Source organism: Clostridioides sp. LIBA-2809, assembly GCF_056688965.1.
Window position 1 is genome coordinate 3,021,074 of the sequence record NZ_CP197004.1, and the last position, 57,671, is coordinate 3,078,744.

Below are 57,671 nucleotides of genomic sequence, written 5' to 3' on the forward strand. Positions count from 1 at the left end.
TATTTGTTATTATTCATATCTCTTCCTCTAAAATTCAATTGCTAAATTAATACACTATTGAACAATCTAATTGTAATTTTTTCTATACACAACAAAAAAACCTATAAATTCACTTATACTCTTATATTGAATCTATAGGTTATATACTAATTTTTATTTATTTTTATTACTTATATTATATTAAGATAATATTTTCCATAAGTACAATATGCAACTAGTTTATCTATTTTCTATTACTAATCTCTTCATTATATTATCTATCTCGATATTTTTGTATTTCAATCTTCATAACTTATATCAGTAACAAAAATATACCTTATACCATCAACTGTATCGCAATTACCTTTTAATGCAACATAATCTATCATACTTTTTAATTGTGTATAATAGCTCTCATTTACACAAGCTTATTCTTTAATTCTAGATTGTAAAAGTTATATTTTTTCTGCTACTCTTAACTTAGCACTTCTTGAACGTGGATTTACTTCTATTTCTTCATCACTTGGTAATATTGGTTTTCTAGTTATTATTTTTACCTCAGATTCTTTATCACACTGGCATATAGGCAAATGCTGTGGGCATATACAATCTGATGCTAGATATTTAAATGCATTCTTTACTATTCTATCTTCCAATGAATGAAATGTTATTATACATATTCTTCCACCATCATTCATTATAGAAGAAGCATCATTTATCATCTTCGTAATTACTCCAAGCTCATTATTTACTTCTATTCGTATAGCTTGAAAAGTTCTTTTAGCTGGATGAGGTCCATCTATTCTAGCTTTTTTAGGAATGGCTTTTTTAATTACATCTACCAATTCACCTGTAGTTTCTATTGGTTTATTTGCTCTTTCTTCAACTATAAATTTAGCTATACGTTTAGCCCAGTTGTCTTCACCATAATCTTTTATTATCTTAGCAAGTTCATCTTCTGTATAAGTATTTACAACATCATATGCAGAAAACTCACATCTGACATCCATCCTCATATCAAGTGGTGCATCTTGCATATAAGAAAAACCTCTATCGGCTTCATCAAGTTGATGAGATGATACTCCTAAATCTGCTAGTACCCCATCAATCCTGTGAACTCCTATTTTTTCTAACTCTTCTTTTATATTTTCAAAATTGCTATGAACAAACTTTACTCTACCTTCATATTCACTCAATCTCTCTCTTGCTGTATTTATAGCATTTTTATCTTGGTCAAATCCTATAAATAATCCTTTATCTGATAGTTTTTTTACTATCTCTTTAGAATGACCTCCTCCTCCCATAGTACAGTCTACATATACTCCATCTGGCTTTATATTTAAATTTTCTATACACTCATTTAAAAGAACTGATACGTGATGAAATTCCATAGTTACCTCCCTTAAATTCACTATTTAAACTATTGTTCACTAATATTGTTTTTATTTCTCTTTGATAAATAAATATGTGCAATTATACCACCAATAACTCCAATTAGACTTATAACTTGTGCCATTCTAAGTGGTCCTAACATTAAACTATCTGTTCTTAATCCCTCTATAAAAAATCTTCCAATTGAATATAGAGTTACATAAGTAACTATAACTTGACCTTCATATTTTTTATTTTTTCTAAATAGCAATAAAATTATAAATATGCCAAAATCCCATATAGATTCATATAGAAAAGTTGGATGCACCTTTACTCCATCAACCATTATTCCCCAAGGTAAATTAGTCGCACCTCCATGTGCTTCTCCATTAATAAAATTACCCCATCTTCCTATAGCTTGTGCTAAAGGCATTCCAAGTATAACTGTATCAGCCATTTTTAAGAAGTTAATATTTTTGACCTTAGTGTATATATAACCTGCTAATATTCCACCAATTAAACCTCCATGTATAGCAAGTCCGCCACCTCTAAAGTTGAAGATTTGAGACATATTTTGAGCATAATAACTCCAATTAAATACTACATAATAGATTCTTGCACAGATTAATCCAGCTGGAATGGCTATTATAGCTACATTTAATACATCGTCTTCTTTAATGCCTACTCTTTTTGATTCTTTTATTGCAATTAAAGTCCCTAAAATCATTCCACATGCCATAAGAATTCCATACCACATGATGTCTATTCCAAACAGTGTAAATGCCACTCTATCCATAACTTCACCTCTTCGTATTAATTAAAAATATTTCCAAAGCAATATATTATCTTTACAATTAATTGTAATTATACTAAATTATGATAACATATTAATGTTAATTCTACAAAAAATATTAAAATCAATTCTACAAATACCTATAATATACTACATATATTATACCAATATAATTGCTATAAAATTCTTTAAAATCAAAGAGATTGGTACATTTATGCACCAACCTCTTATACATTTTTATATACGATTCTTAAATTTTTCAACTTAATTTACATAAATTTATTTCTTATTTAAACAAGATAAGTATTCAAACTTACGATTTAGCATTTATCTAGTTATTCTTATTATATTAAATCTTTATTTAGGTTCTACAATAGAAATAACACAATACTCTTCTTTAAAGTGTTCTTTTAATCTTTCTTCCACTTCATCAAAAGTAATATCTTTAATAACATCTAAATAATCCAATATATTTATATCCTTAAATATATAAGATATAAAACTGTTTGCTATAAAGTTTATTGAATCAAAGCATTTAATAAAAGAACCAATTTTTTTCTTCTTAGTTCTTTCAAATTCCGCTTTAGATAAACCTTCTTTTTTTGAGTTTTCTATATACTCAATAATTATATCTTTTACCTTTTTAGGTTCCTTAGAATCTCCTGCTATTATACTAAAAGCATAATCTACTTGAGATGAAAATCCAGCTCCAAAATTTTCATTTATTAATCCTTGCATATATAAATCTTCATAAAGTTTACTTCCTTTTTTAAATAACATACCTACAAGTATGTCAGTTACAATCTCTTTACGTAAAAGCTCTTTTCCTTTTAAACCAACATTACTATCTTTAAATCCTATATTAAACATAGGCATAGATATAGGAAATTTTTCTATGACTTCTTTTTCTTTTACACTTTTAGGTTCTTCTGGATAAAACCTTTCTATACTCTTAGAAAGTTTATCTACATCATAGTTATTTGATTTTTTAGTTACATCTATAACTTTTTCTACATCCAAATCACCAACAACAAATAAAGCCATATTTCCTGGATTATAAAAAGTATTGTAACATTTATATAGTTCTTCTTTAGTTATTTTATATATGCTATCTACTGTTCCTGCTATGTCAATTCTAGCAGGATAATTTACATACATTGCCTTCAAACAATTAAAATATACATTCCAGTCAGCGTCATCATTATACATTTTTATTTCTTGTGCTATTATACCTTTTTCCTTTTCAACATTTTCATCTGTAAAATAAGGTGTTTGTACATAGTCAATTAAATGTTCTAAACTCTCATAAAAATTTTCAGTAGCAGAAAATAAGTATGCTGTCATTGTAAAATTAGTAAATGCATTTGCATTTACTCCTAATTTAGAAAATTTATCAAATGCATCTCCTCCATCAGGTTGTTCAAACATTTTATGCTCTAGAAAGTGTGCTATTCCTTCATTTACTCTAATTTTTTTATCTTCTCCAATTGGTATAAATTCCAAATCATTTGAGCCATAATTAGTAGCCAAAATAGCATATTTTTTAGTAAAACCTCTTTTAGGCATAAAATATACATCTAGCCCATTTTGTAATTTTTCATAATAAACTTCTTCTCTTAATATATCATTAACTATTTTTTCCATAGACATTTCCTCCATTAATTTCTCAAAAAGTATATAGTATCAAGCTCTATACCTTTTATAGCTTCCACTATATCCTCTTTAGTAACTTTTTCTATACTAGATATTATGTCTTCTACTTCAGAATTTGTCTTTGACATAGACTGAGAAAAAGCAAAATCAGACATACCACCTATATTATCCGTTATAGATTTCATAGAGTTAACTAAGGCAAGTTTACTGTTTTCTAATTCTTCATCAGATATATCTCCTGCTTTTATACTTTCTACTTGTTCTTTTATCAGTTTCACAGCTTTATCATAATCTTTAGTTTCTATACCAGAAGATATAAACATAATACTTTTATATTTTTCTATTGAAGAAAATATATAATAACATAAACTTTCTTTTTCTCTTACATTCACAAATAATTTAGAATGAGGTCCGCCACCTAATACATTGCTTCCCACAACAAGAGCATAATATTTATCTGTATCTGCATAATCTATATTTGCTCTATAACCCATAACTAGCTTACCTTGAGTTATTTCCATTTGTTCATCTACAACTTTTACTTCATCTACATTTTTTATAAAATCTGCTCTTGGTATATCTATAATATCTTCTCTTTCAAATTTTAGATTCTTACTTATTATATCTATAACTTTATCTTCATCAAAATCACCTTCTACAACTATATCTATTGGTGATGTTTTAAGTATATTTTTATAATGTTCATATAAATCTTTTGGAGTTATACTATCTATTTCATCTTCATAACCAAATTCACTTATACTATATCTTTCATCTTTACACATAGCCTCAATACATTTGTCTTGTGCATATTCTTTTTTATCATTTATTACTGATTGTATTTTTTCCCTTAAATTTTCTTTTTCAATGTTTAAATACTCTTCTTTAAATCCACCATCTACAACAAGCGTGTTATTTATTACTTCATTAAAAAATTCCACTACTTCTTCAAATATACTCTCATCTAAATATTTTTCACTTATATTAATTATTTTGAAACTCAATACTTGGCGTTCTCCACGCTTTACAGCATCAGCTCCCATAGATGAACCATATAAATCATCTAACTTATTAGATATTGCTCTAGCACTAGGATATTTTTCACTTCCACTTGCTATTATTGATGGAATTAGAGCATTTTTTGTAGTTTCTTTTTCATCAAGTAATCTTTGAACATATAAACTTATAAGATTTGATTTAAACTTTTCTGTTTTTATCAAAGTAAGATTAATATTATTACCCAAATTTATTATTTTCTTAGTATTAACCATATGTACCTCCTATTTTTATTTAAACATCAATTTTCAAATTGAAATTTATTTATTTTCTAATTGTATATACTAACATATAAAAACCTTCTATTTAATTATATCCTTTTTATTATTTTCTAAAAGCAATATTTTTATTTAAATTAAATTCAAATATTATTTAAATCAATATGCTTTAAAGTCTAGTTTACAAGCTTAATATATATGATGTATAATCAATATGTATGTCTATAATTAAAACAATTTTACAATCCTATAGATTGATTGTTTAAAGTTATATAAAGAATATAAAAAAGAATAAGAGAGAGGACGATTAATATGAAATTAGGTATAGTTGGTTTACCAAATGTAGGTAAAAGCACACTATTTAACGCAATAACTCAAGCAGGTGCAGAATCTGCAAATTACCCTTTTTGTACGATAGACCCAAATGTTGGAGTTGTATCTGTTCCAGATGAAAGATTAAACAAGCTACAAGAATTATATAATTCTGAAAAGATAGTCCCTACTGCTATAGAATTTTGTGATATAGCTGGTTTAGTTAGAGGTGCTTCTAAAGGAGAAGGTTTAGGAAATAAATTTTTATCACATATAAGAGAAGTTGATGCAATAGTCCATGTTGTTAGATGCTTTGAAGATGAAAATGTTATACATGTAGATGGTTCTGTAGACCCACTTCGTGATATAGAAACTATAAACTTAGAATTAATTTTCTCTGATATAGAAATTCTTGAAAGAAGAATTCATAAAACTCAAAAAGCTGCTAAAGCTGATAAGACTTTAGGTTCTGAACTTGATTTATTAAAATCAATCATGTCTACTTTAGAAGATAGTAAATGTGTAAGAACTATGGAATTTACAGAAGATGAACAAGTATTCGTAAATTCACTAGATTTACTTACATCTAAACCTGTTATATACGCTTCAAACGTATCAGAAGATGATTTAGCTGATAATGGAGAAAATAATAAGTATGTTCAACAAGTTAAAGCATTTGCAGAAACAGAAGATGCTGAAGTGGTTGTTGTATGTGCACAAATAGAAGCAGAAATTTCTGAACTTGATTCTCCTGAAGAAAAGAAAGAGTTCTTAGAGACATTAGGTCTTGAACAATCAGGACTTGATAAACTTATAAAATCTTCTTACGCTTTACTTGGTTTAATTTCATTCTTAACTGCTGGTCCAAAAGAAGTTAGAGCATGGACTATAAAAGTTGGAAGTAAGGCACCTCAAGCAGGAGGAAAGATACATTCTGATATAGAAAGAGGATTTATAAGAGCTGAAACAATAGCTTTTAATGATTTAGTTGAGCATGGTACTATGGCTGCTGCTAAAGAAAAAGGGTTAGTTAAATTAGAAGGTAAGGAATACATAGTTAAAGATGGAGATGTAATATTATTTAGATTTAATGTCTAAAATGATTAACGTTGTACACTTTGACTATTATATGTATGATAACTAGAAGATTAGACTTATAATAATAAATTTTTTATTATCTGCAATAATTATATAAATTTTTTATAAAAAAGAGAGTTATTTCAAATGGTTTATAATAATCATAATGAAAAGCTCTCTTTTTTATTATGATAAAATATAATCTATCACATATAACAATTAAATTCATAAGTTAATTGTTTGCTATTTAATAAAACTTTAATCTAAAATCTTAATTATAAAATTACATTTCTAAAATATGTATAATATCCCTACAGAAATTACTACTGTTGCTACTGAAAGTATTTTACTATAATTCCAAATACGCTTTCCTCCAAAACATTCAAATGGATAAAAAGGTATGCTATGTAAAATCAACAAGGTTTTTCCAAGTGAAACTATGTATTCACAAAATTGTGATTGTCCTTCAACTGCTACCCACAAAACAAAACACAATAATCCTAACCATTCAAACAATCCTTCAATAGCCATGTTACATCTAAATTTAGCAGTTGACTTATACTCTTTAGGATAAAATCTACCTATTATTGGCCATATACCTCCTAATACTGTAACCAATAGTGATATAAACAATCCACCTCGTGTAACAGTAAATGTCCATTTTTCAGGCAAAATTAAAGTTGCAAACATACCACCAATTAATAGAATAATCAACAAAGAAAAAAATGCACCTACCATGATACTAAAATCAGGTAAATTATTATTAAACAATAAAACAGGGAGCAATATCAATAAGTTTAAAATCATATAAATTCCTAATTGTTGAATTGATGAATTACTTTTTTGTGCTGAGGTACTCCATAGATGAAATCCAGAAGCAATAAAAAGCGTACTATATATCCATAATTGCACAGTTCCAATTAACCCATAGTTTTGAAACATCTGTGTAAAACTCATAATATTATATCCATTATTTTCAAAGAGCTTCCATGATGCAACATTATCATCTTTTACTGTGGCAGTTACAGTTCTACAATCATGCTCTTTTAAAAACATAGTTACCTTTTTATAAAGTTCACTTCCTATTCCTTTTCCCTCATAGCCCTTTTTTACGTAGGCTGTCTCTAGATATCCAATCTTTTGACCATTTTTCGCAGGAAAAATTCTATAAGAAGCCATACCAACAATATGACCATCCACTATTGCAATAAAAGCTTCTTTTGGCTTTTTAAATGCCAAACCTTCAACCAATCCAAAGCTTGATTTACCAAGTTCCCACACGAACCTTCTTTCTTCAGCTACCATTTCTCTAATTATTATATTATCCAAATTTATCCTCCCAATTTTTTAAATAATTTTTAATATGCTTAATTTCATAAATCATACTATTACATTAAAAGTTTATATCAGAATATTTTATATGTTTTTTACAAAATATCATCTAATTCCTAAAATAATATTCCTGTAACAATTAATATTCTTATAATAGTGTATTGTTATATAAAAAAAGTGAGCATTGATTAAACAAGGTTCACTTTTTATAAATTTTTATGTTATGTTTTATAAGTTTATTTAATTTGTTTCTTTTCCTTTTACATTATATCTATCTAATATTAGTTTTTCATATTTTTCGATTTGCATTGGTCTAGCAAATAAAAATCCTTGAGCCATATCACAACCTATAAATCTTAAAAACTCAGCTTGCTCCAATGTCTCAACACCTTCTGAAACAACTTTTATATCAAGTTGTTTTGCCATTTGAACAATACTTGAAACTACAATTTGACTTTTCTTCATATCTCCTACTGTTATAAAAAATTCTCTATCCAATTTTAATACATCAATTGGCATATCTTTAAGCATATTTAAGGAAGAATAACCTGAACCGAAATCATCCATAGAAATTTTGAATCCAACAGATTTTAAATCCTGCATTATTTTAAACAATATTTTTGTATTATCAAAAATTGCACTTTCTGTAAGCTCAATTTCAATCAAATCTGGTTCAATTCCATATTCTTTTGTTATATTTTCAAGTTCAAATATAAAATCTGGATTCTCAAGATGTACCCTTGATAAATTTATTGAGATAGGAAATGTAGGGAAATTTTCATTTTCCCAACGTTTAAAATTTTTACAAACTTGAGTAAATACAAACATATCTAATTCTGTTATAAAACCATTCTTCTCAAAAATAGGAATAAACACACCTGGACTTATTAATCCTTTTTTAGGATGTTGCCAACGTACAAGAGCTTCAGCACCTACAATTTTAGCAGTTGATAATTCGATTTTAGGTTGTAAATAAACTTTAAATTGTTCATTAGTTAAAGCATCATGCATTTCTTGCTCAATATCACGTTCCTCTATGAGAGTTTCTTTTAAGTTTTCTGCATAAATTTCATAGACTTTTAAATATTTTCTTTTTACTGTAGTTTTTGCAATCATAGCTTTATCAAGACAAGTAGAAATATTTGTTTCTCTATCTTCAACAAAATATACACCTATAGATGGAATTAAATTTAGTTCTACTCCCAAACTAGTTTTTATCATTGACATTTTTTTACGTATAAGTTCACATATTTCAATAACTGATTCTCTATTATTTTTCTTTTCAAATATTATAGCAAAATTATCATTTGAAATTCTTGAAAATACGGCTTGTTCTTTGAATATATTCTTAATTATATCTGCTATTTCTTTTAATACTCTATCTCCTTCTTCATACCCAAACCTATCATTCACTAACTTAAATTTATCTATATCAAAATAAATTAAAACTAGATTCTTTTTCTCGTGAGATGATAAAAATTTGCCACCTTCAAGATTAAATTTATTTGAATTTCCGATACCTGTAACGTTGTCCTTAAATGCAAAATCTTCTAATTTTTCCTTACTCTTTTTTTGTATAAACAATATGTAAATTGTTAATGCTGTAAATATTATAATCAAAACTACACATGCCGATAATGTAAGCTTTATAATAGCATATGATTTCTCAGATACAGCAGTTTTAGGAACTTCAGAAAAAAGATACCAATCATTGATTCCTATTGGTGCATAACTCAAATAATATCCTCTTCCAGACATATTATAACTCAATGAACCTGACTTAAAATTTTTTATATTTGACTTCATGCCATTAAGAGTAGATTTTGATAAAGAATCGCTTTTACCAATATAAGTAAATAAATTTTCCTTGTTCGTATTGGCATTTTTACTACTTGGATTTAAAACAATATCTCCATTACTCTTAGCTATATAAGAATATCCTTTTCCATTAAATGTTGGTACAGAAAGTATCTTTTCATACAACTTTGTATTATGTGTGGCAAATATGACTCCTTTAACCTCATTACCCTTATAAATTGGTACAGAATATACATTAATGTCGTTATTAACATTTTTGTCATCTTCTATTACATCTTTTAATTTTCCTGTTATAACCACTTCTCCCTGCATCGATTCTAAAAAATAATCTCTTTTAGAGAAATCTTCTATATATCCATCTGTAGTATATGCTGTTCCATTTGGTAAAATAACTCCCATTCGTTTAAATGAACTATTAACAGACTCTCTTTTAAGTATAGAAAGGATATTATTTACTTCAAAAGACCCTTCTCCTTCAACAAATATTGAAATTGATTGTAGTAGCTTTATATCTCCATTAATTTGCTTTTTTAATACATTTACGCTTTGATTTGCTATTTCTGAAAGATATTGATTCGTTTCTTCCCCTAATGTCTTATTCAACCTTGAACCATAAATCAAACAGGAAATTGTAATTACTAAGATACTTATGACAGCAATTATTGACAAACCATGCCTATTATTTTTTGCATCACTTAACATTATGCTTCCTGCCTTTCTAGAATCTCTATATATATAATTATTATTTTGTGTCAGTTACTGTAAGCATTTTATAATGATACTTATTTTTCCATATTTACTGTAATTATACAAAATTATAAACTTTATTACAATAATAAATTAACTAGCAAGGATATTATAACTTATATTATCGTATTATCCATTTTACAATAATTCCCATATAAAAAATAAAAATGTAATATCAAAACAGATTTTGATATTACATTTTTAGATGGTATATTTTATTAAATTTTCATGCTACATTTTACTTAAGCATTCATTTGCAACTTCTTTATCATCAAAATGATGCTTAACTTTACCTATAATTTGATAAGTCTCGTGTCCCTTACCTGTTATAATAACAACATCATTTTTCTTTGCTGTACTTATGGCCTCTGCTATAGCCTGTTTTCTATCAACAACAGCATGATAATTTTCTTTTTTCTTATCAATTCCTTCAAGTATATCTTTTATTATTGCTTCTGGTTCTTCAGTTCTTGGATTATCAGAAGTTATAATACATAAATCAGAATACTTTTGTCCAATAGCTCCCATTAAAGGTCTCTTTTCAGTATCTCTATCTCCACCACATCCAAATACAGAAATTATTTTTCCTTCTGCAAATTGTTGAGTTGTTTTCAATACATTTTCAAGTGCATCAGGAGTATGAGCATAATCTACAATTACACTTATACCCTTATCATTTGGAACTGTTTCAAACCTTCCTGATACTCCATTAGAAAGTCTAAGTCCTTCTTTATACACTGGTTTAGGTATACCAAGTACATAACAAGCAGCTATAACTGCCAAAGTATTATATACTGTAAACATTCCTGGAACAGGTATAAATATAACTTCTTCATAAGAAGGTGTTATTAATCTATAAGATACCCCATCTGAATCTGATTTTATATCTCTAGCCATAAAATCAGCTTTAGTGTCAACACCATAAGTGTAACAAGGTACATTTAAACTTTTTACATTTTCGTATATCTTTTTTCCACCTTCATCATCTATATTTATTATATTAGCCATAGTAGTCTTAAAAAATAATTTTTCTTTGGCTTTTCTATAGTCCTCTAAATCTTTATGAAAATCTAAATGGTCAGGTGTTAAATTTGTAAATATGCCCAGTTTAAAGTCTGTCTCATCAACTCTATTTAATGCCAATGAGTGAGATGAAACTTCCATCGCACAGTAATCACATCCATTATCTAACATGTTATTAAAATGATATTGTAAATCTATACTTTCTGGAGTTGTTGAACTTGAAACAATGTCTTTTTCTCCATCAAAAATTTTTATAGTTCCTATAAGACCAACTTTATTTTTATTTAAAGTTAATATCTCATTTAGTATAGTAGTTATACTAGTTTTTCCATTAGTACCTGTAACTCCTATAACATTAAATTTCTGAGATGGATGATTATAAAAATTATCAGCTATTTTTGCCATATCTTTTCTTGTATCTTTTACCTTTATAAATGTATATCCTTCTATTTCTACATCTTCTTCAACAATAAAGGCTTTTGCTCCCTTTTCTACAGCATCTTTTATATACTTATGGCCATCTGATACAAATCCTTTTATACATACAAATAATGTACCTTCTGTAACCTTTCTTGAATCATATTGTACATTATTAATATCTATATTTAATTCACCTTTGACATTGATTATATCCAACCCTTGTATAATATCATTTAATTTCATAAATGCTTTCCTCCCTTTAAACTCTTTCTGCTAAAATTACACTACATATAATATTATATTAAGAATTTTTTACTATGTGAATGGTTAAAAATGCTTGAAATATTGCAAAAAATGCTCTATACTTTTCTATAATATAAATCTAGAAAGGTCTTATATAAAAACTATGGATAAAAAAATTGGATACTTAAGTGATAATTTTAAAATATTTAATATTAGGGACAAAAAAGATATAAAATTTGAATACCATAATCACGATTTTAATAAGATAATTATATTTATAGATGGAAATGTCACTTATTTTGTTGAAGGGATTCCTTATAAACTAAAGCCTTGGGATATACTTTTTATAAGTAATAATGAAATCCATAAACCAGTTATAGATTCAAATGTATTTTATGAGAGAATTGCAATATGGATTAGCCCAGAATTTATGAAAAAAAATAGTGATATTACTAGTGACTTAGAAAAATGTTTTAAAATAGCTACAGAAAATAAATGTAATAGGTTGCGTTTAAATATACATGATATTCAATCCATTAAGACTTTTATTGAACAAATAAATATTTCTGAATCTAACAATGAATTTGGAAATGAAATATTGAGGAATACACTATTTATACAACTTATGATATTCTTAAATAGAATTTTCTTAAAAAATGAAAATATAGAATCAACAGAAGATGTTTTTTATGATGAAACCATAAAAAAAATATTAAACTATATAAATTCAAATATAGATAATAAACTTTCCATAGATAGTATATCGTCTGAATTTTTTATAAGTAAATATTATCTTATGAGAAAATTTAAGTCTTATACTGGAACATCCATACACAATTATATAGTTCAAAAAAGATTAATTTTAGCAAAAACATTAATAATTAATGGCAATCTTATGAGTGAAGTTTGTAGTAAATGTGGATTCAATGATTATTCTAGTTTTGTAAGAGCATTTAAAAAGTACTATGGTGTATCTCCTAAAAATTATATAAACAATAAAAATCCTTTAGATATTACTCTTTTAGATGAGTAAATTATTTATTATAAATTTTCTTTTAATAAATACAAGAGATATTAGTATATTTATCTTACTAATATCTCTTGTTTGCTAATATTTCAAAATATTATTCTATCATCATCATTTCATCATAAAGAATATTCTCCAATAACTCCTTAGCTACTTCTCTTGATATTTGTCTAGTTTCAACTAATTGTTGAACACTATCTCTTTCACTTTGGATTGCCATTAGCCTATAGTATTCTACTTTCGCTTCAAACTTATCATCATTTTGAATCTTTCTAGTTAGCCAATTTAAATAACGATTATAAAATCTGATTGCTATTAATGATTCATGTCTGTTATTCTCATCAGTATTTTTATTTATAAATAATATAGCAGTTTTAGTAGAAAGTGCATATGCATGATGAAATTCTTTAATTATTTCTGTATTTTCAGATATTAGTTTTGTAATTTTTTCTTTTACTTCTATCTTTACTTTTCTATCTATAATCCACATACTTATTTTTAACTTTGCAATCTTAAATATAGATTTCTGAACAGATTTTCTTGATTTTGTAATATAAAATCTATACAATTTAAATGCTCTATCAGAAATTTTCCCATCTTCTAATAGTTTCTGAACTGCCAATAATCCCTGATGGTCTGCTTGTGCAATCATCATACTTATAAGTTTGTTATCTGGAGTATTTAATATTCCCTTTTCAGAGTCTACCAACTGTTCATTTAAATCATGTATAACTGGTTGTACCTCTTGTGCTTTTTCATTGCTAAGTTTTAAAATAGCTTCTTTCAAAATTATTTGATATGCCTCTTTATCAGATAATAAATATTCTGACTCTTGTACATCACTTTTTAATAGTCTTGGCAATAAAATTGTTGCCAGTATCAAACTTATAAGAATAACTTCTGATGATATGAATAAAACAGTATCCCTCATCGGAAATACATCTCCACTAGCTAGATAAAATGGTATGGACAATGCAGTTGCTAGTGTAAATGTACCATGAACACCACAAGTAGCAACTATTAATGAGTATTTATGTCTAGAAATACTGTCTTTTACAACTTCTTCATTCTTAAAACCTAAAAAACCTCTAAAGAAATTATTTAATGGATTCTTCTTAGTTTTTATAAAAGAATCATGCCATAAATATACACAGATAAACCTTATAGCAAATAAAATAAGCACAATTAAAACAGCAATAAAAGTCAATTTCAATGCCATATTTTCATTTTTAGTACTAAGTCCCCTATATATACTTGGCAATAAAAAACCAAGTAATGTAAAGACAAACCCATTCAATACATACTCTAAAACATACCATGTATTATCTGATATTATTCTTAATTTAGTAGTTGTATTTTGTAAATGCTCTTTTTCAATTCCATGAGCTATTCCTGCCATTACAACAGCTAAGATTCCAGACACTCCTACTTCTTCTGCCACAAAATACACAAAAAGTGGAGTCATTATTTGTATAACTATTACCATTGGAATTTCTTCTAGATTCCACTTATGTAAACTAAGTCTTATTTTTATAATTATATATCCTAAAAGGCATCCTAATATTATTCCTCCAAAAGCAGTAATTATAAATTGAATACCCGCTTCTTTTATTGAAAATGCGCCTGTAACTGTGGCAAGTACTGCAACTTTAAATGCTACTACTCCAGCAGCATCATTTAATAGAGATTCCCCTTCAAGTATACTCATCATATTTTTAGGGAAATCTAACCCTTGTGTGATTGATTTTACTGCCACTAAATCTGTTGGAGATATTACTGCCGCTAGAGCAAATGAAACTGACAGAGGCATCTCAGGAATAATAAAATGTATAAAGATTCCACCTGCAAATACAGTTGTTAAAACTAGACCAAATGCAAGAAGTAAAATTGGTTTTCTAAGTTCTAATAACTCTTTTCTCGATACATTTTGACCTTCACTAAATAATAATGGAGCTATGATACATATTACAAATATTTCTGGATTAAATGAAAATGAGAATTTAAATGGCAAAATAGACAATACAACGCCTAATACAATTTGATATATTGCAAGAGGAATACTGTTCCACTTTTTACTAAGTACAGTTGAAATTGTTGTACAAACTAATAACCCTAACAATGTTACTAAAATTGACACATCTACCCCTCTTTTCAATAATTACATTATAGATTAAACTTATATATCAACTAACTTAATATTAACAGCATATAATTTTAGCATCAAAAAATTTTCAATTTATCCTATTATTCTTATTATATATCTCAGATTTAATTTTGAAAATATCTATACTAGATGACATGCTACAAAATGATTCTTTGATATTTCTTTTAAAACTGGAACTTCTATTTTACATATTTCTTTACAATAAGGGCATCTTGTATGAAACTTACATCCACTTGGTGGGTTTGTTGGAGAAGGTATATCTCCTTTTAATATAATTCTATTTTTCTTAATTGTAGGGTCTTGTATTGGTACTGCACTCATAAGTGCTTTTGTGTATGGATGTTGAGAATGCAAGTAAAGTTCTTCTTTAGTTGCAATTTCTATTATAGAGCCTAGGTACATAACACATACTCTATGTGCAATATGATTTACCACACTCAAGTCATGAGATATAAACAAATACGAAAGTTTATATTTCTCCTGTAAATCCATAAGCAAATTTATAATTTGAGATTGAATAGAAACATCTAGTGCAGAGACAGGTTCATCACAAACTATAAATTCTGGATTTAATGCTAATGCTCTTGCTATACCTATTCTCTGTCTTTGACCTCCAGAAAACTCACCTGGTTTCCTATTTAAATGATACTTAGAAAGTCCACAATTCTCTACAACATTTAGTATATTATCTTTTATTTCATTCTTTGGTACTAAATTATGTTCTATAACTGCCTCAGATATTATTTGCTCTACATTTAATCTTGGATTTAATGAGCTATATGGGTCTTGAAATATCATTTGCATTTTGGGTCTTAATCTTCTAAGTTGTTCCTTCTCTAACTTATATATATCTATACCATTAAATTCAACTTTACCTTCAGTTTTTTCAATTAACCTAAGAATTGTTCTTCCAGCAGTTGATTTTCCACATCCTGATTCTCCAACTATAGCCAAAGTTTCTCCTTTTTTTAAATCAAAAGAAACTCCATCTACTGCCTTTACATATTTAACTTCCTTATCAAACAATCCAGATTTAACTTCAAAATACTTTTTAAGACCTTCTACTTTTAATAAACTTGTTTCCCTTTCCATTTACATCTCCTCCTTTGTATATAACCAACATGCAATACTATGACCATCATTCAATTCTATTAAAGGAGGTATCTGAGTTCTACATTTATCACATACTTTTTCACATCTATCACTAAAGTAACAGGAATCTGGTATCCCAATTGGGTTTGGTACTTGTCCTGGAATTGAATACAATCTTTTTCCTTTGTTTTCTCCAAGAATAGGTTTTGACTTTAAGAGTCCAATAGTATAAGGATGTTTTGGATTTTTAAATAATTCAACAACCTCTGCTACCTCTATAATTTTGCCAGCATACATTACTGCTACTTTATCACACATTTCTGCAACTACTCCCAAATCATGTGTAATCATCATTATAGACGTGTTTAATTTTTCTTTTATATTTTTCATTATATCTAGAACTTGAGCTTGAATAGTAACATCTAAAGCTGTTGTTGGTTCATCAGCTATAAGTAATTTTGGATTACATGATAAAGCCATAGCTATCATTATTCTCTGTCTCATACCACCAGATAACTCATGTGGATATGAATTATATATTTCTTCAGCTCTCGGTATTTCTACTAGCTTTATCATATCTATTACCTTTTTTTTAGCCTCTTCTTTTGATAAATCTTGATGTAACATAATTCCTTCAATGATTTGATTCCCAACAGTAAATGCTGGATTTAAAGATGTCATTGGCTCTTGAAAAATCATAGATATCTCATTTCCTCTTATTCCCATAAGTTCATTTTCATTCATCTTTAAAATGTCTTTACCTTGAAATATTATTTCCCCACCTTCTATTTTTGATGTTGGAAGTAGCTTCATCAAAGACATAGCTGTTACAGATTTACCACATCCTGATTCTCCAACTATTCCAATAGTTTCACCTTCATTTATATTAAAACTTACTCCATTTACACTTTTGACAATACCTTTATCTGTATGAAAATAAACTTTTAAATCTCTAACTTCAACTAGTGTTTTATTCATTATTTTCTCCTCTCAGCAAAATTGCTTAAAATAACATACACTTTTTGATTGTATTTTATAAAATTTTAAATTACAACATTTTCTTACATTTTATTCTTTTTTTCTATCAATTAAAACAGTATAATAGTTATTTTCTATATATATTGATTTAATAATGATTCTTATTATACAATGAAAATATGCGTCAAATATTATTTTATGGAGGTTTTATAAGAATATGAAATTCAAAAAATTGGCATCATTAATCTTAGTTTCGGCATTAATGCTTACATTCACAGCTTGTAGTTCTAATGATAAAGACAAGTCTAGTGGAGGAGGAGAAAGTAAATCTGGTGGAACTGTTGTAATTCCTATGGCAAGTGACCCTGACATAATCAATGGAGCTTTTGCAAATGTTAAAGAAGATTCTCTTGCATCAAATATAGTTTATGCTCCTCTTTATACTTACGAAAAAGGAAATTTAGTAAATTATCTAGCAGAAAAAGTAGATTTTAAAGATAGTAAGGAGTTAACTATAAAATTAAAATCCAACTTAAAATGGCATGATGGAAAACCAATAACTGCTGAAGATGTTTTATTTACATTTAATACAGTTTTAGATGAAAAACAAAATTCACCATCAAGACAATACTTATTGATAGGCGAAAAACCAGTTAAAGTAGAAAAAGTTGATGATTTAACTGTTAAGATTACCTTACCAACTGCAAGTGAATCTTTCTTGTATGGTATATCTAAAATAGCTCCAATACCTAAACATATATTTGAAGGAGAAGCAAATATAGCTAAATCAGAAAAAAACAATAATCCAGTTGGTTCTGGGGCATTCAAATTTAAAGAATGGAAAAAAGGTGAAAGCATAGTATTTGAAAAAAATGCAGATTATTTTGGTGGAGAACCTAATGCAGACTCTATCGCATTAAAAATAATACCTAATGAAGCATCTCAAGAAGCAGCTTTAAATAATGGTGAAATTTCAATTATGAAAACATCTGCTGAAGGATATGAAAAAGCAAAATCAAATTCAAACTTACAAACTTACACTTATAGTGAAGAAAGATTAAATTATATTGTATTTAACCAAAATATAGCAAATATGGCTAATAAAGAAGTAAGACAAGCATTATCATATGCTTTGAATAGAAACGAAATGATAGAATCAGCATATGGAAAAGAAGGTTCTGTACCTGCTAAATCTATATTAGTTCCAGAAGCAGACTTCTACACTGAAGAAGGTGTTGAAGGATATAACCAAGATACAAATAAAGCTAAAGACTTATTAGCTAAAAGTGGTGTTAAAATTGATAAATTAAAAATAGGTTATAACACAGGTAGATTTGGACATAAAAACTATGCTTTAGTAGCTCAACAAGAGTTGAAAAAAATTGGTATAGAAGCTGAAATAGTTCCTTATGAAAGTAAAGCTTTCTTCAATATATTATTTAGTAATGGTACTGAATGTGATATGTATGTAAATGGATATGCTTGGGGATTAGAGCCAAATCCATATAGAGGTATGTTTGAAACTGGTCAATACTGTAATCAAACTAAATATTCTAATACTGAAATAGATGCTTTATGGGAAAAAGGATTTACTGAATTAGACAAAGAAAAACGTAAAGAAATATACAAACAAATACAACAAGATATATCTAAAGATGCACCTATTTACACTATAGATTATGAACAGAATTTAATGGCAGCTCAAAAAAGTTTAAAAGGAATAGAAGATGCTAAACCATCTCCTGCAATATTATTTGAAGACTGGTCTAAGCTATATGTAGAATAATTTATGTAAAATTTTATATTATTAATTAAAAAGGGAGATGTCTAAAAATAATATGGCAACTTTGAACTTAGTGTCCATTGCATTGTTTTATTATTCTAAAACGAGACATCTCCCTTAATTAGGAGAATTCATTTATGTTGAAATTAATATTAAATAGAGTAAAAGTTTTAATACCTATGTTAATCTTAATATCTATATTATCATTTGGACTTTTAGAATTAGCTCCTGGTGACCCAGCAGATGCGTATATAAATCCTTTAATGTCTGCACAAGATATTGAAAATATAAGAATTAACATGGGACTTGATAAACCAGTATACATAAGATACTTAAGTTGGTTAAAAAATACTTTAAGTGGAAATCTAGGTATTTCTTATATAAACCATATGCCTGTTACAGAACAAATTATGGAAAAGATGGGAAATACATTTATTCTTATGGGAACTTCTTTAATATTTTCAATATTAGTAGCTATACCTCTCGGAATATTTTTAGCTGTAAATAAAAATTCAATAACTAGTAAAATATCACCTATCTTTAATTATATAGGTGTTTCTATTCCTTCTTTTTGGATAGGTATGATACTCATTTCAATTTTTTCAGTTAAATTTAACGTTTTTCCATCAGGAGGTATGCATACTATTGGAAATGATAGTCTTGGAGATTTAGTAAAACATTTAGTATTACCTGTAATAACTTTAGGCCTATATAATACAGCTATTTTTACAAATTATGTAGAAGCTAGTGTAAGTGAACAATTAAAAAAACAGTATGTTGTTACAGCAAGAGCAAAAGGATTATCAGAAAAAGTCATACTCTTTAAACATGTCTTGAAAAACTCACTCACATCATTAGTTACAATTCTTGGTATGAGTATACAAAAATTAGTTACTGGTGCATTTGTTACAGAAGTAGTTTTCTCTTGGCCAGGTATGGGTAGACTAATGATTGATTCGATTTTTTCAAGAGATTATACCATAATTATGGCAATAACTATGCTATCAGCACTCTTTTTAATTTTAGGTAATCTAGTTGCTGATATATTATATCTATTAATTGACCCTAAGATTAAATCCAGCAAGGGAGGGTTCTAACTATGTTTACAAACATTCTAAAAGAATTAAAAAAAGACAAATCCTTTGCTTTTGCATGCATTACTCTCAGTATAATCATCCTATTAATTATAGCCTCTTTTACATTAAATATAGACTCTAATGCAATTGACACTACTTCTAAACTTCAAGAACCTACTTTAAAACATATTTTTGGTACAGATGAACTTGGAAGAGATTATTTTTCTAGAGCTCTTTATGGTGGAAGAATTTCACTTAGTGTTGGTATTTTATCAATGATTATTTCTATAGTATTTGGTACTGCTGTAGGTGTTATTAGTGGATATATTGGAGGTAAGTTGGACCAATTCTTAATGAGGATAGTAGATATGCTTATGAGTATCCCTAGCTTCTTAGTTTTGATTGTGCTAAATACTTATTTGACACCTAAAGTTTCCACTATTATACTAATTATTGGGTTTTTAAGTTGGATGGAAGTCTCAAGAATCGTCCGCGGAGAAACGTTAAAAATAAAGGAAAATGAATACTGTATAGCTGCTAAAGCTACAGGTATTAAAACTAGAAATATACTATTAAGACACATAGTTTTAAACTTGAAAGAAACTATTGTAGTTGCAGGCTCATTAAATATTGCTAATGCTATCTTAACTGAATCTGCTCTTAGTTTTTTAGGTCTTGGAATACAATTACCTCTTGCATCATGGGGTAATATGCTTCAAGATGCTCAAAGACATATTTTTGATAAGTTATATTTAGCTGTATTTCCAGGTCTACTTATATTTTTAACAGTTATGAGTTTGACTATAATAAGTAAAAAGTTTTCTAGTAATACTTAATAATCCTTATGTAGAAAAACAAAATAAAAACAGTGACTATCCATAGATACTCACTGTTTTTATTTTTTATTTTAAAAAGATATATTTTGTATATTATAATTTTCAATACTAATTCACCATGATATGTAAAATCTATTATCGCCTATCATATATATAGATAAAAAACTAATAGTTTATTGTAATTTTTAAAAATTTGTTTGCTTTTTTTTGTTATTTTAATAACATTTTTATAATTTCTTTTTACTAAAGAAATCTATAATAAATTTAAATACATGTTCATCTACATGGCTGTAACGTTCTTTCTTAGGTCTACATAGTACAACTTTCCATGTAATAGGATGATTAAATGGTCTTTCTATAATTTTACTATTCTCAAAGAAATCGTGGACTGGTGATGGTAGAATGGTTATAAAGTCAGAGTTTGTAGTTGATAACAATAAAAAATCCCATGATCCAGACATGATGTATCTTTTTAACTTTACATTTTCATCAGTAAACTTTTGCATTAACTTATGATGTATCATAAAAGTAGGATTAAATATTGCAAGTAACTGCTCATTCAAATCGTTCCAGTCTATCTTATCTTTTTTAGCAAGTGGATGATTTACATTTAAAAAAGCTGTAAGTTCATCTTCTTGAAGCACATGTTCAGTCACTACACTTTTATCAATTTTATGTGGGTGTAATAGTACTGCATAATCTAATTCTTGTAAGATAAGCATTCTATTTAAATCATAGGCTCCCTTCTCTACTATGTCAAATTCTATATCTGGATTGTTTGCAACTAGCTGTGCAACTACATCTGAAAAGGCTATTCCAAGTATAAGTGGTGGTATTCCTATTCTAACTTTACCTTTAAATTGAACTGAATCTTCCCTTAAATCTTCCATCATGTTTTTGTATTCATTTATAATATGTTCTGCATTTACATAAAATCTCTCTCCTGCTGGTGTTAACCCATTTAATCTGCCTTTGTACCTCTCAAATAAATATACATCTTCACTCTCTTCGAAATTTTTTATGATTTGACTCAGTGCTGGTTGAGATATATGAAGTGTCTTAGATGCTATTGATAAATTAAAACCAGATTTCACTATCTCAACAAAATATTTTAACTGTTTTATGTCCATTTTAAACCACCTTTCTCAAAAGTATAGTTTAGATTATATTTTTTCTTATAATAATATTCTATAGGAAAATCAACATAATTTCATTAATATTTTAACAAAATATTTTTCTAAGCATGCCATAAATTTCTGTCCTATAAATTTTTCTTATACACTATATAAAAAATTAGACTTAGACAAAACGCTTTTTTCGCCGTAATCTATAATTAGAAACAGGAAAACCTAAAGCATTAGGAATAAAAATAATCGAAATACTTAAAATCAAGCTTGTATTAGAAGTAATTTATTATAGTGTTCCATAATCTTTTTATTCAGAAAATTTTTAATTATCATTCAAGAAAGGTAGCTATTAGACATGAAAAATGTAGTAATCGTATCAGCAGTCAGAACACCTATAGGAAGTTTTGGAGGGGTATTTAAAAATACTTCTGCTGTCCAACTTGGAACTATCGCTGTTAAAGAAGCGATATCACGTATAGGTCTTAATTTATCTGAAATAGATGAAGTAATAATTGGAAATGTATTACAAGCAGGACTTGGACAAAATGTCTCTAGACAAATTGCTATAAATGCAGGTATACCAAATTCTGTCCCAAGTTATACAGTAAATAAATTATGTGGCTCAGGACTTAAAAGTGTTCAACTAGCTGCTCAATCAATCTCATCTGGAGAAAATGATGTAGTCATCGCAGGTGGTACTGAAAATATGAGTCAAGCTCCTTATATTGTCCAAACTGCTCGCTTTGGTAGTAAGATGGGCAATATAACTATGGTAGATAGCATGTTAACTGATGGTCTTATTGATGCTTTCAATCAATACCATATGGGGATAACTGCAGAAAATATTGCCACTAAATTTGAATTTACTAGAGAAATGCAAGATAATCTAGCATTAGAAAGTCAAAATAAAGCTGAGAAAGCTATAAAAAGCAATCGTTTTAAAGACGAAATCGTTCCAGTAGATATTTTAGTACGCCGTGGTAAGGTAGAGACCATTGATACAGATGAATATCCTAAATTTGGTATGACATTTGAAGGCTTATCTAAACTTAAGCCTGCATTCAAAAAAGATGGCACTGTAACAGCTGGAAATGCATCAGGTATTAATGATGGTGCAGCTATGTTGATATTAATGAGTCAACAAAAAGCAGACGAACTAGGAATTAAACCACTTGCTAAAATAAAGTCATATGCATCGGCTGGTGTTGAACCTGAAATAATGGGAACTGGTCCAATTCCTGCCACTAGAAAAGTACTAGAAAAAGCTGGACTTAATATTAATGATATAGACTTAATAGAGGCAAATGAAGCATTTGCTGCTCAAGCACTAGCTGTTAAAAACGAACTTCAAATAGACTCATCAAAGTTAAATGTTAATGGTGGTGCAATAGCATTAGGACATCCAATAGGAGCAAGTGGTGCTAGAATACTTGTTACCCTACTTTATGAAATGCAAAAACGTAAAGCTAAAACTGGTCTTGCAACGCTTTGTATTGGTGGCGGTCAAGGAATATCAATGGTGGTTTCACGATAGGAGGAAATATGAATAAAATAGTTAGCATCAATGAAGCTCTATCTCATGTAAAAGATGGAGATACAATAATGGTTGGTGGATTCATGGCTAATGGTTCACCAGAAAGTTTGATTGATTATTTATGCAATGAGAATATAAAAGATTTAACACTAATTTGTAATGATACTGGCTTTATTGACAAAGGTGTTGGAAAAATGGTTGTAAATAAGCAGTTCAAAAAGATAATTGCTTCCCACATAGGATTAAATAAAGAAACTGGTAGACAAATGAATAATAATGAAACAGAAGTTGAATTGGTTCCTCAAGGAACTCTTGCTGAACAAATACGTGCAGCTGGTTATGGCTTAGGAGGTATCTTAACACCTACTGGTATTGGTACTCTTGTTGAGGAAGGAAAGCAAAAAATCGTCGTAGATGATAGAGAATACCTTCTTGAAAAGCCAATTCATGCAGATGTCGCTCTTCTATTTGCATCAAAAGTTGATAAGGCAGGTAATCTCGTTTATAAGGGTTCTATGAACAATTTTAATAATTTAATGGCTTCAGCTACTAAAATTACAATAGTTGAAGCAGATGAAATAGTTGAAATTGGCGATATTAACCCAAATGAAGTTACTACACCAGGTATTTTTGTGAATTACATCGTTAAAGGGGGTAATTTATAATGGATAAATTAGAAATACAAGAATATATTGCAAATAGAGTTTCTAAGGAATTAAAAGATGGAGCTGTTGTAAACCTTGGTATAGGTTTACCAACTAAAGTAGCAAATTATATTCCAGATGATGTAAACGTTATCTTGCAATCTGAAAATGGTTTTCTAGGTTTAGGAGCAGCTGAAAATAGTAATTTAAGTGATGAAACCATTGTAAATGCTGGTGGTCAGCCAGTTACTATACTTCCTGGAGGGTGTTTCTTTGATAGTGCTACATCTTTTGGAATAATCAGAGGTGGTCATGTAGATATAACAGTTCTTGGTGCACTTCAAGTTGATAAATATGGCAATATAGCAAACTATATGATTCCAGGTAAGATGGTTCCAGGTATGGGAGGAGCTATGGACCTAGTAACTGGAGCTAAGAGAGTTATTGTAGCAATGGAACATACTTCAAAAGGTTCTGCAAAAATATTAAATAATTGTACTCTCCCACTTACTGCAACCAATGCTGTAGATTTGATAGTTACTGAAATGGGAGTTATGGAAGTAACATCAGATGGAATTTTACTTAAGGAAATAAATCCTGCTTTCACATTGGATGATGTTATTTCTGCTACTGAAGCACCTTTAATATTATCAGATTCATTAAATGGAAACATATCTGTTGTTTAAATAGATTAAAAATAAAAATAATTTAAATTATTTAAAATATTAATATAAAAATAAAATAAAATTGGAGGAAATGAAAATGGTTAAAGATAAAGTTGTATTCGTAACAGGAGCTGCAAGTGGAATAGGTAAGCAAATAGCTGAATCATTTTTAAAAAGTGGTGCTAAAGTAATGTTCTCTGACATAAATCAAGAAGCCTTAAACAAGGTTACAACAGAACTACAAAAAGAAGGCTATGATTGCATGAATGTAAAGTGTGATGTAACTAAAGAAGAAGAAATTAACCACGCTATAGACAAAACTGTTGAAAAGTATGGCAGATTAGATATATTAATAAACAATGCTGGACTTCAACATGTTTCTATGATAGAAGATTTTCCAACTGATAAATTTGAATTTATGATAAAAATAATGCTAACAGCTCCTTTTATAGCTACTAAAAAAGTATTCCCTATAATGAAAAAACAAGGATTTGGTCGTATAATAAATATGGCTTCAATCAATGGTGTAATAGGATTTGCTGGTAAAGCTGCTTATAACTCAGCAAAACATGGTCTTATAGGCTTGACAAAAGTTGCTGCCCTTGAAGCTGCTGATTCTGGTATAACAGTTAATGCTTTATGCCCTGGATATGTAGATACTCCACTTGTTAGAGGTCAGTTTAATGACCTTTCAAAAACTCGTAACATACCATTAGAAAATGTCTTAGAAGAAGTTTTATACCCACTTGTACCACAAAAACGTCTATTAGATGTTCAAGAAATTGCAGATTATGCTATGTTTTTAGCAAGTGATAAAGCTAAAGGAATTACAGGACAAGCTTGCCTACTAGATGGAGGATATACTGCACAGTAGATTATATTTAGGGCTTGAAGAAACTATTCTTCAAGTCCTTCTAATAAGGAGGTATATTTATGAGTATTATCGCACCAATTGGTATAATTATTGGTATTATAGCTATTATATATTTTTCAGTTAAAGAAATTCATATAACTATAGCTGCTCCAATAGCAACTTTAATAGTTGTTCTCTTAAATAGAATGGATATTGTAACATCTATGCTAGGTGCTGGTAAAAATAATTACATGGGAGCACTTGGAAACTATATAATGAGCTATTTTGCAATATTCTTATTAGGCTCAATACTTGCTAAATTTATGGAAGAAAGTGGAGCCACTGTATCTATAGCAGATTTTATTTTAAGCAAATTCGGCTCTAAGCATCCTTATAGAGTTTTAGTTGCTATATTCATAGTAAGTTTTATATTAACATACGGTGGTATAAGTTTATTTGTAGTTATGTTCGCAGTCATTCCACTTGCAAGAACTCTATTTAAAAAACTTGATATTTCTTGGAACCTTATTCAGATACCTCTTTGGCTTGGAATTGCGACAATTACTATGACTATGATTCCTGGAACACCAGCCATTCAAAATGTTATTCCTATTCAATATCTAAATACTTCTCTTACTGCAGCTATTATACCAAGTATTGCAGGTAGTATCGGTTGTGCTGTGTTTGGACTTGTCTACATGAAATATGCTCTAAACAAAAGTATTAAAAAAGGTGAAACTTATGCAACTTATACTTCAGAATCAGAAGAAGAATCTTTAGATAGAGAATTACCAGGATTTTTTGCCAGTATTTTTCCTCTATTAGCACTTGTAATTATAGCAATAGTTGGAAGTACTTTTGGTTCAGAGTTTTTGAAAAAAAATGTAATTTACATAGCTTTAATAGTTGCAATTCTTTTATCTGCATTTTTATTCCGTAAATTTTTATCATCCAAGATACAGACACTGAGCATAGGAGCTAGTGGTTCTATAGGACCTATATTTGCAACATCTTCTGCTGTTGCATTTGGAGCAGTAATAATGACCGCACCAGGTTTTAATGTCTTCAGTAAACTTATTATGTCAATACCAGGTAGCCCACTTATAAGTCTTACTGTATTAACTTCAACAATGTCAGCAATAACAGGTTCATCTTCTGGTGCATTGGGAATAGTAATGCCAAACTTCGCAGATTATTATTTAAGCACTGGTCTGAATCCAGAATTAATTCATCGTGTTGCTACAATAGCTTCAAATATACTTACTATAGTTCCACAAAGTGGTGTTTTTCTTACATTCTTAAGTTTATCTAAGTTAACACATAAAACTGGATTTAAAGAAACTTTCATTGTAGTTGCAGTTGGCTCATTAATAGCAGAAATCATAGTAATTACGTTAGGATTACTTCTATATTAAACTAAAATATATTATAATTTATCATATAAAAGGTCATCTATTCTAGTAGATGACTTTTTTATTTCTCAAAAACTTAAACAATGATAATGTATTACTGATATTAAGTAATATATTGAATAAATCTCAATAACTATATAAAAAATTTTATAGTAACCATAAATTTACATTGTAAGATTATTATAAAAATATTTTTTTCTCTATACTAGTAATTCCATACTATACAGATTTATAACATAAATTATCAAATGCTCTGAAATATACCTATTTATTCCATGTATATTTTTTTTACATATCTTTACAGTAAAAAAATGCTTGTTCTTATGTTAGTATAGATGCACGGGTACCCCTACACTAAAGGTTACAAATTAGTAACATTTTTAGAATTTTTAGATTGAGAGGTGTTTATAATGAGAAAAAATATACCAACAAAATTAAAAACTATGTTAGCTTTAGGAGTGTTAACCTTAGCTACAGCTTCTAGTGCTGTTACTGCAAGTGCTTCATCACTTGAAAACAATGTAAATCTAAGTAACAAAAGTTTAGTATACAGTAATACTAAATACAAATTTTCAGCAAAACCAAATTGTTCTGTAAAACCAGAGCTTAAGCCTGATAAAGATAATTCTTGCAAAGATAAGAATCATAATGACAAGAATTGCAATAACACTAACAAACCTGAGGACAATAATAATTCAGGTTCTACTAATAAGCCTGAAGATAATAATAACTCAGATTCTACTAATAAACCTGAGGACAATAATAATTCAGGTTCTACTAACAAACCTGAGGACAACAATAATTCAGGTTCTACTAATAAACCTGAGGATAATAATAACTCAGATTCTAACAAACCTGAAGATAACAATTCAGGCTCTACTAATAAACCTGAGGATAACAACAACTCAGATTCTAATAAACCTGAAGATAATGATAATTCAGGTTCTACAAATGGAAATTTTTCAGCTTATCAAAAGGAAGTCGTTGACTTAGTAAATATAGAAAGATCTAAAGCTGGATTAAATCCTCTTACACTTGATTCTTCTGTATCAAATGTTGCTACAAAGAAATCTCAAGATATGATTGATAACAATTATTTTTCACATAATTCTCCAACTTATGGTTCTCCATTCGATATGTTGAAGAAGTTTGGGATAAGCTATAAAACAGCTGGTGAAAATATAGCTATGGGTCAAAAAACTCCAAAAGAAGTTGTAAATGCATGGATGAATTCTGAAGGTCACAGAAAAAATATACTAAATCCAAATTTTAGTAAAATAGGTGTTGGAGTAGCACAAAAAAGTGGTGGTTCAATTTATTGGACACAAATCTTTGTAGGATAAAATACTCTTTTTCAATATACATCAAAAGAGTATCTCTAAATGATTAAAAAAATCACAAATGAGGTACTCTTTTGTATCTATATTCAAAACTATTAAATACAGTATAAACATTATTTAATAATATATACTTTAAAAGTCATTCGTAAAAAAATCAAAGCTTCCTTTAGGTGCCATTAAAGTTTTCTCTAAAATTAAACTTAATGCTTTTAATTTACTATTTCTTTCTTCTTTATCCCAAGTAAAAATACCTGGGTCAAGTAAAAACGTGAAAACAGATAAAATTATTTCTGCCTTTTTACAAAAATGGCCAAAGAAAACCCACTACAGCCTATCTAGCATTTATAATAGCTTACACTCTTGAAATGTTTGGTATACCAATGAGTATGTATTTCGTAGCATGTTTTTTTGGCAAACAATTACCAGATGGCATCTTATGTGGACATAAATTAAATCAATATATTGGTCACCTCAGAATGTATATATGTATAATCTTAAATGTCATAGGTGCCTTACTAGTGGTTTTGGGCTGGAGAACAATATATAAAAAATATTGGAGATATGAGAATGGAAAAGGAATATTAGTAACAAAAGGAATTTATAACCATATAATACATCCACAATATACAGGGTGTTTACTAATAACACTTGGTATAATATTTGAATGGGCAACTATTCCTCTTTTAATCATGTGGCCTATACTAGTAATTGTATAATTATAGATTAGCAAAGAAAGAAGAAAATGAGATGATAAATGAATTTGGAAATGATTATATTACTTACTGTAAAAAAACTGGAATGTTTCTTCCTAAAATATCACTTAAAAAAGATATTCAAAATACAGAAACAAAATTTTAATATTTTATAGAAAAAGGAGGTGTCTCAGATGAATTTTTTAGTTCATGAGGCTCTCTTTTTTGTATGAAATCAAATATATTTTTATCATTTCAACAATAAAAAAGAGCTTATCTCTATTTTGAGATAGCCCCTTTTTATTAAATCTATACTTTACATAAGCTTATAACACTTTAATATTATTCAGCTAATTTTTTATATCCTTCATATCTTTCTTTAGCATCAGCTTCAGCTTTAGTAAATAATCCCTCAGCTTGCTCTGGGAATTGCTTAGCTATAGCAGAGTATCTTACTTGTGCAAGTATGAAATCTCTGAAGCTTGCAGTTGGTTCTTTAGAGTCTAAAGTGAATGGGTTTTTACCTTCAGCTTTTACTTCTGGATTGAATCTGTATAAATGCCAGTATCCGCAAGCAACAGCTTGTGCTTCGTTAGCTACAGTTCTTCCCATACCTTCTTTTAATCCATGGTTTATACATGGAGCATAAGCTATTATTAAAGATGGTCCATCATGTTTTTCAGCTTCTAGAACAGCTTTGATAAATTGGTTTTTATCAGCACCCATAGCAACTTGAGCTACATATACGTTTCCGTAAGTCATAGCCATCATTCCTAAATCTTTCTTTCTAGATTGCTTACCTGCAGCAGCAAATTTAGCCATAGCAGCAGCTGGAGTAGCTTTAGAAGCTTGACCTCCTGTATTTGAGTATACTTCTGTGTCAAATACAAGTACATTTACATTTTCACCAGATGCAAGAACATGGTCTAATCCACCGTAACCGATGTCATATGCCCAACCATCTCCACCTAGTATCCATTGAGATCTCTTAACTAGATAATCTTTTCTATCCTCGATAGCTTTTACTAATTCTTTAGCTTTTGCATCTGTACAATCACAAGCTGGTTTTGCTAATAATTCAACAACTTTAGCACTTGCTACTTTAGAAGCTTCTCCATCATTTCTAGAATCTAACCATTCTGTAAATACTGCTTTAGCATCTTCACAGATATCCATAGAAACTAATTCTGTCATAGCATCTACTATTTTTCCTCTTATTTGTTTAACAGCTGTGTACATACCAAATCCGTATTCAGCATTATCTTCAAATAAAGAGTTTGCCCAAGATGGACCTTTACCTTCATGGTTACAAGTATAAGGAGTTGATGGTGCAGAAGCTCCCCATATAGAAGAACATCCAGTAGCATTAGCTATCATCATTCTATCTCCATATAATTGTGTAACTAACTTGATGTATGCAGTTTCTCCACATCCAGCACATGCTCCTGAGAATTCCATTAATGGTTGTCTAAATTGACTTCCTTTAACAGTATTTGCAGGCATAACATCTACTTTTGGAGCTACTTCATCAGGATTTACTGCAAATGCCCAATTATCTAACTCTGTATCAAGTTGAGTATCTATTGGCTTCATAACTAAAGCTTTTTCTTTAGCTGGACATATGTCAGCACAGTTTCCACATCCTGTACAGTCAAGTGGACTAACTTGAATTCTATATTTTAATCCTTCTAATCCCTTACCTAATGCTTTTTTAGTCTCAAATCCTTTTGGAGCATTAGCTAATTCTTCTTCAGTAACTAATACTGGTCTTATACATGCATGAGGACATATAAAAGAACATTGGTTACATTGGATACAGTTATCTGTTATCCATTCAGGAACATCAACAGCTATACCACGTTTTTCGTAAGCTGAAGTACCACAAGGGAATGTTCCATCTTCTATACCATTGAATGTACTTACTGGTAAGTTATTTCCTTCTTGTGCAGTCATTGGTCTTAATATATTTCTTATAAATTCTGGTTCTTTAACTTCTTCTTTATCTGCATCAACAGCATTTGTCCAAGAAGCTGGAACTTCAACTTTAACTAAAGCATTTATTCCTGCATCAACAGCAGCATAGTTCATGTTAACTATTTTTTCACCTTTTTTACCATAAGCTTTAACTATAGAATCTTTTAAGTATTTAACAGCATCTTCTTCTGGTATTATTTCAGCTAATTTAAAGAATGCAGATTGCATTATCATGTTTATTCTGTTTCCAAGACCTATTTCTTGTCCTAATTTAACAGCATTAACTGTATAGAATTTTATATCATTTTTAGCTATATATTGTTTCATATGAGCTGGTAAGTTTTCTTCAATTCCAGCTTGGTCCCATATAGTGTTAAGTACAAATGTACCACCTTTTTTAAGACCTTTTAATAAATCATATTGATAAACATATGATTGTTTATGACAGGCAATATAGTCAGCCTCATCTATTAAATAAGTTGCTCTTATTGGAGTATCACCAAATCTTAAGTGAGACATAGTTATACCACCAGATTTTTTAGAGTCATAATCAAAGTAAGCTTGAGCATATTTTTCAGTGTGGTCACCGATTATTTTTATAGCTTGTTTGTTAGCTCCAACAGTACCGTCAGAACCTAATCCCCAGAACTTACATCTTATAGTTCCTTTAGAAGCTATTTTAATTGGCTCAGCTGGATTTAAAGAAGTATTAGTTACATCATCAACTATACCTACTGTGAATCCATTCTTAGGTTGTTCTGAAACTAAGTTATCAAAAACAGTTTTTATATCTGAAGGAGTAGTATCTTTTGAACCTAATCCATATCTTCCACCTATTATCATAGGAGCATTTTCTTTTCCATAGAATACATCACGTACATCTAAGTATAATGGTTCACCAGTTGCACCTGGCTCTTTAGTTCTATCAAGTACACATATTCTTTCAACAGTAGATGGCATAGCATCTAAGAAATGTTTCATTGAGAATGGTCTATATAAATGAACTTTAACTAAACCATACTTTTCTCCCTTAGCATTTAAGTAATCTATAGTTTCTTCTATTGTCTCTGTTACAGACCCCATAGCTATTAATACATATTTAGCATCTTCTGCTCCATAATAATCAAATAAACTATGTTTTCTACCTGTTAAATTACTCATTTTTTCCATGTATTTTTCAACTATACCTACTATATTTTGATAGTATTTGTTAGAAGCTTCTCTAGTTTGGAAATATATATCTGGATTTTGAGCAGTACCACGAGTAACTGGATGATTTGGAGATAATGCGTTATCTCTAAATGCTTGAACTGCTTCAAAATTTAATAAACTTGCGTAATCTTCATTTTCTAATAATTCAACTTTTTGGATTTCATGTGAAGTTCTGAATCCATCAAAGAAATGTATAAATGGTAATCTACCTTCTATTGCAGCTAAATGTGCAACTGGTGCTATATCAGCTACTTCTTGAACTGAACCAGAAGCTAATAATACACATCCAGTTTGTCTAGCAGCCATAACGTCTTGATGATCCCCAAATATTGATAAAGCTTGAGATGCTAAAGCACGAGCACTTACATGGAATACTCCTGGTAATAACTCTCCTGCAACTTTATACATGTTAGGTATCATTAATAATAAACCTTGAGATGCTGTAAAAGTAGAAGTTAAAGCGCCTCCTTGTAAAGAACCATGGAATGCTCCTGCTGCTCCTGCTTCTGACTGCATTTCAACAACATTAACTTCTTGTCCAAATACATTTTTTCTTCCTTGTGATGCCCACTCATCAACTACTTCAGCCATAGTTGAAGATGGTGTGATTGGATATATAGCTGCTACATCTGTAAACGCATAGGCAACGTGAGCTGCAGCTGTATTTCCATCAAGTGTTTTCATAAACTTAGCCATAATATGTATCCTCCTTGATAGCTACAATTGTACTTGTTTATAACAAGTCTATTTTTTATATTTACATATAATTTACACAACAAAAATATAAACACACATATAGTCGCGCAAATACTCTATCTTCTAATATAATACTACAGATTAGATAAAATTCCTTTGAAAATTGTAAATTAATTACATATTTAAGTAGATTTTTTTTTAAATTAAATATGTTAAGTTTTCTTCATAATTTTGTATACAATATATAATAAATTAAGTTAGATTTTTCAAACTTTTTTATCTATTTGTATATATTGGTCTAAAGAGTAAAATAGTTATCTTTATATATGCAAATTTTTATATATATAATTTTACCATATTACATTATGTTTTTGTAAGTTTTTATTATATTTTTCATAATACCCCTTTATTTTATAAATTAATCTAATAGATTAATTTTATCAAATAGAAATTTATTACATTTAAAAAAATATGCTAGCAAATAGAGCATCCACTAGCATAAATTTCCTTTATAATATTAATCAACTATTAATTCTACTAACTCTCCATTTTTAACTCCTGCTGCATTTCCTTCTTCCATGTCAACATGCATTTCTAGATTGAAGCTATCACTAGCTCTTACTAATACATTTTCAAATACTAATGCTCTTGGTCCAGAAGTTTTAACTTTTACTATTTGCTTATCAGCTACACCAAATTTAGCAGCATCTTCATTGCTCATATGTATATGTCTAGAAGCAACTATAACTCCTTCTTTCATTTCTACTTCTCCAGCAGGTCCTACTAATTTAACACCTGGAGTTCCAGCTATATCACCAGATTCTTTTATTGGTGCTTTTACTCCTAATGGGAATCCATCTGCTAAAGATATTTCAACTTGAGTGTGAGCTCTAGCTGGTCCTAATACTCTAACTCCTTTTAAAGTTCCTTTTGGTCCTACTAAATCTACCTTTTCTTCACAGGCATATTGTCCTGGTTGAGATAATGGTTTAAATTTAGTTAATTCATGACCTGCTCCAAATAATACGTCTATATCAGCTTGACTCAAATGAACATGTTTATTAGATAATGCTATTGGTAATTTCATTGAAATTCCCTCCTTTTAATTATTTTAAATTATTGCAATACAATTATACATAATATTACCTACAAAATCAAATTATATTGAATCAATATATATCTTTAAATTTTTATATATTATATCTTTAAATTCTTGATTATCTGTGTAAGGTATATTGTCTGTATTATTTAAATATATATTGTGTAAAAGTTTAGTATTTATACTCTTAAAGAAAAAATCCATGACAATCTGCCCACCTTTAAATTGTGAATCATAGGATTTACTACCTCCTACTGCAATATACATACCAATACGTTTCTTATTCCTATCAATTGAGGGCTTCTTTAGCACATATTTACTTGCATATATAGCTTGAGTTCTATCAACAACAGTTTTTAATTTAGCTGAGATTGAATCAAAGTGTACAGGGCTTATCACGATAGTTCCTTTTGATTCATCAAACATTTTATATAATGGTTTCATGTCATCATTAAACTTGCAAAAACCTGTTTTTTCACAAAATCCACATGCTGTACAATATTCAATATCCATATCATATATGTTAAATATTTTGCTACTCAATCCACTCTCTTCTAATTTAACCTTTACTTCATTTGCTATAAAACTGCAATTTTTATTATTTCTTGGGCTTCCATTTATTATCATAATCTCTGGACTTTTAAGTTGTTTTTTATCATTTAAATCCATAATCAATCTACCTATCCTTTAACATAACGATTAAAATATCATCATCATAATTATCTTTTGATGAGAAATTCTTTAAATCTAATTTTAGATTTTCTACTATTAACTGCTGATTCAATCTAAAGTTTTCTTTTAGAAAGTTTTCTAATCTATTTATACCATATTCTTCTTTTGATGTATTTTTTATCTCTAAAATTCCATCAGTGTACATACATACCATTGCATAATCTTCCATTGAAAGAGTATTATTTTCATAAGTAGCATCTTCCATTATCCCAATAGGTATTCCTTTTTTACAATTCAAATTATTTTCTATCGTCCCATCCTTCTTTACAACTACAGGACTGTAGTGACCAGCATTAGATACTGTAATAATATTTTCTTTAGTATCTATAGTACCTATCAAACATGTTGTAAATACACCCATTTTATCAAATTCATCATACAACATGCTATTTAAATGTGTCATTATTTCTCTTGGTGTATTATATTGATTGCATAATACTTTAAAAGCTCCTTTTATCATCGCAACAACATAATTTGATACCATTCCATGTCCCATTACATCAGCTACAATATAAACTATGTGTTCATCATCTACCCTTGTAGCATAATAAAAATCTCCTCCTACTACTCTTGCTGGTTTATGATAAAAATAAAGCTCTTTCTCATCATTACAATCCATTTTTCCTTTGTCCATAATAAGTTGTTGCTGTTTATTTAATATATTCAACTCATTTTCAAGAACTTTGTGTTTTACTTCTTTTTCGTTGTGCTCATATAATTGCATTCCAACAGAAACTTGTTTGGACAATATACTAAGAATATTTAAATCATCACTAGTATAGTTTTTACTGTTTGCACAAACTATACACCCTATAGTCTCATTCTTATCCTGAAGTTTGTAATATATATAACTTTCCAAGTTTATTCCCTTTTTTGAACATGGTTTTAAGTTATTTAGGTATCCTCCCAATGACTCTTTCTTCAAAAATGTATCAAGCATAGGGTATAAATTGGTTTTCTTTTTTTGCTCAGTATTATAACAGCTAAATATTTTATCCTTATTTTCATGACCAGTTATAATTATTAAAGCTTCTTTACTATTAGTAATATTGCAAGCTTGTTTACTTAAATTTTCTAAAAAACCATCTATACTCTTATTAAGGTATAATTTTTTAGTAGCTTCATTTATAGCACTTATTGAACCTCTTAACTTATCAATTAAAATTTGTACATTATTGTTTTTATTAGTTATTTCTATTGATAAACTTAGAAGTGATGCAACAGAGGATATAAAGTCTATATCTTGTTCTGTTAAATAATCCTCCTCTTTTAAAAAGCAAGTCATAAATCCAACAACTACATTGTTTATTATAAAAGGAAAAACTATTCTCCCAATATAACCTTCAGATTTTGCTAAATCTCGTTCACCTTCTGCTCTAGAATCTTCAAATACATTTTTTACATATATTATCTTCTTTTCATTTACAGCTTCATGTATATATTCTGGATACGTGTCAAAATCAATCTTTGCACCTTTAAGACTATTGATTGGAAAAATTTGAGGTACATATTCTAAGGTTTGTGAACATACTAAGTAGGCATGTTTAGAATCATTTTTATAGAATAGATTTACACATGCCTTTGTAGGGTGAACAACCTCTAACATTTTTTCTATTATGTCGTCTTTTATATTAAAAAAATCTGTAGATTCAGTCACCATAGCGGATATTTCCACTAAATTCTTCATTTTATAACTGCCATTAGTCATACTCAATTTCTCCCCCTATATATTAAACTATTTATTAGTATTTTAACATACATTCTTTATAGTAAAAACAAAAACAACGACAAAACTAGCAACTAATATCCAGTTAAATCCTGTCAATAATCCTATAAGAAGCAATGTAATTAGTGCATTTAGACCTGTTCTTCCTTTTTCATCCATAAAAGTAATTTTAGAGATGTCTATATTATTCTTTACATTATTTATATGTTCTTTTACTTGTTCTTCCATATTTCTCTTATATAGAATATAAACCACACCAATTAAAAACACTCCTATACCTAAAACCAAATTTAAATTAAATGCTAGCATAAGTAATATTGAACCAAAAACTAACTTTAAAAGTTTAAAAAATACGCTGTCTATTTTTAAAGTTATATTTCTGATTTCTTTACATTCATCTCTTAAAGAATATCCACTTGAATCTAAATTATTAATCTTTGTTTTTACAATTTCAGAATAAAAAAGCTTTATTATCCCATTTAACATTTTCATCACTCCTAAATATTTTACATATATTTGTAAGTTTTACAATTATAATATTTTTTATACTTGGTAATAATAAAAAATAACAAATATTTTATAATTTAGTATTTATTGTAAATAAGTTAGTAAAACTTTATAGGCTAAGTATAAATTTTTTAAAATAAATATTTTTACAATTAGAAGGAAGTGGTTGTGTGCAAATAGAACAACTTGATTTAGAAACAAGAAATAAAATATACTGCTATACTAAAAAAATACTTAGGAAATACCAAAAAGGTATAACATCTGGTAAATTAACCGCAGATAAATTTGCAGATAATATATTATCTCAAGGTTTTATTAGTAATATACTTGATGAAAAAATAGTCAAGGAGTACGACTTTAAATTATCTTATATAGACTATATAGAAACTTTGATAAAAATACAAAATGAAAATTTATCTAACTCTAGAAAAAAATTTACTAAGTCTGTAGAGTGTTTCAACATCTCTCAAGTAATCCAATTAAAAAACTTACTAAATGATACTGGTTATAATTTATTGATTCCATATAAATACTTAACTTCTAAGGATATAGAAGGAATCGTTACTCTTATTAATACTGGTTCTATTGAGCTTGGAAATGAGAGAATCTATAATTATATATCAAAAGTATGATAATATAAAATTATTATAAAAAGGCAATTTATTTAATAAAAACTATTTTTAATATTAAATAAATTGCCTTTTAATTTTTTAATCAAAGATTATTATCCAAGAGCTTTTTCTAATTTAGATAAATGTTGTATTGGATAATATCTCAATAGCTCTTTGAATTGTTCTACTGATAGACCTTCTGTTGTTGTGTATATTCTTATCTTTTCATCTAAGTCACTATTAATAAATTTGTTTTTTAAATCCTCAAAATTTACGCTACTCATTTTACATCACTCCTTATGTAACATATTCATTTGTATTATTTTATCCAAATTCCTAAAATTTATTACATAAAAATGCACCTATGTAAAATTTAATAAAAAAAAAGCTATCTCAATTTAGAAATTACTTTCTATATTTGAGATAGCTTTAGCTAAACTAATAGCCTAATAGTTATAAATAATTATTTATTAACTATCTGTTGCTTTTTCCAGCCATTTGCTGTTCAGCCATTTCAACTAATTTTTTAGTCATGTATCCACCTACATAACCATTTTCTCTTGCAGTAAGGTTTCCTTTATCAACTTGTTGATAATTACTCATACCAAGTTCATTAGCTATTTCTAATTTCATTTGGTTTAAAGCCTCTTTTGCTCCTGGTACTACTGTTCTGTTGTTGTTATTGTTACTTGCCATGTTGATTACCTTCCTTCTGTTTAATTTATTTTGTGTTGCTGATAATATTATGTGATTTTAAACATTTTTAATTCAGGTAATTTTTAGCAATTAAAGCCTGCTAAATATCCAGTAGAAAAAGCTATTTGTAAATTGAATCCTCCTGTATATGCATCTATATCTATTATCTCTCCAGCAAAAAATAGACCTTCTACTAATTTTGACTCCATTGTACTTGCATTTATCTCATTTACTTTTACACCACCAGAAGTTATTATAGCTTCATCAATAGGTCTGTATCTTTTTACAGTAAACTTTAAATTTTTTAGTAAATGAACTAAGTTTTTTCGCTGTTCTCTAGAAATTTGGTGAACAACTGTATCTGGATTAATATCACTTAAATTTATTATTACAGGTATAAGTTTTTTTGGAAGTAAATCGTCCAATGCTTTTTCAAATTTTTTATTTGTATACTTTGTGAAATCTTTTTGAACTCTTTTATCCAGCTTTTCTTCGTCTAATGCTGGTTTTAAATCCAACAATATAGTGTAATTTTCTTTAGTTGTATCTTTCATTCTACAACTTGCAGATTTTATTATAGGTCCATCTAAGCCAAACTTAGTAAATTCAAGTTCTCCAAAATCACTATAAACTTTCTTTTGTTTGCTATTAAATACTCTTATCTCAACATTTCTTAATGATAATTTTTCCAAATCTTTTATAAAGCTTTCTTGTATTTCAATACCAATTAAAGATGGCTTTGTATCTACAATAGTGTGTCCCTGAGAAGCAGCAAATTTATATCCATCACCAGTAGAACCAGTAAGTGGATAACTTAATCCTCCAGTTGCTACTATAACTGAGTCGCACTTGATTTCTTTTTTATTGGCTAGAACTACTTTTTCAATTTTATTATTTTTAGATATTATTTTTTCTACTTTCGAATTTAATAATATATCTACTTTCTTGTTTTTAAGTTGTTTTTCAAGAGCCTTTACAACATCAAATGCTTTATCACTTTCTGGAAACACTCTTTTTCCTCTTTCTGTTTTAGTTTTTACACCAAGATTATTAAACATACTTATTACATCATCATTTGTAAAAGTATAAAAAGCACTATATAAAAACTTTCCATTTGTAGGAACATTTTCTATTAGTTCTTCTATATCACAAGCATTAGTTATATTACATCTACCTTTTCCTGTTATCGAAAGTTTTTTACCTAATTTATAATTTTTCTCAATTAATGTTACGTCAAATCCTCTTTCACATGCAGTTGATGCTGCTATCATCCCTGCTGGTCCTCCACCTATTACTACTACCTTTTTCAAATAATCACTCTCTTCTTCCCTTAATTTTTTAAATTAAACTATTAATTTAATAATTTAATTTAATTTCAAAAGTTTAAATAATGCAGGAGCTCCTGCTACTCCATAAAAAACAACTACAGTATTCTTTATAAAGTTCATAAAAATTATACTCACATTGGAATCACTTAGATTTAAAGAAACAATTAACATTGAAATAAATACTTTAATACCAATATATAACATGCCTATTGTTACTATCCCAATCAAAAACCTACATATTCTTGAAAATATTATATTTTTACTGTTTTTATTTTTACTACTAAAATTAATTTTTTTTGTATTATTATCTGTATTAAATTTAACAAATATATCTTCAACTATATATCCAAACACAAACCCTACTATAATACCAAATTTTTCAAAATACTCAGGACTATTTAGAAATATAGCTACTATTACAAATGGTATTAGTAAAGTTACAAGAAAAATATAATTTTTATTATCATCGATATAGTCAAATATTTTTACAAATATTACTGTAAAAAATATACCTAATATCCAGCCAGCTATTACGTCTATAGGCCAATGAACTGCCAAATATAGTCTAGAAAATCCAACGCCTAAGACCATTACTGCACCTATTAAGTGAATATATCTATTTTTAAATATAGTCATAATGCTAACCCAAAATGTAGTTGCAGTTTGAGTATGAGCACTTGGGAAAGAGTAACCACCAGCAGTAGAAACTCTCAATGATTCAAGACCTTTTATTCCTATTGGTCTGGGTGCTTTTACAAATTCTTTGATTCCTAAATTTACAACGAAGTTTCCAATTATAGCAAACAATATTTTCTGTCCGCATTTTTTATTTATACACCAGTAAATGATTGTTGTAATTAATATTAATAGTGGTGCTTCTGTACTTATTGTGAATACAAGAAATATAAAGTTCAAAATTGGATTTCTTAAATTTTGGAAAAATAATAATATACTTAATTGAATATCCATATAGATGTCTCCTTCACTAAAATTTTATATACTTAATTAAAAAGCACTAACTCCCTTAGAGATTAGTGCTTTTAATTCACATTTAAGTCTTATTCTACATCCTCAACTATACCTATATAAGGCAAATTTCTATACTTCTCAGCATAATCTATTCCATAGCCAACAATAAATTTATCTTCAATAACAAATCCCACATAGTCTACAGGTATATTAGCTTTTCTTCTTTGAGGTTTATCAAGTAAAGTACATAGTTTTAAACATTTTGGGCTTCTAGTCTTTAAAGCTGCAACCAGGTTGCTTAATGTCAATCCAGAATCTATTATATCTTCAACAATTAACACATTCTTTCCTTCAATATCTACATCTAAGTCTTTTAATATTTTAACTGTTCCAGAAGATTCTGTTGAACTACCATAACTTGTAACACTCATAAAATCTATATTTACATCTAAATCTATACATCTTATTAAATCTGAAACAAATACACTAGCTCCTTTAAGGATACCTACTACTAGTAAATCTTCACCTTTAAAATCTTCTTCTATCTTTTTACCTAATTCATAAACTTTTTCTTTTATTTGTTCTTCTGTCAACATTTTTCCTGTAATTTTGTACATCTTGTATCCTCCCGCTTTCCATCTATTAACCTATATATTATAGCATACCAAAATATCAATTAAAATATTTTTCATCATTTTTGAACTCAAAGTAACAGCTTATCCATACTTTTTTGCTTTTTATCTTAAAAATTTGGAATAAACATTCCTTTGTATTATAATCTATATGTACATATATTAATCAGTTATTTTTATCAATTATATAATTTTATTTTTGGAGGTACTTTTATGAGCACAAATCATGGAGCTAATTTATATAGTTTATCTAGTAAGTATGGCTTTTCAAAGGAAGAATTTATGGATTTTAGTTCAAATATCAATCCTTTTGGTACATCAAGTTTAGCCAAACAGTACATTGTAAACAATATAGATATGGTATCTATGTATCCTGACCCCGATTACATAGACTTAAAAACTTCTATATCCAATTACTGCAAATGTTCTATAGATAATATAGTACTTGGTAGTGGAGCTACAGAATTAATTTCATCATTTATACATACAATTAACCCTAAACAAGCACTTTTACTTTCTCCTGCTTATTCAGAATATGAAAAAGAGCTATCTAAAATTAATTGTTCTCTAGATAAATACTTTGCCAAAGAAGAGGATAATTTTCATGTAAATTTAGAAAATCTTATAAAAACTATTAACTCTAAAGATTATGATTTGGTTGTAATCTGCAACCCTAGCAATCCTACTGGATTTGCATTTACTAAAATAGAAGTGAGAGAGATTTTAAAAAACACAGACTCATTTTTGATGATTGATGAGACTTATGTAGAATTTACTGATACAGACATATACTCTTGTACTCAATTAGTTGATGATTATCATAATTTATTTGTTATAAGAGGTACATCAAAATTTTTTTCAACACCTGGCATAAGACTTGGATATGGCCTTATATCTAACACTGATGTTAAAACTGAAATAAATAAAAATCTAGATTTATGGAATATAAATATAATAGCTTCCAAAATGGGAGAAATCATGTTTAGTGATTCAAATTTTATATCAAGCACTATTTCTTTAATGAATACTGAAAGAGATTATTTACTTAAAGAACTTAAAAACATTAAGCACTTAGATGTGTATGATACTAAAGGTAATTTCATACTATGTAAAATTAAAACAAAGGAATTTACTGCTAAAGCTCTTCGTGAGAAATTAATTCCTCAAAAGATAATAATAAGAGATTGTTATTCATTTGAAGGTTTAGATGAATATTTCTTTAGAGTATGTATACTAAAGCCTAATGAAAACAAATTATTAATATCATCTCTTAAATCAATTTTCAAATAGAAAAATCACTTTATTTTATAACTCTATATAATATAAAAAATGAGTTATCTCTATGCGAGATAACTCATTTTCGTTTATTAACAAACTAAGCACTTTGCTTTTCTTTGTTTCCTTTTTTACTCATTCCATCATTTATTTTATCAACAACTGCTGCTATTGCATTATCTCCTGATACATTACATGCTGTACCAAAACTATCTTGAGTTAAGTATAAAGCTATCATTAAGCTCGCAAGACCACCATCTGATGGTATTCCAACCATTGGTAAGAAAGGAAGTGCACTCATTATAGCTCCCCCTGGTGCTCCTGGTGCTGCAACCATTGCTATACCTAACATTGCAATATAAGGGAATAATACACCTATTCCATGTGGCATACCATTCATCATTAAAACTGCTGTTGTGAATCCTGTTATTGATATCATACTACCTGATAAATGTATTGTTGCACAAAGAGGCACAACAAATTCTCTGATTTGCTTACTTACTCCATTTTTTTCTGCACAACCAACGTTAACTGGTATAGTTGCTGCTGAAGACTGAGTACCTATAGCTGTTAAATATCCAGGTATTTGATTTTTTAACATTTTTACTGGATTTTTTCCTGAAAACATTCCTGATGCTGTAAATTGACATGCCATATACACAAAATGTAAAGGTATTACCACTAAATAAACTTTCCAGAATACCCCTAATATTGTCCATACTTGCCCTGCTATAGTTATATTTGCAAAAGTTCCTGCTATGTATAAAGGTAATAAAGGTATAATTACTGTTGACAACGTTTTCGTCACAATTTCTTGGAATTCTTGGAAGAATTTAAATAAAGTTTCTCCCTTTCCATGATTTCTTAAAGCTGATATTCCAAGTCCCATTACAAATGCAAACACAATTGCTGCTGTTACATCCACCATAGGCTCTAATGGAATTGTGAAGATTGGAGCTAACATTCCTGCTTCTGGGTCTCCAATTTGACTTGCTACACTTGCATCAATAAAATTTGGGAAAATTAGCATAGATACTGCAAATGATAATAACCCAGCAATTAGAGTAGAACCATATGCTATTGCTGTAGTTATTCCTAATAATTTTCCTGCTCCTGTTGCTAAATCTGCTATACCTGCTGTTACAAACCCTATAATTATAAATGGTATGACAAACTTTAGGAATGCTGAGAATAGAGTACTAACTGTTACTAATATTTGTACAAGTATTTCTGGTGCATAACTTCCGATTAAAATACCGACTATGATACCGATGATTAGTTTGGGCACTAAACCTATTTTTTTCTTCATAATATTTACCCTCCATAATTTTTTTAAATTAAGCATCCTTGTACATTGAATACTTAGCTAAATATTGGATATCCACTTATTATGATAATAGAGTTTTAACTGTCCGTCAACAATTTAACCAGTTTTTGTTAATAAAAAAAAGAATAACATATATAAAGTGTTACTTTTATTTATTTTATTTTATATATATGGCTATTTTTCAATATTTTTTAATGTTCAGACTATTTATTTTTTTAACTTTTGTCAGTTAGATGTCAGTAAAATATTTTATCCACAATTTTTATATAACTTTTCCACATTTTATCCACAAAATTATCAACAACAATAAAAAGGTAGCTCTTAATATAAGTGCTACCTTTTTATACATCAATCTTCATCTTTCCAAGTTTTTATCCATTCTCCTATTTCTGTTATTTTATCTTCTGTTATTTCTTCTCCATCGTGTAGCTTTGAAATCAGTTCTGATAGAGGATTATTATGTAAACCTCCAAAGATTCTTTTTCCTTCTAATTTCAAATATTCTTTTTCTTTTACTAATACTGTATAGTGTACATGTTTTCCAATTCTTTGAGAGATTAAAAAACCTTTTTTAACTAATCTTGATAAAAGTGTAATTGTAGTTGTATGCTTCCAGCCATATATTTTTTCTATCTCATCTGCAATATTCTTCGATATTACAGTTTTGTATCCTAAATTCCAAATGAATTTCATGAGTTTCAATTCTGAGTCTGGCAATTTTTTATTCAACATAATATCGCTTCCTTTTTGTCAATAACTGTATATTTGTATATACTTAAATATTATACTAATATGATTCTATAATCAATTGGATTAAGTTTAAATATATTTTCAATTTATTCCATATGCAAAATAAATTAAAATTATATTCTATTGTCAGTATTGTCAATATTGTCAATTTAATATATAATAAAGGTGTAAAATCGTATAAAAAACAAAAAAAGAAACTACAATCTAGTGATACAGAGCGAAGTTTCGATATTTTTTAGTTGAAATCATCTTGATTATTATCAGGATGGTTTTTCACTTTATGTAAGGATTTTTTAAGTTTATTTATAGAATCCAACAATTTTGTTATAGACTTTATTATTGATATAATTGATTTTATTACAATAGTAATGTAATATGATATAACAAGTATAAACATAAGTGTTTTTATGTTCTCACCCCCTTTCATACGAAGGTGATTTCTGAAAACTTTCGCCCTTAGATTGTAGTTTCTTGCAAGATGTATTCTTGCATTTTAATTATAACATGATTTTACAATTATCAAATATTATTTTTCATCAATTAACTTAAAACTAAGATTTAGAAGATAACTTTCTTCTCCATTTTCTTCCATAGTTCTATTACAAAGATATCCTAAAATTGAATATTTTTTTTGCACTAATTTTCCTTGAACATTTTTACAATTTATTTCAAGTTCTCCTAATGGCATATTCTCGTAGCTCTTATCAATCTTTAACTCTTTATTTTTTATTGAAATATATTTTGTTAAAAATATTATTAACATATTCCAACTCACAAATAAATATGTTTTCTTTATTTCTTCAAATTTGCATGATTTTATTACTTGAAATATATTTTCTCTTTTATCTGGATTTGTTGAAACACATACTGAATTAAACACGGCTTCAAGATACTGATTTTCTTTATACTTGTTAAAAAAATCAATCTTATCCTTTTTACTTGGTTGATTCCAAGCCATAGAAACATAAAGACCATGTTCTTCACCCAGGTTCATAAAATCAATATAAATTGAACCGCTTCCATAATTAACATCATTTTCTAAATGTTCTATTTTAAAATGTTCATCTTCTGGATTTTTACATACTAGTAATGTTTTTTCCAAAGGTACTATAAATGGGTCCTTCTTATCCTCTCCTTCTTTTCTTGACTTATCACTAGATTTGATAGTATACAAAACCCCAATTAAAGTTGCTAATCCTCCAAAAATTCCGCCTAAATAACTTCCTAAAAAGGAAAATAAAGCCCCATTATTATTTGGTGGTACATATTTATTTATTACTATAGGTGTTCCAACAACTATTGCTAACACTACAATAAAGAGACCAAGCCCTTTTAAAAATTTTTTCATTAACAAATCCCCTTAAAATATTATTTTAATATAACTATATTAAATAGTCTCTTTTATATCCTTCACTATCACTTTTAATTTTTTTGCAATTAATTTCTGTATTAGCATTATTATAAATTTTATATATATTTTTCAGTAGCACCCTGCTCTTTTAAGCTTAAATCTTTTTCTCTTAATCTATTATTCTCAGCTTCTAGAAAAAGAATTTCTTTCTCCAGGTTTTGATTCATAGTTTTTAGTAAAAGAAGCTCATCATTTAAGTTTGTATCCTCATTTTTTGGTGGAGAAAGCTTTTCTTCTTTATTTAAAGAATTTATACAGGACTTTAATGTAAAAAAGCGATTAATAATTCCTTCTAATGAAAAGATAATAAAAGCTAGAAACATCACAATTAATAATAATATCCAAAATGATTCATTATAAATACTTTTATATTGTATAAAAACATCATAATCTAATATATATGCAGCTATTAGAAATATCATTATGTCTTCAAGACTACATTTAAATCTATCAAACGAACCATATATTAAATTCGCAAAATTATTATCTTTTATAAGTTTCATAAAATTATTATCTTTTTCAATTCCTATAAGCTTACAATGAATATAATCTAAAAGTGCTGAAATTGCAAATAAGATTAATGAAATTAAACTAAGTACTGTAAAGAATTGTAATCCTATTGTTAAAAATAATGATAGGTATTTAAGAATTGTATCACCAAAAAAGTTTTTTATCTCTGACACTGTATTACCAAAAAAAAAGTTACAAACTAACAATACTATCAGTATCATATAAAATAATGATTTTACATACATAATTTTAAATCGTTGTTCGTTTTCATCCTTATTAAGAAACCAAGAAGAAACAGCTGTAATAAATGGTTGCATATTTTATTGTTCCTTTCAAATTTTAATTTGTATATTATCATACTACACAGATAGTACACCCTAAATTAATTATAAGTTGTACAAGCTTCTCTTTACAACAAAAAAATCTAAAAACTTCAAACATTTTTATTTTAAGAGTTTAAAAAACATTGCAAAAAATTAAGAATCACCTGAATGGCACTTCTGGTGATTCTTCCTCTAATTAACACTTCGCTTATTTATGAAGAGACACCCTACTGCAAAATAGTTGTAGTCTATTTTTTATATTCCCCTTTGTTTATCTAATCTATATGAATACCTAAGTCAACACTTTTTCAAAGATATTTATTTGGTTTTCAAATATATTTCTTTGATTAATTAATAATTTGCTTTGATTTTTTTCATATTTATGTTATTATATAATTAAAGAAGGTGAAATAAAATGATGTGGAAAAATGATTTTAAAAGTATTCTTGCAAAAGAAGGCATAAGCATGAATGAATTGAATGATTTAATAAATGAATGTAATAATAAAGAAAATACAGTGGAAAATTTAAGACAAAAAGTAAATAAGGAAACAATGAAGTATAGTGAGATACTTAAAATAGCTAGTTTATTAGGATATGAAATAGTGTGGAAGAAAAAAGAGAAATAGACATAAAAAAGAAGGTAGCAACTGGAGTTAGTTGCTACCTTCTAATTTATCTATTAATAAAATCTAATGCTTTATAAAGTGTATCAAATCTATCATTACCTTTTATCATAGTATATCTTTCTTTAGTTATAGACCCTATCTTGCTGCATGCTCCTCCACCTACAACATATAAGTTCTCCGTCTGACCTGGCACATAATCTTTTATATCACATACTCTACATTCATTTTCTTTATAACTCCAACTAATTATTTGTGCTAATACCTTGTCAACTTCTCCCTCGAAAACTACTGTATGCTTATACATTTGTTTCACCTCAATATTATCTATTTTCTTATTTAATATACCCTCAGCTATTAGCTTTGCAACTGTATTTTTATTTTTAATATAGTAATCTGTATCTGCTTTACTATCTACGAAACATACTTCAATTAATATTGCTGGTGCTTTTGTATGACTAAGCCAATACAGGCCTCTTACATCTAATTTGGCACCTCTATTTTTAAATACTGTTGCTAACCTTTCATTTACTCTATTTGCATACACTTTGCCATTATTAGTTTTATATATTGTTTCTGTACCCATTGGATTTAAGGTTGTACTATTTGCATTAAAATGAATTTGTACTGCTAAGTCTATGTCTTGTTTATTAGCGATTTGACATTGTTCTGCTAAGTAATTATTGGATTTATCTATCTTACCTGCATAGACAGTTGCTCCACCTTGTTTTAACCATTTTACTATTAAGTCAGTTAGTATTCTGTTTTCTTTTCCTTCGTCTATATAACCAACTGCTCCTGTTCCTTTACCTGTTAGTGTATGACCTGGTACTATTGCTATTTTCATTGTTTATTTTCCTCCTTTAATTGTTTGTAAGTTTGATTTATACCTATTGATATACCCCAACAAATTACTCCTTGTAAGACTGCATCAGCACTTAATCCTAACATCCATACTGAGAAACCTATCCCAAGTATCAATAACACTACTGGAATATACTTGTTATCTAACTGTTTATACTTTTTACAACCTGCTCCTATAACATAAAGAGCAGCTACTAAAATTAGCAACTGCTCGGGTATGAAACTTATTAAATTATCCATCTCTTATCCTCCTATTTTTTTTACAAGTTCATCAATTCTAAGATGTGCTTGTTTTGTACTTGCTTCTACTTTTACAACTCTTTCGCTTATATCTAGAAAACTAGCATTAAACTTAGTTATATCATGTTTTATATCTCTTACATTCTCGCATAAAAAATTTATTTGTTGTTCTAACTTAGTCGTTGTTTCTGTTTCATCTTGTATTTTTTTGTTTGAACTATTTCTAAATGCTAAGTAGGATATTATCACTCCTGCTACTGCACATAATAGATTTATGCTTATTTCTTCCATATACCCTCCTTATTTCTTACACAAAAAAGAACTTAGAATTGTCTAAGCTCTTTTTATTTAATTCTATTTGTATACAAACACCTATACTTGTTTTAATATCTTCATTAATCCCAATAAGTATTTACCATGCGAACATTATAAGAATAAACATCAGACTTCTTTCTGCTAGGTGAATTTGTATAACCTCCTTGTATAACAACTCTCACAGAATCATTTTCATAAGTTAAGCTAAGAGTTCCATCACCATCATAAAATATTCTATAACTATTCAAATCTTTATTATCAGTTTTAACATACTTAACACTTTTATGAACACCTGTGCTCATATCTCCTGGTGTAGTATAGTGAATAAAAGTAACATCAACATAGATACAAGTGCTTCTGCGAGTAAATGATGATGATGGATGATACATTCGAAAATCAACTGTAAAAGTATTTGGAGTACCTTTGCTATTCACTTTTGCAATATAAGGGTCTGACAGTTTATTACTAGCACTTTCAAGTTGAGTAGTCAATGTACCTATAGTATTTTTAAATCCAGTTATATAACTTGATAATTCTTGATAAGTATTTTCTTTTGTTGCAGGCAAACCAATGGTAGTTGCAATTAATTCTTTTCCTTTGTTAGCCTCTTGGAAAAAATAATCTGCACCATCAAAATAATCTTTTACCTTTTCAGATAATTCAACAAATGTATTGTTCAAACTTGCATCTATATCTTTTAATGCTAATACATTTACAATACTTCTTTTTCCACTTTTTAAACCTTCTTTCATTTCACTAATTTTACTTGCTATATCTTGTAGACTAGCATCATCACCTAATGGCATTATATTTTTACTTATACTTATAACTTTTTCTGCTGTAGCATTAGTACTGTCTGTAACAACTATTTTAAGAGTGTGTAGTGCATTATCTTCTAATGTGTAGTTAATTGTTTTTTCAAGAGTTAAATCTGTTGTTATAGTTTCTTTTAGTACATCATCTATAAATACTTCTATTTTAGTTAATAATGCAGGATCTGTGTGGTCAGCTTTAAATGTTGCTTGTGTGGAGTTATAAGAGGATATAGTTAGAAATGGCATTGCTTGTAGTAAAGTTATTTTTGCTTTACCATCTGAATAGCCCCCAGAACCACCAGTATTTCCACCTGTCGTCATAACTACATTATCAAAATAATATTCAGAGGTAGGAATATACCCTTTTGGTTTATAACTATCTTTAGTTAGAACATAACCACTTCCACCACCACTTCCATAACCAGAACCATTAGAACGAGAACCACCAAACCAGCCACCACCACCGCCAGAAAAACCAGAAGGATTGCCAGGTTTAGCACCTTTGCCAAAAAAACCATCGCAACTACCATCATCGAGACTACCTTTGCCACCTTCATATTGCGTACCACCATGAGATGGAGTACTATTAAAATCTCTACCAATAGTACCTTTTAAACCACCACCATCGCCTCCTCTATATCTGTCTATTGTTCCACCACCACCGCCAGCAACAATTATACGTGATAATAAGCTTTGTGGATTATCCCAAGCACCATTAATAAGTCTTATATCAGTAGCTCCTCCTCCACTTGAGGAAGTAGCATATCCTCCGCCATTAAAAGTATTGCCTTTTTTACCATCTAAACCAACATAAACATATAAAATAGTTTCTTTTTTCAATATCAATTCACCACTAGTATAACCACCATAGCCATATTGAAATCCACTTGAAAGTGGAGTGCCATAAGCACCACCCCTAGCACCCCAACATTCAAGTTTATATTTACCTGGTTTTAATGTCACACTTTGTTCACTGCCTGTATAATTAAATTCATAAACTGTTGCCATTTAATCCACCTCTTTCTTAATTTATGGTTTTATTGTACCTAATTTTAAAACCATAAACGTCTGCAAAGTGCAGATGAAGTGTAGGCAAAATGTAAATGAATTTATATATTTTTAGGAATAAAAAAAGAACCTTCTATAATGTTGGTTCTGCTCCTTCTACTACTCCACTATTTTCTATAATATAATCCTCTACCGCTTTTCTATACTCTGTATTAGTTACATCATCCAGTTCAAAAACTCGATTTTTCAACGGGTTTAGCCCTTCATTTAATATCCTTTCTGCTAATATTCTTACTACAATGTTATTTATATTCATTATAATAATCCTCCTACTTTTTCATTCTCGTTTAACAAAATTTGATTTTCTAACTCTTGTATTCTCTTTTCTTCTTCTGTTAGATATACTGGTATTTCTTCTAAGATGGGTTGTTTAGTTTCTGTATTTATGCCTGTAATCCTATTCTTAGTGTAATCTACACTTCCATAATCTATATCAATCCAATTCAATTCAGTTATTTCATTATGTTCTAATACGTCTCCTGTTGCTTCTCCTGTCTGTAGCAATATTTTTCCTGTTTGGTCATAGATTATTCTATTTGCTCTATTCATTTTATCACCCCTATTAAGTATTCATAAATTTAACAGCACGCCAAGTATAAGTAAAACTTCCACTACCACCTGGTAAATAAGCAGGAACCTGAACCCCATTAGCATTAAACCATACATCTCCTTCATTATTGTTATAAATAAAACCATCACCAGTATATTTATCGCTACCACTTGAGTGACTATAAATTGATACAGCAACAAAATCTTGTTTACCACTTGTAGTAAAACCGCAGCAAGCAAATGTAAGAAATTTGTAGTCAACTCTATTTTTACTGTCATAGTATTCGCAGTCAGCTACAAAAATGTTAGGTTTAAAAGCTAAACCATTAATTTTGAGCCATCCACCAAAATTAGAAGTTGTAGACCTTTTATACTCATAAGCAATTTTAGTTCCATCGTTTCTTTGTGCAACAGAAGTACCACCTGCTACTTTAAATTGAGAACTTAGCTGGCTTATAGTATTATTAGCCTGTGTTAACTGGTTCATTAAATCCTGTAAACTAGCGTCCCCACTATCAAAGCTCGTTTTAATCTTCTCTGATAACTCAACGAGTGTATTATTTAAATTTGCATCTATATTTTTAAGTGCTAAAGTATTTATAATACTTGTTTTTCCATTCTTAAATCCTTCTCCAATCTCTACCAACTTAGATGATATATCTTGTAAAGTTGAATCAGTTTGAAGTGGCATTATTTCTTTACTTATACTCAAAACTTTCTCAACACTTGCACTCTCTGCGTCTGTAGCTACTATTTTAAGTGTGTGTATTGCATTATCTGTAAGTTCATAGTTAATTGTTTTTTCTAGATATAAATCTGTTGTTATTGTTTCTTTTAACACATCATCAATGAACCACTCTATTTTACTTAAATTATTATCTGCGTCTATTGCTGTAAATATTGCAGTAGTTGAGTTATAAGAGGATATATTCAATTTTGGTTTAGTGTTGCCTTTTGTGAATGTAACAGTTTTATCTAACATTTTACCACCAGCAACAGTGCCAAGCTCAATAGTTATATTATTTACAGAATTAAATACTAAATTAGATAAATGTTCATCAGTTAAATCTATAGTGTAATTAGAATCTACTGTATTATTTTTTTCACTTATTACGACATCATTTAATTTTACAGTTATTTTAAAACTAACATCAGGATTGCTATCATAAATATTATATTTTATACTGCAAGCATCGCCAATTACACCTAAATCATTATTTATGGATATAGATGGATTTGGAACAATTTGAACAGTAGTGTACTGGTACATATTATAACCTTCATACACAACTCTATTGTCATTTATATAACCATAAACTTCATATGACTTAATTCTAAATTCTTTAGTTTCAGTTATAGAAATAGTTTTATATTTACTTAAATTGTAACTACCATAATAAGTAGTATTATAAGGACCTTCTCTTGTATAAGAGCAAGTAGTCGAATGAATATCATATTCAGAGTAATAACCTTTTCTTTTTCTAACAGTTCTATAAACATTATAATCTCCCATTTAAATCACCTTCCTTTTTACATTGGTATCAAATTATTATTTATACTTGATATAATACTAGTTCTATTACCTTTTACTTCTTGCATCACTTCTTTTAATGCTCCCTCTACAGTATCGCTTTCAAATAAGTTATCTGTATCTTTTATGCTTGTTTTATCTGCTGTTGTTTCTATACTATCTACACTAGTTTTTACCTCATTTAATGCACTAACTATATTTGTTTTATCTGTTGTTTCAAGTAATGTTGTATCTCCTATCTTAGTGTTAATCTCTGTCTTAGCAGTTTCTATGTTACTTGTTAACTCTGTTTTAGTTATATCAATTTTAGTGTCAACAGCATCTATTTTAGCATCTAAATCCTGTATATCTTTGAGTGTGGCAAATATAATTGTTGGGTCAATTTTAAGTTCTATATTGTTTACATTAGATACAATAAGCACAGTTTTAACCTTCATATCAACAACTGCTCCTTGTTCTATAGAAGGTTTATAACATTCTTTATATTTAGAGATTGCAATTAGATTATTTTCATCATCTAAATATCCTATTTCTCTTATCATAAACCCACCTACATTTGATGGTATTAAACTCTCTAATATTATGCAGTTTGGCGCAGTTTCATCTGTGGTTGTATTTCCGATGTTGCCTTCCCATACCACATTTTTAAGTTCTGTCTGACTTTCAGTAGGAGTATACTCACTTCCTCCACCATCTCCAAGTTGAATTTTTACAAACCCTACTTTGTTACCTGTAACACTTGCATTTGCTATCTTTGCCTTTCCTACATTTGTAATTATAGTGTAATAACTTTTATCTATAGCCAATATATCACCTCCTAAAATATTGTTATTTCTTGGTATCCAACTCCATTTCCTGTTAATATATCAATTTCTCCATACGTTTCTATGTTTGGTGGACTCCAAGGATATATTGTTATCTCTTGACCCATTAAAGTGGTTATTCCAAAATTCATATAATTATCTTTACTTATAAGTATTCTAGTGTAGTCAAAACTCATGTTGCAAGGTTTGATGCTGCTTACAAATGAATGAACTTCCTCAAACCAGTCTTGATTCCTTGCATCACTTTCCAGGTGTATATTATAAGTAGAATTATTAATAGTTAACTCATAATTACCTTCTCCAACAATTGAATCTAACCAGTTCCTAAGAAATCTCTCTGAGTAGGGTAATTTGCTTATATATCTACTGAAAATCCTAAACCTTCTATCCTCTAGGCTCTCATTTGATTTAGGAACTATAGACATTATTTTTTCCCATCTTTTTATACCACTTGGAGTTAAATCTTCTAAGAACTGGTCATTTAAGACATCCTCTAATTTATCATGTAGTATCTTTATTTCTTTGTTATCTGCATTAAATGCTTTTATATATTCTTCTTTATCCTGTAAAATCTGCGGTAAGTAACTTATTAGATTTATCTCTTTATCCAACTACCTCACCTCTTACTACTATAGAATCTTTATCAACACTAAAATTGGATGCAATACTATTTATCATAGTATTTGCAATGTCTAATACTCCATCTATACTTAACAAACGAGTTTCTATCTGAGATATACGAACTATTAAGTTTTCTTCATCTTCCCAGCTCATGTTAAGTTCATTTAAATAGTCGTCTATTGCTTCTTCTGCAACTGATTTTATATTATCCCATGTATATCCACTCTTGTATGTTATTTCTGCTGATACATTTATTATTGTACTTGTCACACCCTCTACAGTTACTTGGTGTCCAATCGGTGCTAATCCTAAGCCTTCTCCTTGGTTTTGTAGAGGGTCAATTTCTTCTTGTACTAAATTAACTAAATCACTAGATGGAACTTTGAAGTTAGAGTTAATTATTACTAACTTAACAGTACCTCCACCGTCCCACACAGGATAAACTTTAACTCCTCCGATGTCAGGCAGTTTATTAACTTCATCCTTATAGTTTTGAATATTACCTCCAAAAGATTGAGAATTTAAACTATCATAATATCTTTGTCTCAAACTATCTTCACTTTCTTCATCTTCTCCATTAATTAGTATTTCAGTTAACTCAGCAGTTTCAAGACCATCTATATATTCGATAGGTATTAATTGCCCTAACTCAAAAATAGAACCAGTAGTTTCACATTTCATTTTATATGTTTTTTCAGATATTCTCTCAATTGCCACATAATTGTACTCTCCTAGATTAAACCTAGAATCAAGCGGAATATCTATATTGAAAACGCCTTTAGCAATCGTATTAGTGGCTGGCAAAGGTGTAATTCCTCTTTCCTTACATCTCTTCTCTAAATAATAGTAACTAGCAGTATCTACGAATGTTTGGTCTAGTAATTCATCCATTGCAATGTATGTTTCAGATAATTCTACTGCAACAGGAGCAAGAGCATTGTAAATTATAGAACCTTCTCGCTTGTCAAATGTATCTGGTACACTATCTAACATTCTTTTAATTATGTTTTCAAAAGTCATTAACTCAAACACTAAATATTCACCACCTTCTCTGCTTTTATATTCCCATATTTACTGTGAACTGTGAATTTACATTGTAGTTTACCCTTTATATTTTGAAACTCAAAATTATCTACATTTTCAATCCTATCATCCTGTACTAATGCTTCTGTTATTCTTCTCTCTAACTCTGGTATTACAAAAGATGTAGGCTCTCCAATTAAATCATTTAACTCAACTCCATAGTTCCAACTATATATTAAATGTTGGTATCTCTCTGTATTTAAAATTAAAAAAATGGTCTGTTTTAATGCTTCTACATCATCACAAATACCATCTACTCTGTTTTTTTCTATATGAAGTTTAAATGTCTTACTAGGTTCTTGCCTTACATTAAAGTTTATAATCGACACATCTTCAATATCATAATCTACACTATCTGTTGGTAGCACTTCATCACATCCTATCTAATATTAAATACTGTTGCCCACCTTGCATACGAATTAATACTAATTTATCTCCTATTTTTTTATCTGTGTATCTTTTGAATGTATCTGTTTGTATTAAAAAAAATTCTTCAAAAGATGCTTTTTGTTCTATTTTAACTATCAAAGGATTAAGACTTTCTATAGTTCCAAATGCAAGTGTCATTGGATTGCTTGTTTCTACTGCGTCCATTGCTGCTTTCTTGATTATCTGTAATAATTCTTGACTCATATTACCACCTCGCTTAAAAGAATCTTCTAGCTCTTGCAAAATCATGATTTTTACTTTGTCTACCACTTAAACTGCTTATTTTAACTACATCACCAGTATTTGGCGAATGTATGAACTGGTCATTTCCTATACATAGTCCAACGTGATGTACATTTCCTTTTCCTTGGTTGTATGCAAAGAATACTAAATCACCAGCCTTTACATCATTTATGTTGCATAATAGTTTTCCTCTACTATCTTTTGATTGGTCTGCTGAAACTCTAGGTAGATTTATTCCTGCACCTCTCTTAAATGCCCAAATCATAAGTCCACTACAATCAAAACTTTTAGGACCATTACCACCCCAAGCATATGGCTTGCCAAGCTGATTTTTTGCTTCTTGAATAACTTTACTTACTTTACTATTATTGTTTGTTGATGTATTATCAGTGCTATTATTTTGAACTTGATAAGTTGTATCTTTTAAATTCTTTTCTGCTTCCTCATTACTTCCAACTCCTGTACCACTTGAATTATTATAACTATTACCTGTTATTTGTTTATAAAATGAACTTACACATTTTACCCATTCTTTATCTGAACTTGAAGAATACTTATTTCTGATACTTTCTAATGTTTTTCTACCTTGATAGATATAGTTTCTTGATAAATTACTTATACCTCTTTTTATTCCTTCATCAGTACTTGAAAAACTTAAATACTTTCCATCTCTTCTCATTCCAAAGAAATTATTTTTAGTGTTTGCAATGTTTGAAGTACCCCTAGCTGATTCGTGCATTGATATTGCAGCCATTAAAGCTGCATTGACTTTGTAAGCATTAGAATATTTAACAAATATATTTCCTGTATTTGATAACTTATTTTTAAATACTTTATTCAATTTATTTATCATATCATTGTCTTCTTTGCTTGTAGTACTCTGTGCAGGACCATTTTTCTTTTCATCTTTATTGTTAGTGTTTCCACTACTATATGAGCTTGAAGAATAAGAGGCAAACTCATCCCCATCTACTAAATTTAAATCCATAAAATGACTGTTATTTTCAAAGGTATGCTTTACTTTCTCAACTAGCATATAATTTTGAACTTCTATATCTCCCAAATCTAAAAAAACAGGTACTAAACAACCCGCTCTTACTCTAATATCTCCTAATACATTTTTTAAACTTAATGACTTAGTTTTCTTATTATATAGTTTTAAAAGTATATCACATTTTTGTTTTATCTCTGCTTCACTCATGTTCTTGTCTACTGTATCAAACATTTGAAGTATTCCCCAACTTCTCATATGCGTAGAATCTTGTGCAATATAAACATCCCTTTTTCCTGTCTCTTCATTATCTCTCACAAGTTTAATTTTTGTATAAGTATCACTATCTATTGATGAATTATAGTCAAAATCTTCTATTACATCATTATTCATAACAGTATCTAATTTCATTGATGCAACATTTTTTAGT

Annotated in this window: 55 protein-coding genes (1 of these 55 cut by a window edge); 16 read left to right on the forward strand and 39 right to left on the reverse strand. The window is 28.6% G+C overall.

From position 1 onward, the window contains the following. Positions 1-434 precede the first annotated feature (434 nt). The 4 genes from rsmH to yfmF all read right to left on the reverse strand — a co-directional run bounded on the left by rsmH (position 435) and on the right by yfmF (position 5,067). Positions 435-1,370, reverse strand: a complete 936-nt coding sequence (gene rsmH, locus ACTG44_RS14320) for a 16S rRNA (cytosine(1402)-N(4))-methyltransferase RsmH (RefSeq protein ID WP_479919260.1) — start codon at positions 1,368-1,370, stop codon at positions 435-437. Positions 1,371-1,399: 29 nt separating this feature from the next. Further along, a complete protein-coding gene (lgt, locus tag ACTG44_RS14325) occupies positions 1,400-2,146 on the reverse strand; it encodes a prolipoprotein diacylglyceryl transferase (RefSeq protein ID WP_479917277.1) in 747 nt (248 codons plus the stop codon). A gap of 354 nt (positions 2,147-2,500) precedes the next feature. Then, positions 2,501-3,787: an EF-P 5-aminopentanol modification-associated protein YfmH gene (gene yfmH, locus ACTG44_RS14330; protein ID WP_021385478.1), complete on the reverse strand. Its 1,287-nt coding sequence runs from the start codon at positions 3,785-3,787 to the stop codon at positions 2,501-2,503. A 14-nt stretch (positions 3,788-3,801) separates the two neighbouring features. Next, positions 3,802-5,067: an EF-P 5-aminopentanol modification-associated protein YfmF gene (gene yfmF, locus ACTG44_RS14335; RefSeq protein WP_479919261.1), complete on the reverse strand. Its 1,266-nt coding sequence runs from the start codon at positions 5,065-5,067 to the stop codon at positions 3,802-3,804. A gap of 315 nt (positions 5,068-5,382) precedes the next feature. On the opposite strand from yfmF, the gene ychF reads away from it, so the two are divergent. Continuing rightward, entirely contained in the window at positions 5,383-6,480 is a 1,098-nt protein-coding gene (gene ychF, locus ACTG44_RS14340) for a redox-regulated ATPase YchF (RefSeq protein ID WP_479919262.1), read from the forward strand. 270 nt (positions 6,481-6,750) lie between these two features. Here ychF and ACTG44_RS14345 read toward each other — a convergent pair whose 3' ends face one another. The 3 genes from ACTG44_RS14345 to ACTG44_RS14355 form a co-directional block, all read right to left on the reverse strand. Further along, positions 6,751-7,788: a GNAT family N-acetyltransferase gene (locus tag ACTG44_RS14345; protein ID WP_479919263.1), complete on the reverse strand. Its 1,038-nt coding sequence runs from the start codon at positions 7,786-7,788 to the stop codon at positions 6,751-6,753. A 243-nt stretch (positions 7,789-8,031) separates the two neighbouring features. Next, positions 8,032-10,311 carry a bifunctional diguanylate cyclase/phosphodiesterase gene (locus ACTG44_RS14350; protein WP_479919264.1) on the reverse strand — a complete coding sequence of 760 codons (2,280 nt, stop codon included), beginning with the start codon at positions 10,309-10,311 and terminating at the stop codon, positions 8,032-8,034. Positions 10,312-10,587: 276 nt separating this feature from the next. Beyond that, entirely contained in the window at positions 10,588-12,042 is a 1,455-nt protein-coding gene (locus tag ACTG44_RS14355; protein WP_479919265.1) for a UDP-N-acetylmuramoyl-L-alanyl-D-glutamate--2,6-diaminopimelate ligase, read from the reverse strand. 163 nt (positions 12,043-12,205) lie between these two features. Here ACTG44_RS14355 and ACTG44_RS14360 point away from each other — a divergent pair, with 163 nt between their 5' ends. Further along, entirely contained in the window at positions 12,206-13,075 is an 870-nt protein-coding gene (locus tag ACTG44_RS14360) for an AraC family transcriptional regulator (protein WP_479920672.1), read from the forward strand. Positions 13,076-13,166: 91 nt separating this feature from the next. Here the strand turns inward: ACTG44_RS14360 and ACTG44_RS14365 are convergent, their stop codons facing one another. The 3 genes from ACTG44_RS14365 to ACTG44_RS14375 form a co-directional block, all read right to left on the reverse strand. Next, positions 13,167-15,206, reverse strand: a complete 2,040-nt coding sequence (locus ACTG44_RS14365) for a cation:proton antiporter (protein WP_479920673.1) — start codon at positions 15,204-15,206, stop codon at positions 13,167-13,169. Positions 15,207-15,353: 147 nt separating this feature from the next. Next, positions 15,354-16,325 carry an ABC transporter ATP-binding protein gene (locus tag ACTG44_RS14370; RefSeq protein WP_479920674.1) on the reverse strand — a complete coding sequence of 324 codons (972 nt, stop codon included), beginning with the start codon at positions 16,323-16,325 and terminating at the stop codon, positions 15,354-15,356. Beyond that, positions 16,326-17,303, reverse strand: a complete 978-nt coding sequence (locus ACTG44_RS14375; protein ID WP_479917282.1) for an ABC transporter ATP-binding protein — start codon at positions 17,301-17,303, stop codon at positions 16,326-16,328. 217 nt (positions 17,304-17,520) lie between these two features. Between ACTG44_RS14375 and ACTG44_RS14380 the strand changes: the two genes are divergently transcribed. The 3 genes from ACTG44_RS14380 (at position 17,521) to ACTG44_RS14390 (ending at position 20,998) form a co-directional block, all read left to right on the forward strand. After that, on the forward strand, positions 17,521-19,089 hold the full coding sequence (locus ACTG44_RS14380) for an ABC transporter substrate-binding protein (RefSeq protein ID WP_479920675.1): 1,569 nt from the start codon (positions 17,521-17,523) through the stop codon (positions 19,087-19,089). Positions 19,090-19,223: 134 nt separating this feature from the next. Then, entirely contained in the window at positions 19,224-20,183 is a 960-nt protein-coding gene (locus ACTG44_RS14385; RefSeq protein WP_479920676.1) for an ABC transporter permease, read from the forward strand. Between the two features lie 2 nt (positions 20,184-20,185). Beyond that, entirely contained in the window at positions 20,186-20,998 is an 813-nt protein-coding gene (locus ACTG44_RS14390) for an ABC transporter permease (protein ID WP_021385410.1), read from the forward strand. Positions 20,999-21,225: 227 nt separating this feature from the next. On the opposite strand, the gene ACTG44_RS14395 is transcribed toward ACTG44_RS14390, so the two are convergent. After that, on the reverse strand, positions 21,226-22,128 hold the full coding sequence (locus ACTG44_RS14395; RefSeq protein WP_021385361.1) for a LysR family transcriptional regulator: 903 nt from the start codon (positions 22,126-22,128) through the stop codon (positions 21,226-21,228). Between the two features lie 352 nt (positions 22,129-22,480). Here ACTG44_RS14395 and ACTG44_RS14400 point away from each other — a divergent pair, with 352 nt between their 5' ends. The 8 genes from ACTG44_RS14400 (at position 22,481) to ACTG44_RS14435 (ending at position 29,431) form a co-directional block, all read left to right on the forward strand. After that, positions 22,481-23,659, forward strand: a complete 1,179-nt coding sequence (locus ACTG44_RS14400) for an acetyl-CoA C-acetyltransferase (protein WP_479920677.1) — start codon at positions 22,481-22,483, stop codon at positions 23,657-23,659. An 8-nt stretch (positions 23,660-23,667) separates the two neighbouring features. Next, complete coding sequence (locus tag ACTG44_RS14405; RefSeq protein ID WP_479920678.1) at positions 23,668-24,324, forward strand: CoA transferase subunit A; 657 nt, start codon at positions 23,668-23,670, stop codon at positions 24,322-24,324. Beyond that, positions 24,324-24,989, forward strand: a complete 666-nt coding sequence (locus ACTG44_RS14410) for a 3-oxoacid CoA-transferase subunit B (protein ID WP_021385507.1) — start codon at positions 24,324-24,326, stop codon at positions 24,987-24,989. Before ACTG44_RS14405 ends, ACTG44_RS14410 begins: the two co-directional genes overlap by 1 nt. A 76-nt stretch (positions 24,990-25,065) precedes the next feature. Next, the gene (locus tag ACTG44_RS14415) at positions 25,066-25,842 is read left to right on the forward strand and encodes a 3-hydroxybutyrate dehydrogenase (RefSeq protein WP_021385548.1); all 777 of its coding nucleotides are present in this window, start codon (positions 25,066-25,068) and stop codon (positions 25,840-25,842) included. 59 nt (positions 25,843-25,901) lie between these two features. Further along, entirely contained in the window at positions 25,902-27,236 is a 1,335-nt protein-coding gene (locus ACTG44_RS14420; RefSeq protein ID WP_021385488.1) for a GntP family permease, read from the forward strand. 407 nt (positions 27,237-27,643) lie between these two features. After that, positions 27,644-28,576: a CAP domain-containing protein gene (locus ACTG44_RS14425; protein WP_479920679.1), complete on the forward strand. Its 933-nt coding sequence runs from the start codon at positions 27,644-27,646 to the stop codon at positions 28,574-28,576. Positions 28,577-28,938: 362 nt separating this feature from the next. After that, the gene (locus ACTG44_RS14430) at positions 28,939-29,289 is read left to right on the forward strand and encodes a methyltransferase (protein ID WP_479920680.1); all 351 of its coding nucleotides are present in this window, start codon (positions 28,939-28,941) and stop codon (positions 29,287-29,289) included. Next, the gene (locus tag ACTG44_RS14435) at positions 29,282-29,431 is read left to right on the forward strand and encodes a methyltransferase family protein (RefSeq protein WP_479919272.1); all 150 of its coding nucleotides are present in this window, start codon (positions 29,282-29,284) and stop codon (positions 29,429-29,431) included. Before ACTG44_RS14430 ends, ACTG44_RS14435 begins: the two co-directional genes overlap by 8 nt. 176 nt (positions 29,432-29,607) lie before the next feature. On the opposite strand, the gene nifJ is transcribed toward ACTG44_RS14435, so the two are convergent. From nifJ to ACTG44_RS14460, 5 genes are all read right to left on the reverse strand, one after another. Further along, complete coding sequence (gene nifJ, locus ACTG44_RS14440; protein WP_479917288.1) at positions 29,608-33,147, reverse strand: pyruvate:ferredoxin (flavodoxin) oxidoreductase; 3,540 nt, start codon at positions 33,145-33,147, stop codon at positions 29,608-29,610. Positions 33,148-33,664: 517 nt separating this feature from the next. Then, a complete protein-coding gene (pduL, locus tag ACTG44_RS14445) occupies positions 33,665-34,234 on the reverse strand; it encodes a phosphate propanoyltransferase (RefSeq protein ID WP_021385571.1) in 570 nt (189 codons plus the stop codon). Positions 34,235-34,306: 72 nt separating this feature from the next. Next, positions 34,307-34,915: a flavodoxin family protein gene (locus ACTG44_RS14450; protein ID WP_021385359.1), complete on the reverse strand. Its 609-nt coding sequence runs from the start codon at positions 34,913-34,915 to the stop codon at positions 34,307-34,309. A gap of 7 nt (positions 34,916-34,922) precedes the next feature. Then, positions 34,923-36,686, reverse strand: coding sequence for a GAF domain-containing SpoIIE family protein phosphatase (locus ACTG44_RS14455; protein WP_479919274.1), 1,764 nt, complete (start codon positions 36,684-36,686; stop codon positions 34,923-34,925). A gap of 42 nt (positions 36,687-36,728) precedes the next feature. Continuing rightward, the gene (locus ACTG44_RS14460; protein ID WP_021385435.1) at positions 36,729-37,190 is read right to left on the reverse strand and encodes a hypothetical protein; all 462 of its coding nucleotides are present in this window, start codon (positions 37,188-37,190) and stop codon (positions 36,729-36,731) included. A gap of 191 nt (positions 37,191-37,381) precedes the next feature. Between ACTG44_RS14460 and ACTG44_RS14465 the strand changes: the two genes are divergently transcribed. Continuing rightward, positions 37,382-37,843, forward strand: a complete 462-nt coding sequence (locus ACTG44_RS14465) for a hypothetical protein (protein ID WP_021385554.1) — start codon at positions 37,382-37,384, stop codon at positions 37,841-37,843. 92 nt (positions 37,844-37,935) lie between these two features. Here ACTG44_RS14465 and ACTG44_RS14470 read toward each other — a convergent pair whose 3' ends face one another. From ACTG44_RS14470 to hpt, 5 genes are all read right to left on the reverse strand, one after another. Then, complete coding sequence (locus ACTG44_RS14470) at positions 37,936-38,106, reverse strand: hypothetical protein (protein WP_021385572.1); 171 nt, start codon at positions 38,104-38,106, stop codon at positions 37,936-37,938. A 190-nt stretch (positions 38,107-38,296) separates the two neighbouring features. Further along, complete coding sequence (locus ACTG44_RS14475; protein WP_003416009.1) at positions 38,297-38,518, reverse strand: alpha/beta-type small acid-soluble spore protein; 222 nt, start codon at positions 38,516-38,518, stop codon at positions 38,297-38,299. 83 nt (positions 38,519-38,601) lie between these two features. Further along, entirely contained in the window at positions 38,602-39,828 is a 1,227-nt protein-coding gene (locus tag ACTG44_RS14480; protein ID WP_021385378.1) for a BaiN/RdsA family NAD(P)/FAD-dependent oxidoreductase, read from the reverse strand. Between the two features lie 54 nt (positions 39,829-39,882). Beyond that, positions 39,883-40,815 carry a phosphatase PAP2 family protein gene (locus tag ACTG44_RS14485; RefSeq protein ID WP_479920681.1) on the reverse strand — a complete coding sequence of 311 codons (933 nt, stop codon included), beginning with the start codon at positions 40,813-40,815 and terminating at the stop codon, positions 39,883-39,885. A gap of 89 nt (positions 40,816-40,904) precedes the next feature. Continuing rightward, positions 40,905-41,432 (reverse strand): hypoxanthine phosphoribosyltransferase, encoded by a 528-nt coding sequence (gene hpt / locus ACTG44_RS14490; RefSeq protein ID WP_044213776.1) that lies wholly within the window; start codon positions 41,430-41,432, stop codon positions 40,905-40,907. Positions 41,433-41,660: 228 nt separating this feature from the next. On the opposite strand from hpt, the gene ACTG44_RS14495 reads away from it, so the two are divergent. After that, the gene (locus ACTG44_RS14495; RefSeq protein ID WP_479920682.1) at positions 41,661-42,737 is read left to right on the forward strand and encodes a pyridoxal phosphate-dependent aminotransferase; all 1,077 of its coding nucleotides are present in this window, start codon (positions 41,661-41,663) and stop codon (positions 42,735-42,737) included. Between the two features lie 85 nt (positions 42,738-42,822). Here the strand turns inward: ACTG44_RS14495 and ACTG44_RS14500 are convergent, their stop codons facing one another. From ACTG44_RS14500 to ACTG44_RS14520, 5 genes are all read right to left on the reverse strand, one after another. After that, positions 42,823-44,031, reverse strand: a complete 1,209-nt coding sequence (locus ACTG44_RS14500; protein ID WP_021385368.1) for a dicarboxylate/amino acid:cation symporter — start codon at positions 44,029-44,031, stop codon at positions 42,823-42,825. A 366-nt stretch (positions 44,032-44,397) separates the two neighbouring features. After that, on the reverse strand, positions 44,398-44,781 hold the full coding sequence (locus tag ACTG44_RS14505; protein ID WP_479920683.1) for a BlaI/MecI/CopY family transcriptional regulator: 384 nt from the start codon (positions 44,779-44,781) through the stop codon (positions 44,398-44,400). A 253-nt stretch (positions 44,782-45,034) separates the two neighbouring features. After that, entirely contained in the window at positions 45,035-45,226 is a 192-nt protein-coding gene (locus ACTG44_RS14510; protein WP_479920684.1) for a hypothetical protein, read from the reverse strand. A 99-nt stretch (positions 45,227-45,325) separates the two neighbouring features. After that, positions 45,326-46,147 (reverse strand): hypothetical protein, encoded by an 822-nt coding sequence (locus tag ACTG44_RS14515; RefSeq protein WP_479920685.1) that lies wholly within the window; start codon positions 46,145-46,147, stop codon positions 45,326-45,328. Between the two features lie 119 nt (positions 46,148-46,266). Continuing rightward, a complete protein-coding gene (locus tag ACTG44_RS14520) occupies positions 46,267-47,037 on the reverse strand; it encodes a bZIP transcription factor (RefSeq protein ID WP_479920686.1) in 771 nt (256 codons plus the stop codon). Positions 47,038-47,458: 421 nt separating this feature from the next. Between ACTG44_RS14520 and ACTG44_RS14525 the strand changes: the two genes are divergently transcribed. Then, positions 47,459-47,671, forward strand: coding sequence for a hypothetical protein (locus tag ACTG44_RS14525; RefSeq protein ID WP_227845374.1), 213 nt, complete (start codon positions 47,459-47,461; stop codon positions 47,669-47,671). A gap of 46 nt (positions 47,672-47,717) precedes the next feature. Here ACTG44_RS14525 and ACTG44_RS14530 read toward each other — a convergent pair whose 3' ends face one another. The 13 genes from ACTG44_RS14530 to ACTG44_RS14590 form a co-directional block, all read right to left on the reverse strand. Beyond that, positions 47,718-48,515 (reverse strand): N-acetylmuramoyl-L-alanine amidase, encoded by a 798-nt coding sequence (locus tag ACTG44_RS14530; RefSeq protein WP_479920687.1) that lies wholly within the window; start codon positions 48,513-48,515, stop codon positions 47,718-47,720. Continuing rightward, on the reverse strand, positions 48,512-48,772 hold the full coding sequence (locus ACTG44_RS14535) for a phage holin family protein (RefSeq protein WP_479920688.1): 261 nt from the start codon (positions 48,770-48,772) through the stop codon (positions 48,512-48,514). The genes ACTG44_RS14530 and ACTG44_RS14535 overlap by 4 nt, the downstream gene beginning before the upstream one ends. 3 nt (positions 48,773-48,775) lie before the next feature. Beyond that, positions 48,776-49,063: a hypothetical protein gene (locus ACTG44_RS14540; protein WP_143476988.1), complete on the reverse strand. Its 288-nt coding sequence runs from the start codon at positions 49,061-49,063 to the stop codon at positions 48,776-48,778. A gap of 104 nt (positions 49,064-49,167) precedes the next feature. Continuing rightward, positions 49,168-50,910 carry a glycine rich domain-containing protein gene (locus ACTG44_RS14545; protein WP_479920689.1) on the reverse strand — a complete coding sequence of 581 codons (1,743 nt, stop codon included), beginning with the start codon at positions 50,908-50,910 and terminating at the stop codon, positions 49,168-49,170. Positions 50,911-51,043: 133 nt separating this feature from the next. Next, positions 51,044-51,226, reverse strand: a complete 183-nt coding sequence (locus ACTG44_RS14550) for a hypothetical protein (protein ID WP_479920690.1) — start codon at positions 51,224-51,226, stop codon at positions 51,044-51,046. Then, the gene (locus ACTG44_RS14555; RefSeq protein ID WP_479920691.1) at positions 51,226-51,519 is read right to left on the reverse strand and encodes a hypothetical protein; all 294 of its coding nucleotides are present in this window, start codon (positions 51,517-51,519) and stop codon (positions 51,226-51,228) included. Before ACTG44_RS14555 ends, ACTG44_RS14550 begins: the two co-directional genes overlap by 1 nt. Before the next feature lie 13 nt (positions 51,520-51,532). Beyond that, positions 51,533-53,032, reverse strand: a complete 1,500-nt coding sequence (locus ACTG44_RS14560) for a DUF1433 domain-containing protein (protein ID WP_479920692.1) — start codon at positions 53,030-53,032, stop codon at positions 51,533-51,535. Positions 53,033-53,049: 17 nt separating this feature from the next. Further along, positions 53,050-53,856 (reverse strand): phage tail protein, encoded by an 807-nt coding sequence (locus ACTG44_RS14565; protein ID WP_479920693.1) that lies wholly within the window; start codon positions 53,854-53,856, stop codon positions 53,050-53,052. A gap of 11 nt (positions 53,857-53,867) precedes the next feature. Continuing rightward, entirely contained in the window at positions 53,868-54,485 is a 618-nt protein-coding gene (locus tag ACTG44_RS14570; protein WP_479920694.1) for a YmfQ family protein, read from the reverse strand. After that, complete coding sequence (locus ACTG44_RS14575) at positions 54,478-55,527, reverse strand: baseplate J/gp47 family protein (RefSeq protein ID WP_479920695.1); 1,050 nt, start codon at positions 55,525-55,527, stop codon at positions 54,478-54,480. Before ACTG44_RS14575 ends, ACTG44_RS14570 begins: the two co-directional genes overlap by 8 nt. Continuing rightward, positions 55,527-55,946 (reverse strand): DUF2634 domain-containing protein, encoded by a 420-nt coding sequence (locus ACTG44_RS14580; protein WP_479920696.1) that lies wholly within the window; start codon positions 55,944-55,946, stop codon positions 55,527-55,529. The genes ACTG44_RS14575 and ACTG44_RS14580 overlap by 1 nt, the downstream gene beginning before the upstream one ends. Before the next feature lie 4 nt (positions 55,947-55,950). After that, a complete protein-coding gene (locus ACTG44_RS14585; protein WP_479920697.1) occupies positions 55,951-56,211 on the reverse strand; it encodes a DUF2577 domain-containing protein in 261 nt (86 codons plus the stop codon). 13 nt (positions 56,212-56,224) lie between these two features. Next, positions 56,225-57,671 carry the 3' portion of a C40 family peptidase gene (locus ACTG44_RS14590; protein ID WP_479920698.1) on the reverse strand. The gene runs 524 nt beyond the window's last position, so 1,447 of the gene's 1,971 nt are visible here — the last part of the coding sequence; its start codon lies off the right edge, out of view; it ends in the stop codon at positions 56,225-56,227.

Excerpts from the sequence above, each read along its gene's own strand:
- rsmH (WP_479919260.1), bottom strand. The coding sequence starts at position 1,370 with ATGGAATTTCATCACGTATCAGTTCTTTTAAATGAGTGTATAGAAAAT.
- lgt (WP_479917277.1), bottom strand. The coding sequence starts at position 2,146 with ATGGATAGAGTGGCATTTACACTGTTTGGAATAGACATCATGTGGTAT.
- yfmH (WP_021385478.1), bottom strand. The coding sequence starts at position 3,787 with ATGGAAAAAATAGTTAATGATATATTAAGAGAAGAAGTTTATTATGAA.
- yfmF (WP_479919261.1), bottom strand. The coding sequence starts at position 5,067 with ATGGTTAATACTAAGAAAATAATAAATTTGGGTAATAATATTAATCTT.
- ychF (WP_479919262.1), top strand. The coding sequence starts at position 5,383 with ATGAAATTAGGTATAGTTGGTTTACCAAATGTAGGTAAAAGCACACTA.
- ACTG44_RS14350 (WP_479919264.1), bottom strand. The coding sequence starts at position 10,311 with ATGTTAAGTGATGCAAAAAATAATAGGCATGGTTTGTCAATAATTGCT.
- ACTG44_RS14355 (WP_479919265.1), bottom strand. The coding sequence starts at position 12,042 with ATGAAATTAAATGATATTATACAAGGGTTGGATATAATCAATGTCAAA.
- ACTG44_RS14360 (WP_479920672.1), top strand. The coding sequence starts at position 12,206 with ATGGATAAAAAAATTGGATACTTAAGTGATAATTTTAAAATATTTAAT.
- ACTG44_RS14370 (WP_479920674.1), bottom strand. The coding sequence starts at position 16,325 with ATGGAAAGGGAAACAAGTTTATTAAAAGTAGAAGGTCTTAAAAAGTAT.
- ACTG44_RS14375 (WP_479917282.1), bottom strand. The coding sequence starts at position 17,303 with ATGAATAAAACACTAGTTGAAGTTAGAGATTTAAAAGTTTATTTTCAT.
- ACTG44_RS14380 (WP_479920675.1), top strand. The coding sequence starts at position 17,521 with ATGAAATTCAAAAAATTGGCATCATTAATCTTAGTTTCGGCATTAATG.
- ACTG44_RS14385 (WP_479920676.1), top strand. The coding sequence starts at position 19,224 with ATGTTGAAATTAATATTAAATAGAGTAAAAGTTTTAATACCTATGTTA.
- ACTG44_RS14390 (WP_021385410.1), top strand. The coding sequence starts at position 20,186 with ATGTTTACAAACATTCTAAAAGAATTAAAAAAAGACAAATCCTTTGCT.
- ACTG44_RS14395 (WP_021385361.1), bottom strand. The coding sequence starts at position 22,128 with ATGGACATAAAACAGTTAAAATATTTTGTTGAGATAGTGAAATCTGGT.
- ACTG44_RS14400 (WP_479920677.1), top strand. The coding sequence starts at position 22,481 with ATGAAAAATGTAGTAATCGTATCAGCAGTCAGAACACCTATAGGAAGT.
- ACTG44_RS14405 (WP_479920678.1), top strand. The coding sequence starts at position 23,668 with ATGAATAAAATAGTTAGCATCAATGAAGCTCTATCTCATGTAAAAGAT.
- ACTG44_RS14410 (WP_021385507.1), top strand. The coding sequence starts at position 24,324 with ATGGATAAATTAGAAATACAAGAATATATTGCAAATAGAGTTTCTAAG.
- ACTG44_RS14415 (WP_021385548.1), top strand. The coding sequence starts at position 25,066 with ATGGTTAAAGATAAAGTTGTATTCGTAACAGGAGCTGCAAGTGGAATA.
- ACTG44_RS14420 (WP_021385488.1), top strand. The coding sequence starts at position 25,902 with ATGAGTATTATCGCACCAATTGGTATAATTATTGGTATTATAGCTATT.
- ACTG44_RS14425 (WP_479920679.1), top strand. The coding sequence starts at position 27,644 with ATGAGAAAAAATATACCAACAAAATTAAAAACTATGTTAGCTTTAGGA.
- ACTG44_RS14430 (WP_479920680.1), top strand. The coding sequence starts at position 28,939 with ATGTTTGGTATACCAATGAGTATGTATTTCGTAGCATGTTTTTTTGGC.
- nifJ (WP_479917288.1), bottom strand. The coding sequence starts at position 33,147 with ATGGCTAAGTTTATGAAAACACTTGATGGAAATACAGCTGCAGCTCAC.
- pduL (WP_021385571.1), bottom strand. The coding sequence starts at position 34,234 with ATGAAATTACCAATAGCATTATCTAATAAACATGTTCATTTGAGTCAA.
- ACTG44_RS14450 (WP_021385359.1), bottom strand. The coding sequence starts at position 34,915 with ATGGATTTAAATGATAAAAAACAACTTAAAAGTCCAGAGATTATGATA.
- ACTG44_RS14455 (WP_479919274.1), bottom strand. The coding sequence starts at position 36,686 with ATGACTAATGGCAGTTATAAAATGAAGAATTTAGTGGAAATATCCGCT.
- ACTG44_RS14460 (WP_021385435.1), bottom strand. The coding sequence starts at position 37,190 with ATGTTAAATGGGATAATAAAGCTTTTTTATTCTGAAATTGTAAAAACA.
- ACTG44_RS14470 (WP_021385572.1), bottom strand. The coding sequence starts at position 38,106 with ATGAGTAGCGTAAATTTTGAGGATTTAAAAAACAAATTTATTAATAGT.
- ACTG44_RS14475 (WP_003416009.1), bottom strand. The coding sequence starts at position 38,518 with ATGGCAAGTAACAATAACAACAACAGAACAGTAGTACCAGGAGCAAAA.
- ACTG44_RS14485 (WP_479920681.1), bottom strand. The coding sequence starts at position 40,815 with ATGGATATTCAATTAAGTATATTATTATTTTTCCAAAATTTAAGAAAT.
- hpt (WP_044213776.1), bottom strand. The coding sequence starts at position 41,432 with ATGTACAAAATTACAGGAAAAATGTTGACAGAAGAACAAATAAAAGAA.
- ACTG44_RS14495 (WP_479920682.1), top strand. The coding sequence starts at position 41,661 with ATGAGCACAAATCATGGAGCTAATTTATATAGTTTATCTAGTAAGTAT.
- ACTG44_RS14500 (WP_021385368.1), bottom strand. The coding sequence starts at position 44,031 with ATGAAGAAAAAAATAGGTTTAGTGCCCAAACTAATCATCGGTATCATA.
- ACTG44_RS14505 (WP_479920683.1), bottom strand. The coding sequence starts at position 44,781 with ATGTTGAATAAAAAATTGCCAGACTCAGAATTGAAACTCATGAAATTC.
- ACTG44_RS14510 (WP_479920684.1), bottom strand. The coding sequence starts at position 45,226 with ATGAAAGGGGGTGAGAACATAAAAACACTTATGTTTATACTTGTTATA.
- ACTG44_RS14515 (WP_479920685.1), bottom strand. The coding sequence starts at position 46,147 with ATGAAAAAATTTTTAAAAGGGCTTGGTCTCTTTATTGTAGTGTTAGCA.
- ACTG44_RS14520 (WP_479920686.1), bottom strand. The coding sequence starts at position 47,037 with ATGCAACCATTTATTACAGCTGTTTCTTCTTGGTTTCTTAATAAGGAT.
- ACTG44_RS14525 (WP_227845374.1), top strand. The coding sequence starts at position 47,459 with ATGATGTGGAAAAATGATTTTAAAAGTATTCTTGCAAAAGAAGGCATA.
- ACTG44_RS14530 (WP_479920687.1), bottom strand. The coding sequence starts at position 48,515 with ATGAAAATAGCAATAGTACCAGGTCATACACTAACAGGTAAAGGAACA.
- ACTG44_RS14535 (WP_479920688.1), bottom strand. The coding sequence starts at position 48,772 with ATGGATAATTTAATAAGTTTCATACCCGAGCAGTTGCTAATTTTAGTA.
- ACTG44_RS14540 (WP_143476988.1), bottom strand. The coding sequence starts at position 49,063 with ATGGAAGAAATAAGCATAAATCTATTATGTGCAGTAGCAGGAGTGATA.
- ACTG44_RS14545 (WP_479920689.1), bottom strand. The coding sequence starts at position 50,910 with ATGGCAACAGTTTATGAATTTAATTATACAGGCAGTGAACAAAGTGTG.
- ACTG44_RS14550 (WP_479920690.1), bottom strand. The coding sequence starts at position 51,226 with ATGAATATAAATAACATTGTAGTAAGAATATTAGCAGAAAGGATATTA.
- ACTG44_RS14555 (WP_479920691.1), bottom strand. The coding sequence starts at position 51,519 with ATGAATAGAGCAAATAGAATAATCTATGACCAAACAGGAAAAATATTG.
- ACTG44_RS14560 (WP_479920692.1), bottom strand. The coding sequence starts at position 53,032 with ATGGGAGATTATAATGTTTATAGAACTGTTAGAAAAAGAAAAGGTTAT.
- ACTG44_RS14585 (WP_479920697.1), bottom strand. The coding sequence starts at position 56,211 with ATGAGTCAAGAATTATTACAGATAATCAAGAAAGCAGCAATGGACGCA.